Below are 53,725 nucleotides of genomic sequence, written 5' to 3' on the forward strand. Positions count from 1 at the left end.
GGCGTGGTGCGCGTGTTCGACGAGAGCATGGACAGATCGATCCGCTTCCGCCGCCAGATCGAAGGCGGCCTCAGCCAGGCGATCGCCAATGGCGAGCTGCGCCTCGTCTATCAGCCGATCGTCGCGCGCGACCGGCTGGAGATTGTCGCATTCGAAGCATTGCTGCGCTGGAACAGCCCCGAATATGGTCCGATCTCGCCCGGCATGTTCATCCCGATCGCCGAGGAATCGAACCTGATCCACGAATTGGGCGACTGGGTGCTGGACGAAGCGCTGACGATGCTCGCCAAATGGCCGGGGCAATATGTCTCGGTCAATTTCTCGCCGCGCCAGTTCCGCCGACAGAATTTCGTCGGCCATGTCGTCGAGCGGGTGCAGCGCGCGGGAATCGAACCCAATCGCGTGCAGATCGAGATCACCGAAACCGCGATCTTCGACAATGCCGAGCGCGCCGCGGAGACGCTGTACCGCCTGCGCCAGATGGGCTTCCGCATCGCGCTCGACGATTTCGGCACCGGCTATTCCTCGCTCTACAATATCCGCAAATTCGCGCTCGATTGCCTGAAGATCGACCGCAGCTTCATCGACGGCATGGGCCGCGAGCGTGAGAGCGCCGCGATCGTCCACTCGATCATCCATCTCGGTCGCGCGCTGGGGCTGGAGGTCGTGGCGGAGGGCGTCGAGACCGAGGGGCATCTCGCCGCGTTGCGCGTCGCCGGGTGCAGCCATGTTCAGGGCTATTTCCTCGCCCGCCCGCTCGAGGCCGATGTCGCGATCCGCGCGGCGCACGAACGATTCATGGGCGATGAGGAAACGCCAACGGCACCGGCTACCGGCACCCACGGGTGACCGCGCCGCACACCATGTTCCACCGCATCCGATCCCGTATTCCGCGCTCGCTGGGTGCCAAGCTCGTCGCGATCCTCACCGGGGTCGCGCTGCTCGGCGCCGCCAGCATCACCCTGCTGCTCGCCCTCGTCATCACCCCCAGCTTCGACAAGCTGGAGGCGCAGGCGATCGACGGCCATGTCGAACGGACGCGCGCTGCGCTCACCGAATATGCCTCGAAGGTCGAGGCGTCGGTGCGCGACTATGGCGACTGGAACGAGAGCTACGACTATATGGGCGCGCCCAACCGCGCGTTCGAAGAAGACAGCTTCGCCACCTCCGCGATGGTCAATCTGGGCGTCAACGGCATGGCCTATGTTCGCCCCGGCGGCGAAGTGGTGATCGCGCGCTGGCTCGATCTGGATACGGCGAAGGATTCGCCGCAGATGCGCGCGCAATTGCTCGCCGAAATCCGCCGCATCGACTTCGCCCGCGCGCTGGCGAAGGATAACAGCGCCAGCTTCTACGCGCGCCTCGGCAACCGTATCGCCGCGATCGGCGTGGCGCAGGTGCGCCGCACCGACGGCAGCGGCGAACCGCGCGGCCATGTCGTGATGGCGCGCATGATTACCTCGCAGCAGCTCGGCAATCTTCTGCAGCTCCGCGCGGGGATCGCGCTCGACGCGCCCGTCGCGGCACCGCGCATCGAAGCAGCTGAGCGAGACATCGCGGTGGCGGTGCCGGTTCCGGGGGGAGGGCGGCGAAAGCGTCGCAAGCGCTACCTTCAACGTCCAGCGCGACCTGTCCGCGCTGGGCCGCAACATGCTCCAGCTCGCCGTGGTCGGTACTACCGCGCTGATGCTGTTGGTGATGGCGGTGCTCAGCGTGATGATCGGGCGGCTGGTGCTGCGCCCGCTGAACCGGGTCGAACAGCATATGGGGGTGGTGCGCGGATCGGGGAATCTCGTGCCCCTGACCGAAGCCCCGCGCCGCGACGAGATCGGCAGCCTGGTCGACAGTTTCAATGCGATGCTCAGCCAGCTCAAGGATCTGCGCGAACAGGTCGAGGCGCAGTCGTTCAAGCTCGGCCAGTCGGAAAGCGCGGTCGCGGTGATGCACAATGTGCGCAACGCGCTCAATCCGATCAGCACCGTGCTGAGCCAGGGACTGGGCGAAGCACCGGCGACCGACCGCGCTTTGCTCGACCGTGCGCTGAGCGAACTCGCCGACGACTCGATCCCGCTCGCCCGCCGGCAAAAGCTCGTCGCGTTCGTCGCTGCCGCGCTGGCGAGCGAGGCGCAGGCCCGCGACACCCGCAAGGAACAGCTCGGCATCGGTCGCGACGCGCTGCACAATGTCCTCGAAATCATCGGGCGTCAGCAGGAACAGGCGCATGAACGCCCGCCGCTCGACACCTGCGATGTCACCGATGTGGTCGCGCGCAATGCCACGATCGCCCGCTATTCAGGCGCCAGCTCGATCGCCTTCCACTTCCCGTCGAAGCCGCACTGGGTGCTGGCGAACCGCGTGCTGCTCAGCCAGGTGATCGGCAACCTCTTCTCCAACGCCGCCGAGGCGATCGCCGCGACCGGGCGGGAAGGGGGCAGCATCGGCGTGTCGATCCGCGAGCATGACGACCGCGTGGAAATCCGCATCACCGACGATGGCGAAGGCTTCGACCCCGCCGCCGCTCCGCAGCTGTTCCAGCGCGGCTTCTCGACCCGCCCGCACAAGTCAGGCGGGCTCGGGCTCCACTGGTGCGCCAATTCGATGGTCGCGATGGGCGGCAGCCTGAGGCTGGAGAGCGAAGGCAAGGGCAGGGGGCAAGCGCGGTGCTGGAGCTGGCGCATTCGGAATTGATGCGGGACGACGTCGCGGCCTGAAATCTGCCCGACTGGTTTCGTCACTCGCCGTAATTGCAGCGCCGGAGCAGAGTTGGCCCATGCGCACCCTCGTCCTTGCCCTCGCCCTTCTCGCCTCAGCGCCCGTCGCCGGAGCATGTAGCGTCGCACCCGGCTACCGCGTCCCGACAACGCTGCAACTGGTCGATGAGGCCGACGCTATTGTCGTTGCGCAGGTCGGGCAGCCGGGGATCAGCGCTGACGGCGAGCCAGAGCTATGGTTCAGGGCAGTCACGACGTTGAAGGGGCCAACCAGCTCGAAGGAACATTCCGATCAAATCACCGCCCGAGCGCCGGGAATGCTGGGCACGAGGGTGCGACCCGCCACGCCCGGCGACCCTGCCGAACTCGTCCGCGCCAACCCCGAAGCCCACGCCGGTGGCTGCACCCGCTTCACCTTTCACCCCAAAAAATGGGTCGTGCTGTTCCTGAAGCGCGAGGGGGAGGGGTATCGCGTCATGTCTTATCCCTTCGCCCGCACGGCGGAGGATACGGCACTGCCCGACTCCCGCTGGCTCAAGGCGGTCCGCGAATATGTCGCCATCGCGGCATTACCCACCGCAATGCGCCGGGCGCGGATGGAGGCGCGACGCGACCTGCTCAGGGCGCGCCGCGATGCGGACTCGCGCGCCATCGCTGCGGATCTTGAGCGCGAATTGAACGGCCCACGCAAGCCGCTGCGCGAACCGCTGCCAGCGGCGCCGTCCGAGCGCTGAGTCAGTCCGCCGCTGCCGGCACCGGTGCCGGTCGCAACCGCCCCGCCTCCAGGATCGGCAATCCGCCCTCCGTCGGGACATAGATGATCTGCCCCTTCGACTGTTCCAGATTCTGGATATAGAGGTAGCGCAGATAGCCTTCCGGCCCGCCAAGGCTGTTGGCGACGATCCGGTTCGCTTCGGCCAGACCCTTGGCGCGGGCGATCTCGGCATTTGCCTCCAGCGCCGCGGAATCCATCCGGGCTTGGGCTTCGAGCACCTTGATCTTGCGGTTCTGCGTCGCCTGCGCCAGCTCGGCTTCGCCTGCCGTCTCGGCGTTCCACACACGGACGGAATTATAGGCGGCACATGACCCCAGCCCGCCGCCCACGATGACCAGCAACAGGATAGCCAGCGAGGCCGCCAGTTTCAGGATGGTGCCGCTTGTTCCGTTCATGGTCGCTCCTTCGTGAAGATCGGGATCAGCTCGCCCGCCGCACCGGCGTCACCGCGTCCTTCCGCCGCAGATACGGGGCGACGAGGTTGCGGGCGCGGAAGAATTCCTGCCGGTCGGGATCGATCGTGTCGAAATTGCCGATCACGCGGCGGCACCCCGGCGCGCGGCACTGGCAGATCATGTGCCAGTTCGATTGCGCCAGCGTGGTCGAATAGTCCCAGCTGATCTCCTCGCCCGCGACGATATCGCGCAGCGCCACCAGGATCACGCCGTCATCGGTGAAGCGCAGCCCGGCATTGGGGTCACAGCTATGGTTGACCAGATCGTCGAGCTGCCCCGACGGCCCCATATAGTGATCGGGCGTCACCTGCACGAAACGGTCGTCGCTGCCGCGCATGAGGCTGGGGATGTCGTCGACATGGAAACGGCGGCCGGTAAACCGCATCAGCTCCGCCCCCTCGGCAAAGCGACAGGTGGCATAGACCGCCTTGCCCAGATGGTTTTCGCCGACCTCGAACAGATTGCGCGGATGGCGATAGCGGTCGAGCACCACAAGGCCGCCGCGCGCCCAGCCGAACGAGCGCAGCGGGTTGATCGTGGTCAGGCCGATCATGAACCAGATGCTGGCATGGCACGCCAGCTCGACGAAGATGTACGCGAACTCGTCCGGCCCCGAGCCGCCCGCGCGCGCCGCGACCAGCAGGGTAGCGAGGTCGCCGACAGTCCACAGCCCCCATGCGGGCGAGCGTTCGGAGCTGCGATCCTTCCACACGCTGACCCAGGTCGGCCAGAAGCTGACCGGCACGGCGGCGACCACCAGCATATGCGCCCAATAGGCTTCGCGGAACGCGACCCAGATCAGCAGCGCGGTGAGGCACGCTGCCATGCAGAATGCCTCGATGGTGGTCGGGGGCGCCCAGTTGGACCCGCGCCACAGGCATGCGGTGACCACCAGGCAGCAGACGGCGGACAGGATGAACACCCAGCCTTGCGGCGATCCGGGGTTCACCGCGGCATAGGTCAAGGCCTCGGCAGCGGCGGATGCGCTCCAGATCAGCCAGGATGCGCGGTTGGGGCGAACGGTCGCGCGGCGAAGGCCCAGCAGATAGACGCCATAGGCGGCAAAGCTGAACGTCATCGCGATCAGAAACCACACATCGCCCGCCATAAAACCCCCTTGCGAAGGGATTCATTTACCTTGTTCCGACTCGCGCGTCAAAGCGCGACTCGTGGAGTCACCACGAGTCGCGGCGATTCGGCGGAGAAGCAGAGCTTGCCCGGTCGCGCGCGAGTCAACGGTCAGGAGTGGCAAATCCGAGATCGACATCATCGCCGCGCGGTCGCGCGTGCCAGGTTTCGTGTCCGAAATGGATCAGGTAAAATAAAAGCCGCAATCCCAATAGGATGGCGGCGATTCTTAGGGGAGATCAGCCCGGGCAAGTCGAGGGTGACGGACCATCCGTCACGCCGCCGGCCCGGGCCGTAAAAGGGTTACCAGGGACGAATGTCGTCGCCGCCGGTTTCCCGGAAAAAGAGTGCAAACATCTATTTTCTCCCATCGTGCACACGAATGCGCACCCCATTATGGTTATCTGAAAATTCATACTGAATCAATTGTTAGCGATCCCTTGTAAAACTACCTAGGTCACAGAGGCGCCGGGCGCGGCGTCCTTAAAGGTTCCTTCAGCACTCGGTGTTACGCCCGACGGCATGTCTGACCGTTTCGACCCCGCCGGACTTCGCGGATCGCCTTTCGGGGCGGGGCGGATCGCCATGAACGACGGCGCTGAGCTTGCAGGCGGCCCGTTCGTCGATGACACTGCAATCGCCCCGGCGCGCGGGGCCGGTGGTCCTGGCTGCACCCGCTGGCGCGTGCTCGCATTGTGCGAAGTCGCCAATTTTCAGTCGCTGCGGCGCCATCTCGGACGGCCGCGTTCGGACACGCTGATCCTCGATCTTGCCGACCGGATGGGTGAACTGGAGCCTGGCGTGCGCGGAGTCACCGCCGGCCGATCGCTGATCGAACTGGGATTTGAAGCGGAAAGCCCGACGCACGCCCGCGCGCTCGTCGAGCGGCTGGCGCAATGCTTTGCACGTTCGGTCGATCTCGATGGCGAACGTCATCTTATCCAGCTGGTCTGGGGCATCGCCGTCGCGCCCTTTGGCGATGATGATGAAGTCCGTCTGACCGAAGGCGCCGAAGCGGCGCTGGAACAGGCGCGCACCGATACGGCCATCGTGTCGATCGATCTGTCGCAAAGCCATGCCGCGTTCGACGGCGCGGCGCTGGTGCGCGAACTGCCCCGCGCGATCGCTGCGGGCCAGTTGTTCCTGCAATATCAGCCCAAGGTGAATGTCCGTCGCGAAGCGGTGACGGGTGCCGAGGCGCTGGTCCGCTGGCATCATCCGGTACGCGGCCTGATCCTTCCCGGTGAGTTCATCAACGCGGCGGAAGATGGCGGCGAGATCGTCGGGCTCACGCTCTGGACGCTGCGCCAGGTGATCGCCGACCAGCAGGTCATGGCCGCACATGGCCATGACATGCCGGTGTTCATCAACATTTCGGGCGTGCTGCTCGCCGATGACGGCTTCGTTGCCGAGGCGTGCCGGATCATCAGCAGAATCCGGCGCGAAGATCGGCTTCGAGATTACCGAGACCGCCGTGATCCGCGATCCCGACAGTGCGATCCGCCACCTTCAGACCTTCGCCGCGATCGGCATCCCGCTCGCGATCGACGATTATGGCGCGGGGCTGTCCTCGCTCGCCTATCTCAAGCAGCTGCCGGCGACCGAGCTCAAGATCGACAAGATGTTCGTGATGCAGCTGACCAGCAGCAATCGCGATCCGCTGATCGTCCGCTCGACCATTGACCTCGCGCATGCGCTGGAAATGGAAGTCACGGCTGAGGGCGTCGAAACCCCGGCCGCGCTCGCGCTGCTCAGCGTCATGGGCTGCGACATGGTCCAGGGCTATCTGATCAGCCGACCGATCGCGCTCGATGCCTTTGTCCGCTACCTCGACGAAGAAGGCTTCAAATCGGTCGCGACAATGCGCCCGAGCTTTGGCCGCACCGAGAATTTCTGGCGCAAGAGCGGTTGATGCGGAGGGGTCTCGCCCTCCTTCTCTGCTGGCTTGCACTGGGGTTTGCGGCCCCTGCGGCCGCGCAGCAACGCGCGGCGGATACACTGATTGACAATGCCAAGACCGCGATGGTCAGCGATCCGCAGGCGGCGTTGGGTTTTGCGCAACAGGCGCGGCAACGCGCGGCGGCAATTCCCGATACGGAGCCGCGCGTGCGGGCCGAGGCTACCGCATTGTGGCTTGAGGCAGAGGCATTGATCCGGACACGGCGCGCGTCGGACGCTTCGGCCCGCATCACCCAGGCGCTCAAGCTGATCAGCCGCGATCAGGTGCCGACGAAACTGCGCGGAGACCTGTTGCTGGCGCGAGCGGGGGTGCAGGAAGCTGATATGCACTTTGCCGAGGCGCTCGCATCGCTTCAGGAAGCGCATCAGATTTTCGCCACGGTCGGCGAAAAGCGCAGCCAGTCGATCGCGTTGCAGATGATCGCGATGCTCTACACCAAGGCCAAGGATTTCAAGAGCGCCGACAAATATCTCAAGCAGGCGGTCGACGTCTATTCGGGCGATCCGCGGCTCCAGATGTCGTTGCTCAACATTCATGGCAACGTCCTGCTCGAACTCGAACAGCCGCGCGCGGCCGAGGCCGAGTACCGCAAGGCGCTGGCGCTCGCGCGCGAGGCGAAATCCGCCAGCCTGACCCAGATATTGGCGAACGTCGCGCGCGCGCTGCTCGATCAACGCCGATTTGCGGACGCCGATGCGATAATCGCGGAAGCAATGCGTGTCGTCCGCGAAGACCCATCGCGCAGTGGTGAGGCGAACATCCTGTCGATCGCAGCGCAGTCGGCCTATGCGCAAGGCAAGCCCGACCGGGCAGCGGACCTGATCGCGAAGAGCTTTGTCGGCATGTCGCTGAGCGATACCGGATTTGCCCAGCGCGACGCGCACTTCACCGCCTATTCGATCTTTCGGGCGAAGGGGCAGAATGCAAGTGCGCTCGCGCATCTCGAAAGGGTGCTCGCGCTCGGCAACGAAGCGACCCAACTGGCGACCTCGGCCAGCACCGCACTGATGGCGGCGCGGTTCGACTATGCGAACCAGGAATTGCGCATCGCCAATCTGAAGGCAGAGGAATTGCGGCGCGAGGCGGAGTTCCAGCGCACCTTGTTCATCGGCCTTGGCGGCGCATCGTTCGCCATCGTAACCCTGCTCAGCATCGGCCTGTACACGATCCGCCGCAGCCGCAATCAGGTGCGCGACGCCAACGCCGTGCTTGCCACCACCAATGTCGCGCTCGAAAAGGCGCTGAAGGCAAAGACCGAATTCCTCGCGACCACCAGCCACGAGATCCGCACACCGCTCAACGGCATCCTCGGCATGACCCAGATCATGCTGCGCGATCCGACCGTGCCCGAGGCGACGCGCGACCGCATCAACATCGTTCACGGCGCGGGCATGACGATGCGCGCGCTGGTCGACGACATCCTCGACGTCGCCAAGATGGAGACGGGTAATCTGACTGTCGAACTGGCCGCCACCGACCTCCACACCACGCTGCGCGACGTGACGCGGATGTGGGAAGAACAGGCGCGCGCCAAGGGACTCGACTTCACCCTGAGCCATGAGGGCACCCCGCGCTGGATCGAAACCGATCCGGGACGGCTGCGCCAGATCGTGTTCAACCTGCTGTCCAACGCCGTCAAGTTCACCGAAAAGGGCGTGCTGACGGTCGCGGTCGAGGCAGTAGGCGACCGGCTGCGCCTGGCGATCAGCGACACCGGGATCGGCATTCCGGCGGAAAAATTCGACGAAGTGTTCGAATCCTTCAAGCAGGTCGATGCCGGAACAACGCGCCAGTTCGGCGGCACCGGACTGGGTCTCGCGATTGTCCGCAATCTCGTGCACGCCCTCGACGGCACGGTGTCGGTGGCGAGCCGGGTGGGAGAAGGATCGACCTTCACCGTCGAGCTGCCGCTGCGCGCCGTGGAGGCACCGGATTCGGCGGTCGAGGCGGCGGGCGACGGCGAGACGATCGTCGTGCTCGACCGCAACCCGATTGTCCGCGGCATGCTGCGCACGCTGTTCACCCCCCATTTCGCTGCGGTCCAGTTCGCCGCGTCGATCGACGAAGCCGTCGCGTTGGCGAAGGATGCGGGGACAGCGCTGATCCTTGCGGACCAGGCGACGCTCGCCGCCGACGACGCCGATCCCATTGAAAAGCTGTGTGAACTTGCCGCCGCAGCACCGGAAGGCACGCGCACGGCGGCGTTGTGGGGCAGGCCGGACGAAGGAGCGGAAGCACGGCTTCGCGCCACCGGTGTCGGCGTCGTGGTCGTTAAGCCGGTGAAAGGACCAGCGCTGGTTGCGGCGCTCACGGCAGCGCGCAGTGAAATATGTGCGACATCTGGTCGCACAACGCTTGTATCCGAAGCGGCTTAGGGTGATAGCACGCCTATGAATTCTCCGATCCGGACAGCCGCCGCTTTCGAGATGGTCGCTCGATGAATATTCTTTTCATCGAGGATGATCCGATGAACCGCCGCGTGGTGCGCGACATGCTGAATGTCGCCGGTGCCACGATGGCGGAAGCCGAGCACGCCGAAGCTGGTCTCAACATGATCGAGGCCGGCGATTACGACGTGATTCTGGTCGACCTGCGCATGCCGGGCATGGACGGGATCGAGGCGATCGAGCGCATCCGCGCGCGCGGCGATGCCAAGGCCGAACTGCCCATCATCGTGGTCACGGCAGACACCGCTGTCGACCTGCGCGAACGCTGCCTTGCGGCGGGGGGCCGATGAAGTGCTGTTCAAGCCGGTGGCGATGGACGCCTTGTTCGACACGATCGGCCGGGTGCTGGCGCTGCGCAGCGGCGACGACATGATTCTGTGACCTTTGTTCCCCTCCCCGAAAGGGAGGGGAGATCACCCGATCAATATGTCTTGATCGGCATGTTGATCCAGGCGTGCTCGCGAAACCATTTGGTGATGATGTATTTGACGCCCTTCACCACCGGCGTCCCCTCGTGCAGCGTGCCAGTGTTCGGCGATCCGTCGGGCTTCATATTGTTCCAAGCGAGCAACAGGCCACGCTTGGGCGCGACGCGCACGCCGGCCTGCGGGAACCAGGTCGCGCCGCCCTCCTCGACATCGTTAAGGTAGATCATCGCCGTCCAGGTCCGCTGGCCGCCCGACGCCTTCATCGCCGGCCAGTAATCCTGCTGTTCGTTGAACCAGTCATAATGCGCGCGAAACTGCTGGCCGGGGGCATAGCGCTGGCCCTGCATCGTCTCGCCATTTTCGGGCGGAAGGCCCAGCAGAGCCGCCATGCGCTCGTCGATCGGCCGGACGTCGGGCGACCAGCGGTCCATGTCGCAGCTCTCGCTGGTACGGAAATTGGGGTCGTCCGACTGCGACAGCAAGGTCGAAGGACGGCGATTGGCGTCGATCATTCGGATCAGCGCATCGCACTCGGCGTCGCTCAGGAACCCGGGATGGTAATAGATCTGCGCGGCGTCGACCTTGGCGCGGCGCATGCCGGGATTGGCCTCGATCCGCGCGGTGACCGCCTGGCTGGCGCGCGCGCGACTGATCGATCCGGCGGGACTCTTGGAACGCGAAAAGATGCTCATGGCGCGCAATTTGCCGCCAGCGTGGCGAAACGCAAGAGGCCCGACCGTTGCCGGCCGGGCCTCCCTGCGTGACCTGCGTCTCGCTTACCAGAAGATGTCGTAGATCACATCGACGACATAGCCGGACCGGACATCGACGAGCAGCGCGTCATTGTAATAGCGCACCCAGCGATACGGGCCATAGGCCGGCGGCAGGCGGTAGTAAAACGGATCGTTGATCCAGTAATCCGGCGCGAAAAGCATCGAACCGATGGTCAGGCCGATCGAGAAGCGGCGATAGCCATAATGGTAGCCACGCGGCGCGTAATAGCGCGGCAGGCGATAGACGTGCCGGTTGCGCGCGCGATAGTCGCTCCAGTCATAGCGGCGGTCGCCCCGCCAGCTGCGGTTCCAGTTGCGATTATCGTCCCACCTGCGGCGATCCTGCCGCGTGTCGCGCCAGTCGCCATAGCGGCGCTGATCCTGACGATAGTCGCGCCGGTCGTCACGCCGGTCACCCCGATAGTCCTGCCGGTCGTCGCGGCGGTCCTGACGGTATTGCTGCGGGCTCACCTGACCCTGGCGGAAGTCGCGGCGATCCTCACGGCGTTCCTGACGGAAGTCGCGCTGGTCGTCGCGGCGCTCCTGACGGAACTCGCGGCGCGGTTCACGAACCTGCGGGGCAGGGGCGGCCTGCTGCTGCGGCTGCTGGGCCTGCGGACGTTGCTGGGGCTGATATTGCGGACGCTCCTGACGCTGGAACTGCGGGCGCTCCTGGCGCTGCTCCTGACGCTGCTGGCGCTGCTCCTGGCGCTGCTGCCGCCATTCGCCGCGCTGTTCGCGCGCCTGGCCGCCACCGCGTCCCTCGCGTCCGCCCCGGTCTTGTGCGATTGCCGCAGCGGGGGTCAAAATGGTCGCGCCGATCAGCGCAGCCAGAATAAACTTCTTCATGCTTTCCTCCGCTCCCCGACAACACGCCGGCGTTCAGACTAACGCGCTTTTACGTCGAGTCGGCTGACGAGCGTCTGAATTGGCCTGTCAGCCAATTGAAAGCTTTCGCTGACCTATTCTTCGCCGGTCTCGACCGGGATGCCGCGATCGATGGTAATCTCTTCCTCGCCGCGCGCCACCCGCGCCGCGCGCCCGATCGCCTCGATCAACCGGGGATAGACGCCGCAACGACAAAGGTTGGTGATCGCGCCCATGATCTCCTCGTCGGACGGGTTGCGGTTCTTGCGGAGCAACGCCGCCGCGCTCATCACGATCCCGGGGATGCAATAGCCGCACTGGACGACATTCTCGGCGAGCAGTGCCTGTTGCACCGGGTGACTTCCCTCGGCCACCAGCCCCTCGATCGTGGTGACGAACGTCCCCTCGACCGCGCCGATCGTCACCTGGCACGACCGCACCGCCGCCCCGTCGATGTCCACCGTGCACGCCCCGCAATCGCCGGTGCCACAGCCATATTTGGTCCCCGTCAGGTTCGACGCATCGCGCAGCGCCCATAGCAAGGGCGTGCGCGCGTCGAGCTTGTATGCGACCGGCTGATTATTGACGGTGAACTTGGTCATGCCACCGGCTTAGCATGCAACAACGCGCTGCGCAGGCAGGTGCACACCGTCTCGTCGCGCTGGTTGAGCATCACATGGCGAAAGGTGACGACCCCCTGACCCGGCCGCGACTTGGACGGGCGCAGCGCCACCACCTCGGTCTCGGCGCGCAGCGTGTCGCCGATAAACACCGGGCTCGGCATCCGCACCTCGTCATAGCCGAGATTGGCGACGAGCGTGCCCAGCGTCGTATCCCCCCACCGAAATCCCGACCATCAGCGCAAAGGTGAAAGTGCCATTGACCAGGATCCGCCCGAACTCGCTCGCCCCGGCGGCTTCGGCGTCGAGATGCAGCGGCTGCGGATTATGGGTGAGGGTGGAGATCAGCAGATTATCCGTCTCGGTCACCGTGCGGCGCAGATCATGCACGATCCGGTCGCCCACCTGCCACTCGTCGAAAGTGCGTCCCGCCATGACCGTCTCCTCTGCCGCCCCACTTAACGCGCGAACCGGGTTTGTCAGTCCCAAATCAAATCATTCCTCCCCTGAGCTTGCTCAGGGAGGGGGACCGCCCGCGAAGCGGGTGGTGGAGGGGCGGCCGCGAAGACGGCCGAGAACAGCTCGGCAAAATTCCGCCGTCCGACGACGGCGGCCCCTCCGTCGCCTTCGGCGCCACCTCCCCTGCGAGGCAGGGGAGGAATCAGACTGGGCCGGAGACCCACAAAAGGTGATGGTCGGCACACGACCCCTTAGCGGACGTTAGGCACTGCTTCGCATGGCCGCGAAATCAGGCATCTCGCCGACTGTCACAACAGGAAGATCGGCTGCGCTTGCTAAGACGGCTGGGTCATCTTCGATCCAATGGGCAAAGCCGTCACTGGTCCACAAATACGCGTTGTCGCTCTGAGCAAACAATGACGACACGAACTGCTCTGCGATAGTCCGGCCCCACTGCATCGCCTCTGCGGCGGATACACTCGCTATCCAAATCCCGGTGCTGTCCTCGTCGTCCCAGCCGTGCGTCGCGTTCCGTTCGGCTTGGCCCGGAGTTTCATAGCCAAACCGGAAAAGGCGTTTCGTCAGCATTTCACTATGCTATCTCTGACGAGCGTGAGGTCAATGGCCGCTAACCACCCATAAGCGACATCCGCCCTGCCCTGACACCCGCAATCACCCGCCCTCAACACAACTCGCCCCAAACACCCCCCGCACCGCCTCCACAACCGCCGCCATCCCCTCGCGCGCATCCTCCCCCCGCACCAGCACCAGCGTCCGCCGCAGGTCGAACCCAATCAGCGCCGGATTGGCCACTCCCGGATGCCGGTGCGAAGCCGGCACCACCGTCGCGCCCAGCCCCGCCGCGACCATCGCCAGCGCGCGGTCGTCGTTCGGCGTGCGCAGCGCAAAGCTGGGGCGGATGCCGCGCCGGGTGAAGTAGCGGCTCGTCTCCGGCAGCGCCTCGCAACTGCGCCGCACGATCATCGTCTCCCCGCCAGCGCCTCGCCCGGCAGCGCTGTCTCGGCCGCAAGCGCATGGGTGACGGGTAGTGCGAGCAGATAGGGTTCGCTGCGCAGCGCTTCGACCTCGCTGCCCGCATCGCCCTGCACAGCGGTCAGCGCCAGTTCGATCCGCCCGCGCGCCAGATGCTGCGCCAGCGCCCCGGCATTCCCCTCGACCAGCTCGATCGCCAGTCCCGGCGCCTCGGCGCGCAGCCGCGCCACCAGCCGTGCGACCTCGGCGCTGGCGATCGTCGTCAGCACCCCCAGCCGCAGCGTCGCGGGCTGCGCGATCCCGCTGATCGCCGCCTGCGCCAGGTTGAATTCGCGCTCGATCCGCCGCGCATGCACCGCGAACTGCGCGCCCGCCTCGGTCAGCTCGACCCGCTGGCTGCTCCGCCGGAACAGCTTCGCCCCCGCCTCCCGCTCCAGCTTGGCGATCCCCGCCGACAGGGTCGGCTGCGAGACATTCGCCTGCGCGGCGGCGGCGGTGAAGGTGCCGCTATCGACGACGGCAAGGAAATAGCGCAGCAAATAGCGTTCGATCATAGACACCGTCTATGCTGTTCCCCGTCGCCTTTCAATTTCTCACCACGCCTCCCAGCGGCTAGAGTGGCCGCAAAAGACCCGAGGAGAGCGTATGAGCCTGCCCCAGATGGATTTCGCGCTGGGCGAAACCGCCGACATGATCCGCGAGACCACCGAGCGGTTCGCGCGCGAGCAGATCGCCCCGCTCGCCGCGCGCATCGACGCCGATGACTGGTTCCCGCGCGACGAACTCTGGTCCGCCATGGGCGAACTCGGCCTGCACGGCATCACCATCGCGGAGGAGGATGGCGGCCTCGGCCTCGGCTATCTCGAACATGTCATCGCGTGTGAGGAAGTCAGCCGCGCCTCGGCCTCGATCGGCCTGTCCTACGGCGCGCACTCCAACCTGTGCGTCAACCAGATCGGCCGCTGGGCCAACGCCGAGCAGAAGGCGAAATACCTGCCCAAGCTGATCAGCGGCGAACATGTCGGCAGCCTCGCCATGTCCGAAGCCGGCGCGGGCTCGGACGTCGTCAGCATGAAGCTGCGCGCGGAGCACAAGGGCGACCGCTATATCCTCAACGGCACCAAATTCTGGATCACCAACGCGGCCTATGCCGATGTCCTGGTCGTCTATGCCAAGACCGGCGAGGGGTCGCGCGGCATCACCACCTTCATCATCGAAAAGGGGATGAAGGGCTTCGAGATCGGGCAGAAGATCGACAAGATGGGGATGCGCGGATCGCCCACCGCCGAACTCGTCTTCACCGATTGCGAAGTGCCGGAAGAGAATGTCATGGGCCCGCTCAACGGCGGCGTCGGCGTGCTGATGTCGGGCCTCGACTACGAGCGCACCGTGCTGTCGGGCATTCAGCTCGGCATCATGCAGGCATGCCTCGACGTCGTGCTGCCCTATCTGCGCGAGCGCAAGCAGTTCGGCCAGGCGATCGGCAGCTTCCAGCTGATGCAGGCCAAGGTCGCCGACATGTATGTCGCGCTCAATTCCGCCCGCGCCTATGTCTATGCCGTTGCCCGGGCGTGCGACGCGGGCAAGACCACACGCTTCGATGCCGCCGGCGCGATCCTGCTCGCCTCCGAAAACGCCTTCAAGGTCGCGGGCGAGGCGGTGCAGGCGCTGGGCGGCGCGGGCTATACCAAGGACTGGCCGGTCGAGCGCTTCCTGCGCGACGCCAAGCTGCTGGACATCGGCGCGGGGACGAATGAAATTCGCCGCATGCTGATCGGACGGGAGCTTGTGGGAGCCGTATGACTGAAATCGCCGCACCAACGGATGAGGTAAGCCGCCGCCAGCGCGGTTTCCTGGGCTTTGTCGAACGCGCGGGCAACATGCTGCCCGAACCGACGATGATCTTCGTCTATCTCATCGTCGCGCTGATGTTCGTCAGCGCGATCGGCGACTGGGCCGGATGGTCGGCATCGCTCAACTATACCGGTGAGGAAGCGCCGACCGGCGCGACGCTGGAAAACGGCGTCCTCACCTACACCGCGACCAGCCTGTTCTCCGAAGCCAATATCGGTCGGCTGCTGGTCGATATGCCGCGCACGATGAGCGGCTTCGCGCCATTGGGCCTGATCCTCGTCATCATGCTCGGCGCGGCGGTGGCGGAGCGGTCGGGCATGTTCTCCGCCCTGATCCGCGCCAGCCTCGCCAATGCGCCGCGTTCGATCCTGACCCCGATCGTGGCGATCATCGGCATGGTGTCGCACCACGCCTCCGACGCCGCCTATGTCGTGTTCATCCCGCTCGCCGCGATCGTCTTCGCCGCCGCCGGGCGCCACCCCGTCGCGGGCCTCGCTGCTGCATTCGGCGCAGTGTCGGGTGGCTATGCCGGCAATATCACGCCGGGGCAGATCGACGTGCTGCTGTTCGGCTTCACGCAAGAGGCGGCGCGGATCGTCGAGCCGGGCTGGACGATGAACCCGGTCGGCAACTGGTGGTTCATCCTGTCGATCGTCATCGTTTTCACCCCCGCGGTGTGGTTCATCACCGACAAGGTGGTGGAACCGCGCCTGGGCAAATGGGGCGGTGGCGCGGATGCGGAGATCGAGGCCGAACTCGAACGCTCCGAAGTCACCGCCGACGAACGCCGCGGCCTGCGCCGCGCGGGCCTCGCCGCGTTGGCGATCGTCGCGCTCTATCTCGTGCTCACGCTCGCCCCGGGCTATACTCCGCTGATCAACGAAAAGGCCGAGGGGACGGCGCAGCTTCAGCCCTTTTACGGCGCGCTGATCGCCGGTTTCTTCCTGATGTTCGTCAGCTGCGGCATCGCGTTCGGCAGCGCCACCGGATCGATCAAGTCCGCCGACGACGTCACCCGGATGATGCGCGAAGGCATCGCCAGCCTCGCCCCCTATATCGTCTTCGTGTTCTTCGCCGCGCATTTCGTGGCGATGTTCAACTGGTCCAATGTCGGCCCGATCATCGCGATCAACGGGGCAGAGGCGCTGCAGACCTTCGCGCTCCCCGCGCCGATCCTGCTCGTCAGCGTGCTGCTGCTCTCGTCCTTCCTCGACCTGTTCATCGGTTCGGCCAGCGCCAAATGGAGCGCGCTCGCGCCGGTCGTCGTCCCGATGTTCATGCTGCTCGGCATCAGCCCGGAAATGACCACCGCCGCCTATCGCATGGGCGACAGCTACACCAACATCATGACCCCGTTGATGAGCTATTTTCCGCTGATCCTCGCCTTTGCGCGCCGCTGGGACGGGTCGTTCGGGGTGGGATCGCTGCTCGCGCTGATGCTGCCCTATGCGCTGACCTTCATGGCGCTCGGCATTTCGATGGTGGTCGCCTGGGTCGCGCTCGATCTGCCGCTCGGGCCGGGGGCAGGGGTGTTCTACACGCCGCCGACGGGCGTTTGATGACCTATTTCCCGACGAACAGGAACGCGACCCCCGCCATGATGCACGCGAACGCCGCGAAATGGCGCCAGTGCAGCGCCTCGCCCAGCACCGCGACCATGAACACGCCGAACACGGTGAGCGCGATCGCCTCCTGCGCGATCTTGAGCTGGCCCGGCGTCCATCCGGCCAGGAAACCGACCCGGTTCGCCGGCACCGCAAAGCAATATTCGACCCCGGCGACCAGCCATGAGATCAGGATCACGGTCAGCAACGGCTTCTCCAGCCCGCCTTTGCCGAGATGCCAGTACCAGGCGATCGTCATGAACACATTCGACGCGATCAGCAGCAGGATAGTCGCCATGAAAACTCCCTTCGCCCCGCTCTGCGCGACCGGACGGGCACGCGCAAGATGAGCGGCCCGGTCCTCAAGTCGATCCTCTCGCCCGAGGACGAAGGCTTCCGCACCAACGCCGCGCACAATCGCGCGCTGGCCGAAAAGCTCCGCGCCGATGTCGCGCAGGCGGCACTGGGCGGCAACGAAAAGTCCCGCGAACGCCACACGGCACGCGGCAAGCTGCTCCCCGCGACCGCGTCGAACGCCTGCTCGACCCCGGCGCGCCCTTCCTCGAGATCGGCCAGCTCGCCGCGTGCGACATGTATGAGGGCGAGGTTCCGGGCGCCGGCATGATCGCCGGCATCGGCCGCGTCTCGGGTCGCACCTGCATGATCGTCTGCAACGATGCGACGGTGAAGGGCGGCACCTACTACCCGATGACGGTCAAGAAGCATCTGCGCGCGCAGGAGATTGCGGAGGCCAATCGGCTGCCCTGCATCTACCTCGTCGACAGCGGCGGCGCGAACCTGCCGCATCAGGCCGAAGTCTTCCCCGACCGCGACCATTTCGGCCGCATCTTCTTCAATCAGGCAAACATGTCCGCCAAGGGCATCCCCCAGATCGCCTGCGTCATGGGCAGCTGCACCGCCGGCGGCGCCTATGTCCCCGCAATGTCGGACGAGAGCATCATCGTGCGCGAACAGGGCACGATCTTCCTCGCCGGCCCGCCACTGGTGAAGGCCGCGACGGGCGAGGAGATCAGCGCCGAGGATCTGGGCGGCGGCGACCTGCACGGCCGCAAATCGGGCGTGGTCGATCATGTCGCCGACAATGACGAGCACGCGCTGACCATCGTCCGCGACATCGTCAGCCACCTCCCGGCCGACCGCAAACCCGACATCGAACTCCGCGACCCGCGCCCGCCCAAATTCGACGCGCAGGAGCTCTACGGCATCGTCCCAACCGACGTCCGCGCGCCCTATGACGTCCATGAAGTCATCGCCCGGCTGGTCGACGGCAGCGAGTTTCACGAGTTCAAATCGCTCTACGGCACCACCCTCGTCTGCGGCTTTGCGCATATCTGGGGCATCCCGGTCGCGATCCTCGCCAATAACGGCGTGCTGTTCAGCGAAAGCGCGGTCAAGGGCGCGCACTTCATCGAACTCGCCTGCCAGCGCCGCATCCCGCTGCTGTTCCTCCAGAATATCAGCGGCTTCATGGTCGGCGGAAAGTACGAGGCGGAGGGCATCGCCAAGCACGGCGCCAAGCTGGTGACGGCAGTGGCGACCGCGAGCGTGCCCAAGATCACCGTCCTGATCGGCGGGTCTTTCGGCGCCGGCAACTACGGCATGTGCGGGAGAGCCTACAGCCCCCGCTTCCTGTTCAGCTGGCCCAACAGCCGCATCAGCGTGATGGGCGGAGAACAGGCCGCCAGCGTGCTGGCGACGGTCCACCGCGACGCCGCCAACTGGACGCCCGAACAGGCCGAAGCTTTCAAGCAACCGATCCGCGACGATTACGAAGCGCAAGGCAACCCGTGGCACGCGACGGCGCGCTTGTGGGACGACGGCATCATCGACCCTGCGCAGACCCGCGACGTGCTCGGCCTGGCGTTCGCAGCGACGCTGAATGCGCCGGTAGAGGAGGGGACACGCTTCGGCGTGTTCCGGATGTGACGATGACCGACGACCTCTCGACGTTGACCGAGCGCGAGCGCCACATGTTGTTCGCGCTCGCGTTGATGGCGGGCCAGTATCTCGAGAACTTCGACACAGGCGTTCTGGATAATCAGTGCATGGGGGGCGGGCGAAGAAGCGTTCAAAGTCCTGGCCGCCTTCGGCTTGATCGACGGCCACGCGCGCTCCGCAACTTGGACCGAAGCAGGCCAGCGATTGCTGGACATGCCGCTAAATCAAAAGGCTTTTCCGGGATGATCCAATCCCTCCTAACCGCCAAATACGGCGAGAACGGGTGCCATCCTCGCACCCCGCAAATCCTCCCCGGACCAGGGAGGGGGACCATGCGCAGCATGGTGGAGGGGACACGCGTTGGCGTGTTTCGGATGTGATGGGATGGCTCCCGCTTGGACAGCGGGTGCATATCCGTTCGCCGCTTCAGGTCGATGTGGCGCGCGTTGCGCTCCGCAATGCGATGAAGAAAGGCGTGCGTAACCCCGACGCATTGGTCGGGTTCACGATTGGGCCAATTCTCTATGCCCAAAGTGGTTGGTTTGGCTCACCCCCTGCGGTCCTTGCGCTTCTCAAGCGCAACAACACTGGCGTTGAGATCATCGGAAACGCCGGTTTGAACATCGTGGCGCTTCTCGTCTTAGGTAGCGTGGCCACGATTGCGACGCTGATCGGTGCCATTGATCTCGCCGTAAGCGGCGGGGCGGGGCTGTTCGCGCTCAGCCTCGTCGCCTTGGTGACGATGTACGGACTGGGCTGGCTCAACCATATTTTCCGAAAGGATGCCGATCCGCTGGTGCATGTGCTCCGGCGGGCAGTGCGAGCGAGCGAGCTTGAGCGCGAGGACCGGAGTTTTGATCGTACCCCCATGCCGGGCGCGACGCTGATCGTTGATGGAGAAGATCGAGCCGTCTCGCCTTCACAATATGACGTGCGCGAGGCCCTTCTGGAGCTGTCGGAATATCAGTTCGTGATCGTCGCATTCGGCGATGAAATTTACATGCAGAGTTTGAAGGAAGGTGGCGCTTATCTGTTGGAGGAGCGCCGTGGATCGAGCCAGCAGCACTATCGCGCCGAGCCCAATGTCGATGTCGACACTGTCGTCCGCGTGATGACCGCCTACCTCAAAGATCGAAAATCCTCACACGATGTCGTGTGGAAGCAGGTGCACCCATGATCCAATCCCTCCTCATCGCCAACCGTGGCGAGATCGCGTGCCGCATCATCCGCACCGCGCGGCAACTCGGCATCCGCACCGTCGCGGTCTATTCCGACGCCGACGCCAACGCGCTCCACGTCCGCAGCGCGGACGAGGCGGTGCACATCGGCGCGTCCCCCGCCCGCGACTCCTACCTGATCGGCGAGCGCATCATCGCGGCGGCCAAACAGACCGGCGCCGAAGCCATCCACCCCGGCTACGGCTTCCTCTCCGAAAATGCGGAGTTCGCCGAGGCCGTCCAGGCCGCCGGCCTCATCTGGGTCGGCCCCAACCCCGACAGCATCCGCGCCATGGGCCTCAAGGACGCGGCCAAGAAGCTGATGCAGGACGCCCGCGTCCCCGTCACGCCGGGCTATCTCGGCGAAGACCAGTCGCCCGATCGCCTGCAAGCCGAAGCCGACCGCATCGGCTACCCCGTGCTCATCAAGGCGGTCGCGGGCGGCGGGGGGCAAGGGGATGCGCCGCGTCGACGCCGCCGCCGACTTCGCCGACGCGCTCGCCAGTTGCCAGCGTGAGGCGGCGTCCTCGTTCGGCAACACCCAGGTGCTGATCGAAAAATACATCCTCGCCCCGCGCCATATCGAGGTGCAGGTGTTCGGCGACAGCCATGGCAACATCGTCCACCTGTTCGAACGCGACTGTTCGATGCAGCGCCGCCACCAGAAAGTGATCGAGGAAGCCCCCGCGCCCGGCATGGACAACGCCACCCGCTTCGCCGTGTGCGACGCCGCGGTAAAGGCCGCCCGCGCGGTCAACTATGTCGGCGCCGGCACGATCGAGTTCATCGCCGACGCGTCGCAGGGCCTGCACGCCGACCGCATCTGGTTCATGGAAATGAACACGCGGCTTCAGGTCGAACATCCGGTGACCGAGGCGATCACCGGGGTCGATCTGGTCGAGTGGCAATTGCGCGTCGCGAGCGGAGAGCCGCTCCCGCTGCGGCAGGAGGAACTCGCGATCAACGGCCACGCGATTGAAGCGCGGCTCTATGCCGAGGACCCGGCCAAGGGGTTCCTGCCGAGCACGGGGAAGCTCGAAGTCCTCGATTTCCACGGCGACGCGCGCGTCGATACCGGGGTGGAGGCGGGATCGACCATCTCGCCATTCTACGACCCGATGATCGCCAAGCTGATCAGTCATGACGACACGCGCGAGCATGCGATCGCGCGGCTGCGCACCGAATTGAACTACCTGACCGTGTGGCCGGTCCGGACCAATGCCGGCTTCCTCCACCGCCTCCTCGACGACATGGATTTCCGTGCGGCACAGCTCGATACCGGTCTGATCGAACGGCGCGGCGAAGCGCTGCTGATCGACCCGCTCCCGGGCGCGGCGGACCTGACCCGCGCGCTGTCCTGGCTCGACAGCGACCCGTCCTCCGACACCTATCTCATCGCGCGCGGATTGGAGGGCTTCCGCCTCAATCGCACCGCCGAGACCCGGCGCGCGGTCAGCGTCAACGGGGCGCGGGTGGCGTTCGACATCGATGGTGGCGAGTCCTTCGCGCACTTCCACCTCCACCCCAATGACGGCGCGGCGCTGCTGGTGTTCGAAGGCGCAACCTTCCGCGTCACCGCCGACCGCACCGAAGGCGGAGCAGGGGGTGCCGCCGGCGACGGCGCGATCCTCGCCCCGATGCCCGGCCGCATCGTCTCGGTCGAGGTGACCGAGGGCCAGACCGTCACTGCGGGCCAGAAGCTGCTGGTGCTGGAGGCGATGAAGATGGAACAGGCGCTGCTCGCCCCGTTCGACGGCGTGGTAGAGACGCTGAGTGCAACTCCCGGCGCGCAGGTGCAGGTCGATGCGCTGCTGGCGAAGGTGGTGAAGGTCTAGAAAATCCTCCCCGGAACGGGGGAGGGGGACCATCCGAAGGATGGTGGAGGGGGGCCCGAGGCAATGGAATCCGGTGCCTCGGGGCCCCTCCGTCAGCGCTACGCGCTGCCACCTCCCCGTTCCGGGGAGGATTGATCAAAGCTCATGCCTTCTGGGACATTCCCCTCCGGCAAACGCCACACCGCGCGCAAGACCCACGGCGCGCTAACCCGCGACATGTTCTCATCGCGATCCCGCTCGCCCCGCGCCGACCTCGGCTGGCAAAGCCCCGGAAGCGTCGCACGCGCCACGCCCACATTCCCCTAAAACCCGCAGAAAACTGCGCGTTACAGCCCTGCATGTTTCCCACAGGAACCTATTTGGCTAAAATGAATCCGTGCAAACGAACCGGAAAAGCCAATGTTCACACACGTCGCCTATTCGCGCCAGCTGGTATCCACCCGATCCACCAGCCGCACCATCGCCGCAAAGTCCGCCGCGCCCGGCCCGCCCGGAACCTGCGCCAGATGCAGGTCGCGCTGGTGCACCGCGACCACCTCCGGCGGCACGGTCAGCGGCTTGCCCATGGACAAAGTTGCCAGCTGGATCTCGCACGCGCGTTGCAGCGACCAATGCTTGATGAAAGCCTCGGGCAGCGTCCGCCCCATAGCGACGATGCCGTGGTTGCGCAGCAGCAGCATGCGCTTGTCGCCCAGATTGGCGACCAGCCGTTCGCCCTCCTCGTCGCGCACCGTCACGCCCTCGAAATCATGATAGGCGATCTGCCCGGCGAAGTTGCACGCGTAGAAATTGATCGGCTGCAACCCGCCCTCCAGGCTGCTCACCGCCATCCCCGCCGTCGTGTGGGTGTGCATGATGCAATGCACATCGGGCAGGTTGCGATGGAACACCGCATGCTGGACGAACCCCGCGCGATTGACCGGATAGGGGCTGTCGTCGAGCTTGTTGCCGTCGATGTCGATCTTGACCAGGTTCGACGCCTTCACCTCGCTGAAATGCAGCCCGAACGGGTTGATCAGGAACGCGTGATCCTCGCCCGGCACCTTCAGCGTGATATGGTTGTAGATCATCTCGGACCAACCGAGCATGTCGAACACGCGATAAGCGGCGGCGAGCTGCTGGCGCGCCTCCCATTCGACATCGGAAACGACGCGGGGGCGGTCGGCAGTGGCGGTGGCCATGATCCTCTCCATGTTTTCGTGGTTGCGGTATGTATGCCATGACACGGCCGGGCGACGCAACTTGCGCTGCGGCGCAGCATGCGCTACGGCCCGCCGCAGTCATCTGGGGAGTAGCCAGCCGTCTTCGGACGGGCCTCCGCGTCAACATACTTGGTCGAGAGACCATGGCGCGAAGGGAGCTGCCGCATCACGCGGCGTTCGGGCGAGACCAATGGCGCCATGCTTTCCGTCCGGGCTGGGCGGAGGGGCGTGGTGTCGTTGGAATTCGCATCCGCCCGGCCCGGAGACTTGTCGTGGAACCCTTCCTCACCTCCACCGCCGTGGTCGCGCTCGCCGAAATCGGCGACAAGACGCAGTTGCTCGCGATCTTGCTCGCGACGCGGTTCAAGCGGCCATTGCCGATCGTCGCCGGCATCCTCGTCGCGACGCTCGCCAACCATTTCCTCGCGGCGCTTGTGGGGCAACAGGCCGCGGCGCTGCTGGAGGGGGCATGGTTCCGCTACCTGATCGCCGCGTCCTTCATCGCGATGGCGGCGTGGACCCTGGTCCCCGACAAGATCGACGATCTCGAGGACAAGCCCGCGCGCTTCGGCGCGTTCCTCACCACCACCATCGCCTTCTTCATCGTCGAGATGGGCGACAAGACCCAGATCGCGACCGTCGCGCTCGGCGCGCGCTTTGCCGAGGTCGGCTGGGTCACGGCGGGAACGACGCTGGGCATGATGCTGGCGAACGTCCCCGCGGTCTATCTCGGCAACGAACTGGTGAAGCGCGTTCCGATGCGCACCGTCCGGATCATCGCGGCTTCGCTGTTCCTCGCGATCGGCGTGTGGGTGCTGGTCCAGACGCTGCGGGGTTAGTCGAGAAAGCGGATCGCCGCGCCATCGGCATCGCGGACGATCCGCACGCGGACATCGTACAGCTCGGCCAGCATCGCCTCGGTCATCACCGCTTCGGCGGGCCCGGCGGCGAGGATGCGCCCGTCGCGCACCGCGACGACATCGTCGGCGATGCGCAGCGCGAGGTCGATATCGTGGATCGCCATCACCACCGTCCGCCCCGCATCGGCCCGCGCGCGCAGTCGCCGCGCGGCGTCGATCGCGTGACGCGGGTCGAGATCGGCGGTCGGTTCGTCGACGATCAGCACTTCGGGATCGCCGACGATCGCGCGGGCGAGCAGCACGCGGGCCAGCTCGCCGCCCGACAGGTCGGTGGCGGGTCGGTCGCGCAGGGCGAGCAGGTCGCATTCGGCCAGCGCACGCTCGATCGCCGGGAGCAGCGCGACGGGCAGCCCGCCGAATGCGGGCAACTGCGGGAGCAGGCCAAGCGCGACCACCCGCTCGACGCTGATCGGCCAATCCACGCCGACGCGCTGGGGAAGGTAGGCCCGCCGTCGCGCCAGATCCTGCCGCCGCAACGCGGGCAGGGGGGTGTCGCCCAGCCGAACACTGCCGCTTTCGGGCGCGAGCAATCCCGCCGCCACCTCGAGCAGGCTGGACTTGCCCGCGCCATTGGGGCCAATCACGGCGGTCAGACGCCCCGCCGCGAAGCGGGCCTCGATCCTGTCGAGCACCAGCCGCCCGCCGCGCCTCAATGTGATCGCCTCAAGGGTCAGCGCGGTCATGGCGTCCGGCTCCGCATGCGCAGCACCAGCCACAGGAAGAAGGGTGCCCCGACCAGTGCGGTGAACACGCCCAGATGGATCGGGCTGTCGAGCCGGATCAGCCGCGTGGCGATATCGGCGGCGGTCAGCAACGCCGCCCCTGCCAGCGCCGCCGGAACCAGTGTCGCGCCGGGTCGATGCCCGACGAACGGGCGTACCAGATGCGGCGCGACCAGCCCGATGAACCCGATCGTGCCGACGACTGCTGTCGCTGCGCCGACGCCAAGCCCGGTCCCGGCGAGCGCCAGCAACCGGGTGCGGCGCACATCGACGCCCAGGCTCTCCGCCTGCACCTCGCCCAGCGCGAGCGCGTCGAGCGACCGCGCGGTAGCGAGCAGAGCGCCCGCGCCGAGCAGGATCAACGGCGCGGCGAGCGTGATCTCCTCCCACCCGCGATTGGCGAGCGAACCCATCAGCCAGGTCATGATTTCATAGGCGGCATAGGGATTGGGCGCGAGGTTGAGCGCGAGGCTGATCCCCGCACCGGCAAGGCTGGAAATCGCAGCTCCCGCAAGGATCAGCGCCAGCGTTCCGCCGCCACGCGCGAGCAGCAGCGCCGCAAACCCCGCCGCCATCGCTCCGGCCAGCCCCGCCAGCGGCGCGGCGAGCGGCGCGACCGCAGCCAGCCCGTAATAGATCGCAATCACCGCACCGAGCGACGCGCCGCCCGAAATGCCGAGCAGCCCCGGTTCGGCCAGCGGATTTCGCAGCAACCCCTGCAACACCGCGCCCGACAGGCCGAGGATCGCCCCGGTCAGCACGCCGAGCAGCATGCGCGGCAGCCGGATTTCGGTGATGACCACCCCGGTCAGCCGCGCGGTCCCGCTGGCCTCGCCCCCCAGCCATCCGGCATAATCCAGCCCCAGCGTGCCGATGCCGAGCGAGGTCAGGCCAAGTGCGAGCGTCACCAGCGCCAGAACAGGGATCAGCAACCGCCCGCTCATCGGGTCGCCCTCTGCCGGTTTGCCGTTTCAAGCTGACCGCGCAGCTCCGCCGCCGCCTCGGCGATCAGCGGCGTGCCGCAGATATAGGCGCGCGGGCTGACCCCGACCTGTCGCCCGGCCCATTGCTTGCGGACCAGCGGATGCCGCGCAACGCGGTCGCGCAGGCTCTGGCCGACCACGCCGCCGACCGGCGCGACGAGGATATCGGGGTTGAGCGCCAGCAACGCCTCGACATCGGTGCCCGCGACACCCTCCTTCGCCGCGTTGCGCGCACCCGCCGCGTCGAGCACCGCGTCGTACAGCGCGCCCTCCCCGCGCGAGAGGCCGTCGCCGCTCCACGACGCGACGCGCAGGTTAAGCGCGGGACGGCGCGACAGCTCGGCCAGCCGCGCATCCATGCCCGCGATCAGCGCCTCGCCCCGCGCAACCGTCCCCAGCCGCGCGGCCAGCGCGCGCACCGTGGCGCGGATCTCGTCCAGGCTCTGCGGTTGTGCCACCTCGATCATCGGAAAGCCGAAGCGGCGCAGTGCAGCGCGGGTCGCCGCCGACCCAAAGCTGTCGGCGACAATCAGATCGGGCTGTTGCCGTACCACATCCTCGATCTCGCCGCGATTGACCGCGATGCCGCGCGCGCGCGCCGACATCAGCGACAGTAGCGGATCGCGCGACAGCCAGGTGACCGACGCGATCCGCTCGGGCGGGAGCAGCATCAGCACCAGCTGGTCGGTGCACTGGTTGATCGACATGACGCGCATTGGCAGTGCGGGCTTCGCACCGGCCACGGGTGGAGGCGCGCTGCCGGCCGAAACCGGCAGCGTCATCCCCGCGATCGCCAGCGCGATGCCGGCGCGCCGCATCACAGCTTGACCCGCACCCCGGCGAACGCGCCGACGCCCGGCGTCGCGAAGCTGAACACCTCTTCGTAATCGACGTCGAACAGGTTCTCGACCCGCCCGAACAGCTGGACCTTCTCTACCACCTCGAACGCGACGTTGAAATTCACCAGCGTGAACGGCTTCAGCGATACGCGCACCGGGGTATAGCTGGGGTCGGTGAAGGCGATATCGGTCATCCGCCCGTTATGCCGTACCGTCAGCGTGGTCGAAAGCCGCTCGTCGCTGCTGGTGTAGGTCGCGTTGAAGCTGGCGATGTCGCCCGGCCGCCGCACTTCCTCGACGCCACTCTCTTCCGCATTGAGATGCGTGTAGCTCGCGTCGAACCGCAGCTGCGGGATCGGGCGTGCGCTGAGGAACAGCTCGACGCCATGCTGCTTGGACAGGGTCGTGCGGTTGGCTGGCGTCGCGACGAAGGTCGGGGGCGGGGTAGGTGGTGTAGATCTCGTCCTCGAGCGTCGAGTCGAAATAGGTCGCGCCGAACGTCACCGTATCGTCCGCGAGCGTTTGCTCGATGCCCGCTTCCCAGCCTTCCGACTTTTCCGGCTTCAGGTTCGGGTTGCCGATATAGACACCGTCAGAGAAGCCATAGAGCTCGTAATAGCCGGGATTCTTGACCCCGGTGCCATAAGCGACGCGCACGCGCGTGTCGGTGGGCAGGCGATAGCTGCCCTGTACACGCCAGGTTGTCGCGTCGTCGAAGCGGTTATTGTCGTCGTGACGGATCGAGCCACTTGCTGCGAAATCGCCCGCAGTCAGTTCATATTGCGCGACCAGTCCGAGATTATCGGTGGTCCGCTTGCCGGTGAAGGCATCCCACGGCGATCCGGTGCCGGGAGTGGTATTGCGGAACTCCTCACGCTCCAGATCGACCGCGCCGGTCAGCCGGTGGGTGACCGCGTCGCTGCCGAAGCGCAGGCTCGACACCAGCGAGCCCTTGTAGCGCTGGCCGGTATTGCCGAAATCGACGACGTCATTGGCGCGAAACATCGTCCGCTCGGTATCTGCGAACTGGCCGGAGAGCGTCGTGGTCCAGCGCCCGTCTAGTGCGCTGAACTGTGCGCTGAGCAGACCGTAAAGGCCACGGTTGCGGTAATGCACGCCGGGGCTGTCGATCGTATAGCCAAAGGTCGGGCTGGCGGGGTTCCCGTCGCTGTTGTTGGCATCCGCGTCGGTCACGCTGTAGCGCAGCACTCCGGTCAGCGTGAAGCTGTCCGACGGAGTCCAGTTGAACTTCCCGCTCAGCGCTGCGCTTTTCGACCCGATGTTGCGGGTGCCGGCGCGCGCCGTCGGGGTGCCGTCGGTGATGAAGCCCGTTGCCGACAGCGCATAGTCGAAACTGCCCGAAGCACCCGCGGCGCGTGCCGCCGCGCTGACGGTGCCGAACGACCCGCCCTCGATCCGCGCGCTGAACCCCGGTGCCTCGCGACCCGACAGCGTCAGATAATGGATCACGCCGCCGATCGCGTCGGACCCATAGAGCGAGGATTGCTGACCGCGCAGCACCTCGACCCGCGCGGCGCTGTCGGCCAGTACGCCGCTATAGTCGAACTCGCCCTGGAACGGGTCGGATACCTCGATCCCGTCGATCAGGGTCAGGACATGATTGCCCTCGGTCCCGCGAATGCGGATCTGCGTCAGCCCGCCGATCTGGCGGCTGACCGCCACGCCCGGTACGTCCCGCAGCACATCGGACAGGTTGCGTGTCTGACGCTGTTCCAGCGCTTGCGCGTCGATGACGGTGGCCGATCCGCCGATCTGCTCGATGGGAACGGCCTCGCCGGAGCGCGAGGCAGTGACGACGACGGTCTCGCTCGAGACTTCGGCGACGGCGGTTTCGCCCGCAATGGCGGGCGACGCCGCAGCGATGGCGAGCGTGGAAACGGACAGCAACTTCAACATGGGACATCCCCCGGCGCCGAGCAACGAGGGCAGGGGCCTGGCCATCCGCAGGCGGATGACGGGCGTCAATGCATCAAACGGGCGCATGATCGCCTGACGCACGACACCGCAGCGGCCCCCGCCGCTAGGTTCGTCGCTCAGACGGAGGACCGTGCCGTGGCCATTCCCTGGACCAAGGCAAGAGCGACCATGCGCCGGCAGGTCTCCTGGCTCGCGGGTCAGGGCAGGATGCACGGCCTTCCCGGACGATTGTCCAGTGGCTGTTCCCTCGAAGGGGAACCAGTGCATCGCGCTCGCCGCTTACAGTTGCAGGGACAGCCACGGAATTGGGCGAAAAACCGCCCGCACCGCATTCCCGTTTAAGCCCCTTGCGGGGCACCGGCGCGATCATGAAGCGCGGGGTCGCCCCCATGCTTCGAGCGGGTCTTTAGGACCGGTTCGAGGCGCCCGCAAGCATTATATAAAGAATTCTTTATATCGTTTCCGGGCGCAGGAAGCGGAACATGTGTGCGACATAATCGACCTTGCCCAACTCTACTCCCTGCGCGCGCAGGATCGCATAAGCGGTCATCAGGTGGAAATAGAATTGCGGCAGCGCCCAGTCGCGGACGAACTGCTCGGCGGTCAGGTCGAACACCATCCCCTGGGGCAGCGCATGGGCGATGGGGGGCGCCGGGGTCGATATCGGGCATATCGCTGCCGACTTGCTCCAGCAGCGCCAGCGTCTCACCAATCCGCGCCCGCGCATCGGCAATGGTGCCGGGATGTTCGCCCCCGTTGCGGCCTTCATCGAGCAGTTCGGAGAGCGACGCGGGAAATGCCTCGCCGCGCAGACGGTACACGCCTTCCTGTGCCTGGACACAGGCAAAGCGGATCTGCGTCGCCAGCGGAAACATGTCCGGTGCCAGCCGTGCCGCCATCAGCGCTTCAGTGACGCAGCCCTGCTCCTCGGCCTTGGCGAGCCACGCCGAAAGTGCGCGCAGCATCTGGCCATAGGTTGGGACGATCAAAGCGGATGGGGTCATTCGCGGCTCCGTTTCAGATGGTTGGGCGGGCGACCTAAGACAAGAGAGCGATGCGCGCCAGCGGGCTTCGATATGCACTTGTCCAAGGGCCGGGGTCAGAGCGGCTCCAGCGAAGTCCATTTCTGCGCACCGCGATGATTCTCGATCATCGCGTCGACGAACCACGGTACGCAGCCCGTCCGCGTCTCGCGGAGGCGTGGCGATGCCTGGTCTCGTACCGATCGGGCGAGATTGCGGTACAGATTGGCGAAATCTGTGGAAATGTGGTCCCCAAAGCTTTCTCCCCCATAGATTTCGGTGAACCGTGCGCGTCAGGCTTGCGCTCGGCACCGGCAACCGCTTAGATACTGTCAACGATGTCAGCCGACTGGTTGTCACACTCGGAGGGGATAGTGAAATCTCTCATCGCACTGCCCCTCGTGGCGGTAATATGTGGCGTGGTAGCGCTAACGGCCGGTTCTCCGAGCGTGCGTGCGCGTCCAGTCCAGGATGGCGCTCAGGCATTTGCCGCGTGCCGCGCCTGCCATACGCTTGCCCCAGGCGGGAAGAGCGTGATGGGTCCCAATCTCAACAAGCTGTTCGGGCGGAAGGCGGGATCGGCTCCCGGGTTTAATTACAGCCCCGCGCTCAAGCAATCCGGCATTGTCTGGGATGCGAAGACCCTCGACCAATATCTCGCCGCCCCCACCACGAAGGTGCCCGGGTCGCGGATGGTGATGAAGGTGGCCGATCCCGCGCGTCGGGCCGCGCTGATCGCCTATCTGAAGGCCGAAACAAAATAGCTGTGCCTGTGGGGGAGATGTCATGAGGGGTCCGGCGGTTTTCCTCGCACAGTTTATGGGCGATGCTGCGCCGTTCGACACCTTGCCCTCCGCCGCGCGCTGGATGGCGGAGGCCGGTTGTGTCGGTCGCTTGGCGACGGACAGGTCGATTTCGGCGGAATCTTTTCGGAACTCACGCAATGTGGCTATGCCTGCTGGGCGGCGCTCGAACGGGAAAGCTGCCTCAAGCATCCCGAGGACGGCGCGCGAAGGCGCACCGTTCATCGCCGCGCACATGATCCGCAAGGCGGACAAGGCATTCGACGATTTCGCCGGTGGCAGCGATCCGGGGCTCAACCGGGCGATGCTGGGGCTGGCATAAATACAAAAGGGGGGATGCAGCGATGGCCGAGAGATATCATAAGGGGCGGCTGTTCTGGCTGGGCATATTGGCGCTTTTTACCGCGGCGGCGGGGCTCGCCATTCGCGGCGCCATCGCCAGCGGGCTCAAGGCGGAGTGGATCGATCCGGTCGCGCCGTTGCAAGCGGGTGAGCTGATCGCCGCCGCCCTGGGCGCGGCATTCCTGAGCTTTGCAATCACCCTGTTCGTCGCGAGCGCATTTCTCGACCAGATCGGCATGAAGCGCTGCCTGGTCGCTGCCGGGCTGTGCTTCTTCGCCGGGCCGCTGCTGATCGTCACCGCGGGCCATCTGGCGACCGGCATGACGATCTACACGATCGTGTGGGTCGGGATGCTGCTCAGCGGGATCGGCTGGGGACTGACAGAGGCGGCGATCAACCCGCTGACGACGCAACTCTATCCCGATGACGCGACCCACCGGCTCAATGTGCTCCACGCCTGGTTCCCCGGCGGCATCATCATCGGTGGCCTGGCCGGTTTCTTCCTGTCGGCTACCCTGTCCTGGCAGGGGATCATGGCGCTGGTGATGATTCCGGCGGCCGCGACGATCCTGATGGCGGCAACCACAAATTTCCCGCCGCCGCTGCGCAGCGAAAGCGGCGTGACCTTCGGCCAGATGATCGGCGAGGTGTTTCGCCGCCCGAGCTTCTTCATCTGGTTCGGCGCGATGTTCCTGACCGCCGCGTCCGAACTCGCGCCCGGCCAGTGGATCGACGTCGCCCTGTCCAACCGCGTCGGCATGCGCGGCATCCTGCTGCTGGTGTACGTCAACGCGCTGATGTTCGTGTTCCGCCATTTCGCGGGGCGGCTGGCGAACAGGATCTCCAACCCCGGCCTGCTGTGGGTGTCGAGCTTGCTCGCCGGCATCGGGCTGTTCATGCTGTCGCAGGCGCAGTCGCCGGTTGCCGCGATCATCGCCTCTACCGTCTGGGGCCTGGGCGTATGCGTGATGTGGCCGACGATGCTCGCCTCGGTCGCGGAACGCTATCCGCGCGGCGGGGCGTGGGCGATGGGGCTGGTCGGATCGGCCGGCGCGCTCGCCAGCTTCTTCGTGCTGCCGCAGCTGGGCGCGATGTTCGACCAGGCGAAGATCGAGTTCGCGGGCGGGCCGGAGGCATTCGCCGCGCTGACGGGTGCAGCCAAGCTGGCGGTCGAAGATGCGGCGGCTTCGGTGTCGTTCCAGAAGCTCGCGATCCTACCCGCGATCCTGCTCGTTGTGTTCGGCTTCATCTGGCTGCGCGAACGCGGCAAGTCGCGCGCACAGCTAGCGGGTGAAGCGGCGTGAAGTTGACGCGGCGCTCCGTCCTCGCCGCCGGTGCCGCCACGGCGGGTGCGGCGGCGATGGCGCACGCCGCGACGCAATCGAATGCGCCGCGCTTCTCGCTCGGCTATGCGCCGCATGAGGGTAGCTTCAGGAGTCGGGGCAGTCGGCTGGAGCAGATCGCCTTTGCCGCCGATCAGGGCTTTACCGCCTGGGAGGATAACGAGGCCGCCGCTCGCCCCGTCGAAGAGCAAACCGCGATGGCCAGGGTGCTGCACCAGCGCGGCATGACGATGGGCGTGTTCGTCGCGTCGATGCCCAAATGGGCGCAGTCGCGACCGGTGCTCGGGGCGAATGACGATGGCGATCGCACGGCGTTTCTCGCTGATATCCGCGCGTCGATCGACGTCGCCAAGCGCCTCAATGCGAAGTGGATGACGGTCGTCCCAGGCTTTCTCGACCGCCGCGTGCCGATCGACATCCAGACGGGCCGGGTGATCGACACGATGCGCCGTGCCGCCGACATTGTCGCCCCGCACGGGTTGGTGATGGTGATGGAACCGCTCAATACCCTCGTCGACCATCCCGGCGTGTTCCTGCAGACGGTGCCCCAGGGCTATGCCATCGCGCGCGGGGTCGACAGCCCGGCGGTGAAGATCCTCGCCGACCTCTATCATGAGCAGATCCAGGCCGGACATCTCATCCGCACCATGGACAGTTGCTGGAGCGAGATCGCCTATCTCCAGTTCGGCGACAATCCTGGCCGCAAGGAGCCGGGCACCGGCGAAATCAACTATCGCAACATCGTTCGCTGGCTGCGCGCAAAGAAGTTCGCGGGCGTCATCGGCATGGAGCACGGCAATTCGGTTGAAGGCCGCGCTGGCGAAGATCGGCTGATCGCCGCCTATCGCGAGATCGACGCGGCATGAAGGGGAAGGGCGTGAAACTCAGTCTGTCCATCGCGGCATTGGTACTGGCTGCTGCGAGCGGCTCCGCCCCGGCGCAGGACAAGCCGGGCTTTCGCGATACGCCAACCATCCCAGGGACCAGCTGGAAGGTACACGACGCCGACAGGCCCCATCCGATCGTGGTGACGCCGTCCGCACTGCCCGGCGGTGCCCCGTCGGACGCGGTCGTCCTGTTCGACGGCACCTCGCTCGACGCCTGGCAGGCGCAGCATACACCCTGGACGATCGCCGATGGCGCAGTCACCTCGCGCCCGCGCGCAGGCGGCGGGGGCGAGAATGCGCTGATCAGCAAGGCGAGCTTCGGCGACGTCCAGCTCCATCTCGAATTCCGCTCACCCAATCCGCCGGAGAGAAGCTCGCAGGATCGCGGCAACAGCGGCATCTGGTTCATGCAGCGCTACGAGATCCAGATCCTCGACGGCTACAACAACCCGACCTATGCCGACGGCACGGTCGGCGCGATCTATGGCAACACGCCGCCGCTGGTAAACCCGTCGCGCCCGCCCGGCGAATGGCAGAGCTACGACATTATCTTCGAGCGCCCGCGCTTTGCCGCCGACGGCAAGCTGCTGCGCCCCGCCTATATCACCGCCTTCCTCAACGGCGTGCTGGTGCAGAACCGTCAGCCCTGGCGCGGCACCACCGTGTGGCGACAGGTCGCCAAATATCAGGCGCATGGCGACGCCGCGCCGATTCAGCTTCAGGATCACAATTCGCCGGTGTCGTTCCGCAACATCTGGGTGCGTCCGCTCCCCGAGGCGGCGGCGAGCCACGACCATCAGGGTGAGGGAAAATGAGATTAGACCGACGCGACGCGCTGGCCGGAATGGCGGCGATGTTCGGCACCGCGCTGTTCGCCCCGATCGCCCGCGCGGCATCGGCGCAGATGACGGTGATCAGCGATGGCCCGCCCAGCGCCCCGGTGTTCAGCGCGGACCAGCGCGCGCTGATGACCGCGCTCAGCGAGCGCATCATGCCGACCACCGATACGCCGGGCGCGATTGCCGCAGGGGTTCCGGAGTTCATCGAAAAGATGCTGGCGGACTGGGCGGTTCCCGAAGAGCGCAAGCCGATCCTCGCCGGGCTCGACGCGATCGAGGCGCGCAGCCAGGCCGACTTCCAGATCGCTGCGGTCAAGGCGACGCCCGAGCAGCAGGATGCGCTGATCACGCTGGCGATGGAGGACAAGATCCCCGATGGCCTGAGCTTCTTCACCAAGTTCCGACAGCTCGTCATTACCGGCTATTTCACCTCCGAAATCGGCATCACGCAGGAGCGCGACTATTTGCCCGTGCCGGGACGCTATGACGGCGCGCACCCCTATTCCCCCGGCACGAAGGTGTTCTCCTCATGATGATCGACCGACGCCAATGGCTGGCCGGCGGTGCTGCGCTCGCAAGCGCCCTCGCCGCCGCACCGCTCATGGCGCGCGGGAAGAAGGCGCGCGCGATCGGTCTCCAGCTCTATACCGTGCGCGAGTTGTTCGCCCCCGACCCGATCGGCACGCTCGAGAAGGTCGCGGCGATCGGCTATCGCGAAGTCGAATATGGCGGTGGCGGCTATGACAAGATGGACCACGCCGCGCTGCGCAAGGCGATGGACCGGCTGGGCCTCAAATGTCCGTCGATCCATGTCGGCTATGAGGCGTTGGCCGCCGATTTGGGTGCCGTGGTCAGAATGGCGAAGACGCTGGGTGCCGACACGATCGTGCTCCCCCTGGCTCACTCCCGCGATGCGCGACCCAGAGGGCTTCAAGCGCTTAATCGGTGATTTCAACCGCTGGGCGGGGCAGCTCAAACAGGCGGGGCTTGGCTTCGCCTATCACAACCACGATTTCGAATTCACCGTGAAGGCCCCCGACGGCCGCAGCCTGTTCGACATGCTGGTCGCGGACGGCGATCCCGCTTTGGTCAAGATCGAGCTCGACCTGTTCTGGACCATCGCTGCTGGCGAGGACGCCAAGGCGGTGATCAAGCGCCTGCCCGGCCGCATCTACGCCTATCACGTCAAGGATCGCACGGCCGATGGGAAGATGGTCAGCGTCGGGGCGGGCGTGGTCGATTTCGCCGACATCTTCGCGCTCAACAAACAGGCGGGCGTCAAACATCTCTATGTCGAGAATGATCAGGCGCCCGCGCCCTATCTGCCCGACATCAAGGCCAGTTTCGACCATTTGCGCCGGATCGGCGCGTAACCGGATTTAGTGGGGGATCGGCATGGCCGACAAGTTCGACGCGATCGTCATCGGCTCAGGAGTGAGCGGCGGATGGGCGGCAAAGGAACTGACCGAAAAGGGACTGCGCGTCCTCATGCTCGACCGCGGCGTGATGGTCGAGCATGGCGAGAATTACGATTACGATGGCAAGGCGCCGTTCGAAATCCCCGCGCGCGACATCATGCCCAAACCGTTGATCGACAGCGATTATTTCATCGCAAAGTATGGCTATATCGCTCCCGCATCGCAGAAATTCTACAATAACGACCGGCTCAACCCCTATGCCTATGGCGAGGGCGACAAATTCTACTGGATCCGTCCCGGCGCGGTCGGCGGCAAGTCGCTGATCTGGGGCCGCTGGAGTTTTCGCTGGTCGCCGGAGGATTTCGAGGCGAACAAGCGCGAAGGCATCGATGGCGAATGGCCGATCGGCTATGACGACATCGCGCCCTGGTATGACTATGTCGAAAAGGTGGTCGGCGTCTCGGGATCGCGCGAAAACCTGCCGCAGCTCCCCGACAGCCTGTTCCAGCCGCCGATGCAGATGAACGTCGCGGAGAAATGGCTGAAGGAAAAGCTCGAAGCGAGTTCGCCCGGGCGGAAGTTGATCCCGTCGCGTCTGTCCAACATGACCGAGGACAAGCCCGAACAGGGGGCGCAGCAAATGCCAGTTTCGCAACCAGTGCGGGCGCGGTTGTTCGTTCGGCTCCTATTTCTCGACCCAGGCGGTGACCTTGCCCGCCGCGCGCGCCACCGGGCGGCTGACGCTGCGCCCGGATTCGGTAGTCACCAGCCTAGAGTATGATGCGCCGCACCGCCGCGTGACCGGCGTGCGCGTGGTCGATGCCAAGACCAAGAAGGTCGAGATCATTCCAGCGCGGATGGTGTTCCTCTGCGCCTCGGCCATGGCATCGACCCAGATCCTGATGAACTCGCGCGCGCCCGGCAGCGGGAAGAGCCATTTCGACAGCAGCGGCACGCTCGGCCGTTATGTCATGGACCATATCTTCCGCGTCGGCGTCGGCGGGGATATCCCTGGCTTCAGCGAGTTCATCGAATATGGTCGTCGACCCGGCGGCGTCTACATCCCGCGCTTCCGCAATGTCGGCGGCGACGAAGGCATCGGCTTCCGTCGCGGCTATGGCTATCAGGGAAGCGCGCGGCGCGAGCCAGTTCCGCCCAAGGGCTTTGGCGCGTCGATGAAGCAGGGCATGCGTGACTATGGCCCGTGGAAGTTCGCGATGGGCGCGTTCGGCGAATGCCTGCCCTATGAGGATAATCGCGTCAGCCTGCATGCCGACAAGGTCGACCGGTTCGGCGTGCCGCTGATGCGGTTCGATGTCCGCTTCCGCGACAATGAGATCCGCATGATGGACGATGCGCGGACCGAGGGCGAGAAGATGCTCAAGGCGGCGGGTATGCTCAACGTGCACAGCTGGCGCGGCGAGCATGTGCCGGGCGATGCGATTCACGAAATGGGCGGCGCGCGCATGGGCCATGACCCGCGTCATGCGGTGCTCAACAAATGGAGCCAGGCGCACGATGCCGCCAACCTGTTCGTCACCGACGGCGCGCAGATGGCCTCCGTCTCCTGCGTCAATCCGTCATTGACCTTCATGGCGCTGACGGCTCGCGCCGCAGATCATGCGGTCAAGCAACTCAAGGCCGGGGTAATCTAGCCGCCGGGGGGAGCCGGAAAGGGCCGCGCAATCACCCTTGATCGGGCAGAAAATGGCGAGCGCCCCTGCGACGCTCAGTCCGTCTCGTAATCGCCTCGGGAAGCCGGCTTGGTGACCCCTACGAGAATCGAACTCGTGTTTTCGCCGTGAGAGGGCGACGTCCTGACCGCTAGACGAAGGGGCCGTGCGAGCGGAAGCGGGGCGTTTATCGGGGGGCAGCCTGTGCGTCAACCCGCGCGTGTGAAAACAAATGCCGGGGTGGCTTTCGTCGCATTCGCGCCCTATCTGGCGTCACATGGCGCGTTCTTCACGATCGATGGACTGGGGCTTCCCCCGCTGGCGAGCCTATGGCGCCGAGCGTGAGGCGGTAAAGGTGCGTCTGTGCGACCGGCATGGCTGCGAATTGCCGGGGGATCGCCCTGCGCCCAAGTCGCCCAACAGCCCTGAGCGCTGGTATTTCTGCGAGACTCACGCCGGTGAGTACAACCGCAACTGGAATTACTTCGAGGGGCTGACTGCGGAGGAAGCGGCAGAGCGCGAGGCGCAGGAGCGGCGCGATGCGGGCGACTTCTCGGAAAGCCGCCACAATGCATGGGCCGGGCCGGGCGACGGCAGCCGATCGCGCGACGAGATGCGCGCGCTTGAGGTGTTGGACCTCGCACCCGATGCGTCGTTCGAAGCGGTGCGCGGGGCGTGGCGTAAGCTCGCCAAGGAAAATCACCCGGATGTTCGCCCGGGCGACGCTGACGCCGCCAAGCGCTTTCAGGCGATTCAGACCGCCTATGAAGTGCTGCGCGCTGCGGAAGAACGGCGGCAATGGCGGCCTGATTGAAGACCCGCGTTCGTTCCAACTGGGCGAATGCGGTGCTGGTGTGCGCCAAATGCGCGAAGCGGATCGATGGCGGGTTCGGGCCAAAGGGCAAGCAGCCGCTGGGCAAGGCGCTGCGCAAGCATCTCCATTTGAAGAAAGGGCGTAAGGCTGCGGCGGGGATCGTCGACGTCAAATGCCTGGGCGTCTGCCCGCGCGGCGCGGTGACCGTGGTCAACGGCGCGGCCAGCCGCGAGTGGCTGATCGTGCCCCAGGGCGCCGATCTGGACGCGGTCGCCGCTGAATTGGGCCTCGCCTGATCGCAACCGCTTGCGCGTCGCCGCAAGCCCGCTACGTTCCGCTCCGTGACACCGTCTCCACCCTCCGCCACCCTAGCGCGCAAGCGGCTGGCGGAGGCGTTGATCGCGGTGGGGCGGGGGGATCGTTCCGCATTGTCTGAAGTCTATGGCCTTACGTGCGCGAAGCTTTTTGGGATTTGCCTGCGTATCTGCGGGAACCGGGAGGAAGCGGAGGAGGTCGTGCAGGAAGTCTATGTGAAGGTGTGGCAGCGGGCGGGGCGGTTCGACCCTGAACGCGCCAGCCCGATCACCTGGCTTGCGGCGATCGCGCGGAACAGTGCGATCGACCGGCTGCGCGCACGTCCAGCGGCCCCAACTGCGCCGATCGAAGCGGCGGCGGCGATTGCCGACGACACGCCCGGTGCGGATGCCGCGATCGAGGATGCCGAACAGCAGCTGCGGATGCGCGCCTGCCTCGATGCGCTAGAGGGGCGCACGGCCTCGGCGATCCGCGCCGCCTTTTTCGGCGGGCTGACCTATGCGCAGCTGGCAGAGCGCGACGCCGTCCCGCTGGGCACGATGAAGACCTGGATCCGCCGTGGCCTGCTTCAGTTGAGGAGCTGTCTCGGCGATGGCTGACCCGATCGACATGCCCGACGATCCCGCGCTGCTCGCCGCCGAACTCGCGCTCGGCGTGCTGGAAGGCGAGGCGCTGGTCGCGGCCAAGCGGCGCATGCTGACCGATCCCGCCTTTGCCGCAGGGGTCGAGGACTGGCGTGCTCGGCTCGCCGCGATCGGGCTCGACGCGCCGGACGCGATCCCGTCTGAGGATCTGTGGGCGCGGATCGAGCGGTCGATCGATTCCGGCACCGGCGCGTCGGTCGCCGACCTCGTCCCGCGCCGCGCGCTGCGCCGTTGGCAATGGGGGACTGCGGCCGCAGGGTCGGTCGCGGCGGCGCTGGCTGTGCTGCTGGCGATCCCACGGTCGGAGCCCATCGCCCCCGCGCCGCAACAGGTCGTGACCCAGCCCGCGATCGTCGCGCAGTTGCGCGGTGAGGGGGAAGGGCCATTGGTCGCCGCGCGCTACGATCCCGCCACCGCGCAGCTGCGGCTGGTCGCGCAGGACATGGGCCCCGACGCGCGCGTGCCCGAACTGTGGATCATCCCCGCCGACGGCATTCCGCGCTCGCTCGGCGTCATTCAACCGGCGGGCGACACCCAGCTGGTCGTGGCGGAGGGGCATCGGTCGATGCTGCACGACGGCGCGACACTGGCGATCACGATGGAGCCGCGCGATACGGCTCCGCACCCCGCGCCGACCGGCCCGCGCGTCGCGGCAGGAAAAATTTTCGGCATCTGACATCCGGCGCGCATCCGCGTCCGTATCTCCTGTGCAACCCGGCCTCGAAACAGCCGGGCACTGCCACGAAAGCAGGAGGATGTATGAAGTTTCGTACCCCGCATTTCGCACTTGCGCTCGCCGGTGCCGCGCTGGCCACCGGTTCGGTCGCGCTCGCCGGACAGACCAAGATGGTTGGCGGCGCGGCAATGTATCCGACCAAGGATATCGTCGATAACGCCGTCAATTCAAAGGATCACACGACCCTGGTCGCCGCGGTGAAGGCCGCGGGGCTTGTCGACACGCTCAAGTCGCCCGGGCCATTCACGGTCTTCGCCCCGACCAACGCCGCCTTCTCCAAGCTGCCCGCCGGCACCGTCGACACGCTGTTGAAACCGGAGAACAAGGGCACGCTCACCGCCGTGCTCACCTATCACGTCGTTCCGGGTCGGATGATGGCCGCCGACATCGCGGCCAAGGCCAAGGCGAATGGCGGCAAGCTCGATCTGACCACGGTTCAGGGCGCCAAGATCACCCTGTCGAAGCGCGGCAACGGCTGGATCGTCACCGATGCAAAGGGTGGCACGTCGAACATCACCATTGCTGATGTCGGGCAGAAGAACGGCGTGATCCACGTCGTCGACGCGGTGCTGTTGCCCTGACCGGCCCCCCGTCGCGCGGGTTTTCTTACCCGGTCCCGCGCGGCACCCGCCGGTGTGATTTCCCTCTTTGACCATCGGCGGGACTACCGCCCGCCCGGCCACTGTCTCTCAGGCCGGGCGGGTACGGTCGAGCCAGCGTGCCGCCGCCGGCCACAGCGGCAGGAATAGCCGGTCGATCGCGAACAGCAGCACCAGCGACAGCGCGAGCATCGGCAACAGCGCGGCAGCGACCAGCGTGATCGCCGCCACCACCCGCAGCTTTGCATCGCTCGGACGCGGCGGAGCGCCGAGCGAACCGCCCGGTCGTCGCCGCCACCACATCACCGCGCCGCTCACCGCCAGCAGCATGAGCCCAAACGCGGTCAGCACCCCGACCAACTCGTTGACCCAGCCGAACAACTGTCCCTCATGCCAGGCGATGCCGTATCCGATCGCGCGGTCGATCGGATGCTTGTCGGCAAAGCCGCTGCGCGCGACGACATGGCCGGTCATCGGTTCGTAGCTGACGCTGCGCGCGATCGGGCGATCTCTGGGTCTGGCTGGTCAGCTTCCACAGGTTGCCATTGGGCGGGCCGAACTGCGCGGGGGCACCGGGCGGGGAGAGGATCGCGGGGGCGGGGACGCCCTCCGCCTGCGCGCGCGCGACCATCTGGGTCAGCGTCATGCCCGCCGGAGCTGTCTTCGCGGCGGCGGCAGCGCGCAGCATCGCTTCATGGTCATGCTCCGCATGCAGGTCGATGCCGCCCTTCCATTGCTGCGGCCCCTGCACCAGCCCCAGCTCGGCGCGCACGGTGCGGAATGCAGTCGCCCAGCCATCGGTCCAGGGAAGGCCGGAGACGAGCAGGACGAGCGCGAGCCCCGAAACCCAGAATCCGGTCACCGCATGCAGGTCGCGCCACACGACCCGCCCACGCGCGCCCAGTCGCGGCCACAACACGCCGCCCAGCCCACGCCCGCGCGGCCACCACAGATACAGGCCCGACAGGATCAGCAGGATCGCCCAGCACGCGGCAGTCTCGACCAGCAGCCCGCCCCATTGGCCGAGCAGCAGCGATCCGTGGATGCGCGACACTGTCGCGGCGATCCGCGTATCGGGATCGTCAATCGCGATCACCTTGCCCTGCGGCGACACCGCGATGTCGCGCATGGCACCATCGGGCAGGCCGACATGGATCACGGCCGCGTCGCCGGGGGAGACCGGCAGGCGGTAGCTGTGGAAGCTCGCCTCCGGGACTTTGGTCAGTGCCGCCGCCAGCTGCGCATCGGGCGTCACTGCTCCGGCCACCGGCAGGCTGCGCCAGTCGCGCTCCTCCCACGCATCCAGCTGCGGCTTGAACAGATAGATCGCGCCGGTCAGCGACAGCAGCAGGATGAACGGCACGACGAACAATCCGGCATAGAAATGCCAACGCCAGATCGCGCGATAGAGCCGACCGGATCCGGGGTTCACGCGGCGTAGCGTTCTGCCGTCGCGCGGATCAGCGCGATCATGTTGGGGATGCCCTGCGTCCGGTTGGAACTCAGCTGATTGCGCAGATCGAACGGAGCAAGCGCGCCTTCGATATCCGTCGCCAGAATGTCCGCCGGGCTGCGGTCCTGCACCGTCAGCAGGACGAGCGCGATGATCCCCTTGGTAATCGCGGCGTTGCTGTCGGCCAGGAAATGCAGCGTTCCATCGTCGAGCACGGTCGGATAGACCCACACCGCCGCCGAACATCCGCGCACCAGGGTCGCATCGGTCTTGAGCGCATCGGGCATCGGCTCCAGCGCCTTGCCGAGGTCGATCAGCAACCTGTAACGGTCGTCGGCGTCGAGGAACTCATACTCGTCGGTGAGGTCGGACAGGCTGGTCATGGCCGCGCCCTTAGCGGGGCCGGGCTTCCGCGTCACCCATGCTTGTCCTAGGCTGGCGAGAACAGAGCGAGGGCTGAAGATGCGAGCGATCGGATTTGGTTTGGCGATGGCGGTGTTGACGATCCCGGCTTCCGCGCAGGAAGCCGCGCCCGCTGTTCAGAGCAAGCGCGACATCGTCTATCGCACCACCACAACCGGCCCGCTCCATCTCGATCTCCACCGCCCGCAAAGCGCCAAGGGCAAGCGCGCGCCTGTGCTGGTCGTCATCCATGGCGGCGCATGGGCGCGCGGCGAGCGGCCCAAGGGCTGGACCGGACATCGTCGCTTCGTCGAAGCCGGGTTCGCGATAATCAGCATGCAATATCGCCTGTCGGGTCAGGCACAGGCGCCGGCAGCGGTCGAGGATGTCCGGTGTGTCATGGGCTGGATCGCGGAACGGGCTGCCCTAGAGGGGCTGGACCCGAAGCGCATCGTCCTGATGGGGACATCGGCGGGCGCGCATCTGGCGCTGATGGGGGCCTATATTGATGCGAGCGAGGGTCTCGATCCCAAGGAATGCGGAGCTGTGCCGCGCGCTGCGGCGGTGATCGATTTCTACGGCCCGACCGATCTGCGCCCGGAGTCGCTCGGCGCGTGGTCCAGTCCGTCGATCGGCAAATGGGTCGGAGAGGGGGCGGCGGGCGCCGCGATGGCCGCCCGCATGTCGCCGATTGCCCGCGTCCGGGCGGGGCGACCCCCGGTATTCATCGTCCATGGCGACGCGGACCCGGTGGTCCCACTCGCCGCATCGACCGCGCTCAAGGCCGCGCTCGATCGGGCGAAGGTGCCGGCCGAGCTGCATATCGTGCCCGGCGGGGTGCATGGAAAATTCGATCCCGTGCTTCAGGATCGCCTGCTCGCCGATGCCGTGACCTTTCTGAAGCGTCACCGCGTGATCGACTGAGCGGGCAGGTGTGGGAGCGGCGTCTGCAGCTGCCGCTCCCGTGGTGCAGTGGCGGGGGCCTCCCAACCCGTCCGCCGCTGCTCCGGGGGGGGTTAGAGGTCCACGCCCGCGGCGATCGCTTCGAGTTTGCGGATCCGTTCCTTGAGGTCCGCGATCTCGATGCGGGCACCGGCGTTGGTCGGGGCCGCCTGGGCGGTGTCGACCTGATGCGTCAGCGCCAGTTCCTGCCGCTTGAACGCCAGCCAGCCGCGCCATCCGGCCAGGCCCGCTCCGGTCACCATGCCCAGCCCCGCAAGGGTCGCCAGCGCCATGGCCATGTAGAAATTGGGGTCGGTCATCACATCCTCCTCCGGTTCGCGCCGGACTTCAGTTGCGGTCTTCGCGCAGCTTCTCGATCTCGCGGTCGAGGCTCACGCTCGAATGATTGTCGGTGATCACCCGCTCCAGCACCGCGATGCGGTCCTTCAGCGTGCGCACCTCCTGCTCAAGGCGGCGGGCTTCGGCGCTCGCCGCGGGGTCATGGGCGACATAGTCGTTGCCGCGGCCATCCTTCTGGATGCCCATCTTGGCGCGGACGATGTTGCCGACGGTCACGATCGCCACGATCATCACCACCATGAACGCCCAATCCATACCCTGCCTCCTGTTCGTCTGATCTCGTGCGCCCGTCGGGGCTTACTCGGCCGGTTGGGCCGCCGCTTCGCGTGCCAGCCGCTCTGCGCGGCGGATTGGACGGTCGCGCATCTCGGCCATCGTGACGCCGATTGCGCCGATGACGCCCAGCACCGCGAAAAATCCGATCAACATGGTAGATACTCCCTCACAAAATTCGTTCGTTCAGTTTACCGGCCGGTCGTCGCGCAGCCGTTCGATCTCGTCAGCCAGATCGACACCCTTGTCGGTGACGATCCGTTCCAGCACCCGCACCCGCTGCTCCAGCCGCTCGGTATGCGCCGCATATTGCGCGGCGCGTTCGGCGGTCTGGGCGGTGAGCACTTCGGCCATCTTTTCCTTGTGCTTCAGCCAGCGTTTGAACATCTCGCTGCCGACGCCCAGGATCACCGGGATGCCCACGACGATGAAGAAGAAGGCGATTACGAAAGGCGCTTTTTCCACCGTCTGACCCTCAATTCTTGCCCAGCCGCAACGCTTCGATCTCGCGATCCAGCGTGTGGCTGCTGTCGGTGACGATCCGCTCGACATTGGCCAGCCGGTCCTTGACCGAACCCAGTTCCGCACGGAGCTGGGCATTTTCCTGGCTGATCAGCTTGATCCGCTCGATCATCTCTTCGTTCTTCTGCGGATAGACCGCCTGGCCCCAGGCCCCGTCGAGCGGGTAGCCATTCTTGATGCGGAGCCAGGTGGTGAACATCCACCCGATCATGCCTGCCACACCGACGATCGCGATTACGGGGGCGAGGTTGGCGAAAAATTCCATCTTTTCCATGTCTCTCGTCCTATTCAGCGCAGGCCGTCGATTTCGCGGGCGGTTCGCTCGGCGGGGTCGGTGGCGATGCGCTCAAGCACCGCGATCCGCTCCTCCAGCCGGCTGATCTGGCCGGTCAGCCGCTCATTCTCGCTGGTCAACAGCTCGATCTTGCGGGTCGCACCGGCATCGCCCTTGTCGGTCATGCCCATCCATTCATTCTCGATCGGATATCCGTGCTTGGCGCGGATCCAGGTCGAAGCGAGCCATCCGAAGGTCGAGATCGCGATGATCGCGATGACGAAACCCGGTCCACCCCAGCTCATAACTATTCCCTCCTGTTGAGCGCCCGCTTAGCGGAGGCGCTCGATCTCGTCGGCGAGCTGCGTGTTGCGGCTCGTGTAGAAGGTCTCGATGTCGGCCATGCGGCGATCGATGTCGCGCAGCTTGGAGCGGACTTCCTGGGTCGAGCGGCGCGGATTGGCGCGCACCCCCTGCCAGAATTTCGCGTCCTCGGCGTTCTCGTAGAGACCGACCGGCTTCTGGGAGGTGACCATGGCGAGGCCGATGTAGACGAAGAACATCAGCGGGAAGGTGGCGACCAGCAGGGCCAGAAAGCCCAGGCGGATCCACAGCGGGTCGACCCCGGTATAGTCGCCCAGTCCTTCACAGACGCCGAGCCATTTTCCGTTGACCTTGTCGCGATACAGCTGAGTGCGGCTAGCGGACATTTCAGTTCCTCCGTGCGCGTTCGAAGTCGGGGAGTTCGCGGACTGGCGGCGTGTCATTGCCGCGCAGGCGGAACTCGGGATTATCGGCGGCGATGATCCGCTCGATGGTGTGGAGGCGATCCTCCAGGCGGCGAGCCGTGTAGTGCAGCTCGTCGAGCAGGCTTTCATCCTCGCCGGTCAGCGTCTTGGCCTGCTTCCACTTGGTCACATAGTGGAGGATGACCCACGGCATGCCGATGAACAGCATCCCGACGATAATGATGGGAAGAAACACGTCTTCCATGGCTTATTCCCCCTTGTTCAGGCGCGCCTTGAGCGCGGCCAGCTCGGCATCGACCTTCTCGGCCGACTGAAGCTCGGAGATTTCCTCCTCCAGCGTCTTCTTCGGCGCGCCCAGGCTCAGCGCATCGGCGCGGCCCTCGGCAAAGTCGACGCGGCGCTCGAGCAGGTCGAAGCGGCTGAATGCATCGCTGACCTTCGACCCATGGGTCATCTCGCGCAGCTTGACGCGGTTGTTGGCGCTTTCCAGACGGGTCATGATCGCATTCTGCCGGGCACGCGCGTCGCGCAGCTTCGTCTGAAGCTTGGCGATGTCCTCTTCCGACGCGCGCAGCGCATCGTCGAGCACCGCGATCTCCGCGTTCAGCTGGTCGCACATGTCATACGCTTTCTGGCGCTCGACCAGTGCCGCCTTGGCCAGGTCCTCGCGGTCCTTGCTCAGCGCCAGCTCGGCCTTTTCGGTCCAGCTCATCTGGAGATTCTCCAGCTTGGCGATGTGGCGGCGCATTTCCTTCTGGTCGGCGATCGTGCGGGCCGCGCTGGCGCGCACTTCGACCAGCGTCTCCTCCATTTCGAGGATGATCATGCGGATCATCTTCGCCGGATCTTCCGCCTTGTCGAGCAAGTCGGTGAAGTTCGCGGCGATGATGTCGCGGGTGCGAGAGAAAATGCCCATCTGAAACTTGCTCCTTGAAACTCGTGCCGCCGGGCGGGTGATAGGGGGCACCCGCCCGGCGGGATCGCTTACGCGATGGCTCGGGCGGAAACCGTGGTGCCGTCCGTTGCCGTGACGGCCGGGCCGACCACGGTTGCCAGACTGGTCGTGCTCACGATCAGGGTGCAGACCAGCGCCGCCAGCGTCGTGCGAAAGCTGTTGTTGCCCTTGTACATTGTTTCCGTCCCTCGATTTCTTCGTTTGATTGCCGCCCTTCGCGGCATGCCAGCAACATTGCAGGGGGCGTGCCAATTCGATTTTGCGGCGGTTTTCCGCCATTTTTCGCACGAATTGCCCAAATCGGCAAACTTACCACTTGCCAAAACTTGGGAAAATATCCCAAGAATTCGGCATGGAGCGGACCACCCATGTCGTCGGCCAGTCGGGAGCCTTTCTCGACGCGCTCGAGCTTGCCTCGCGGGCGGCTGCGCTCGACCGTCCGGTGCTGGTGATCGGCGAGCGCGGGACCGGCAAGGAACTGGTCGCCGAGCGCCTCCACCGCCTGTCGCCCCGCTGGGACCAGCCGCTCGTGGTGATGAACTGCGCCGCCTTGCCCGAGACGCTGATCGAGGCGGAGCTGTTTGGTCATGAGGCCGGATCGTTCACCGGCGCGACCAAGGGGCGTGCGGGGCGGTTTGAAGAGGCCGATGGCGGTACGCTGTTCCTCGACGAACTCGGCACGCTCAGCATGGCGGCGCAGGACCGGCTGCTGCGCGCGGTGGAATATGGCGAGATCACCCGGATCGGTGCATCGCGTCCAATTCGTGTCGATGTGCGCATCGTCGCGGCGACCAACGAACATCTGCCCGACCGGGTGGAACGGGGAACGTTCCGCGCCGATCTGCTCGACCGGCTCAGCTTTGAGGTGGTGACGCTGCCCCCGCTGCGCTCGCGTGCGGGCGACGTGCTGGTGCTCGCCGAATTTTTCGGACGACGCATGGCCGCCGAACTTGGGCGCGACTGGGAGGGATTCGGACCGACCGCGCTGGACGGGCTCACCAATCACGACTGGCCCGGTAATGTCCGGGAACTGCGCAACGTGGTCGAGCGCGCGGTCTATCGCTGGGATCGATCCGGGCCGGTGGACGAAATCCAGATCGATCCCTTCGCCTCGCCCCACCGTCCGCGCCCGATGCCGCACGGTATTCCCGGCAACGCCGCGCCGGTGCAGCTGACGACCGAAGAGCCGGGCCCGCTGCCTCGCCGCGACGACGATCTGTCGGGTGATTTCAAGAGCCGCGTCAACCGCTTCGAGCGCGAGCTATTGAGCCGCGCGCTGTCGGAAAACCGCTTCAACCAGCGTGCCACCGCAGAAGCGCTCGGCCTCAGCTACGACCAGCTCCGCCACGCGCTCAAGCGGCATGATCTGCTGAACGCGGGAGGATAACCCTCCCGCGTTCAGCAGCGATCAGCGCGCCGCGACCATGCACAGCAGCATGGGCAGCGACAGCATCGTGTTGATCCGCGACGTAATCATCGCGGTCTTGGCCGCCTTGGCCTTGGTGGCGTCGTCCGCCGGGACCATGCCCAGCGCCTTTTGCTGGTTCGGCCAGATGATGAACCACACGTTGAACGCCATGATGATCGCCAGATACATGCCGATGCCGATCAGGCGGAACGGCTCCTGGAAGGTGAAGGCTGCGTGCAATGCGCCGTAGAGGTGCGCGAGGATCAGGCCGGTGAGCACCGTGAACGCCGCCGCCCAGCGGAAATAGAACAGCGCGGCCGGCGCGATATGCTTCGACACCGCCGGCTTCAGCTCGGCCGGGATTGTCGGCATGGTCGGGATCTGGACGAAATTGAAATAATAAAGCAGCCCGATCCACACGATGCCAAAGAACACGTGCGCCCATTGCGCCAGCCCCAGCGCCACGGTCGGCGGCGCATAATAGGGCGCGAACATCAGCCCGACCGCGAGCAGCACGCCGACCGCCAGCACCGCATTCAGATTGCCGAAAAACTTGTCCATTGCACCATCCCCTGCTGTAGGCGGCACGCCCCCGCGCCGTCTCCTCGCATCAGCTTAGGACGGCAATTTTCGTTTGTCACACGCAACGATTTTTTGGCGGAATTGCGTTGAGTTTCGTTGGCTTGCACCCCAGATGGCCGGGACCGTTACGCGCGCCCGCGCGTTTCGCCAGCAACACATCATCACCGGAGGGACTCCCCATGGCCTTTGAACTGCCGACGCTGCCCTATGCCAAGGACGCGCTCGCCCCGACCATCTCGGCCGAGACGCTCGATTTCCACTATGGCAAGCACCACAAGGCCTATGTCGACAAGACCAACGGCTTCGTCGCGGACAAGGGGCTTGAGGGCAAGTCGCTGGTCGAGGTGATCCGCCACGCCAAGGAAACCGGCGACAAGGGCCTGTTCAACAACGCTGCCCAGATCTGGAACCACAGCTTCTACTGGTTCGGCCTGACGCCGGAGCACAAGGAGCCGACCGGCAAGCTCGCCGAGCTGATCGAGGCAAAGTTCGGGTCGAAGGAAGAGCTGGTCAAGCAGCTGATCGCCGAGTCCACCGCGCATTTCTCCAACGGCTGGGGCTGGCTGGTGCTCGACGGCGACGAGATCAAGGTGACCTCGCTCCACGATGCCGACACGCCGGTGGTCTATGACTACAAGCCGCTGCTGACGATCGACGTGTGGGAGCACGCCTATTACATCGATTATCGCAACGCGCGCCCGGGTTATCTGGAGGCGATCACCAAGATCATCGACTGGGACTTCGTCGCTGCCAATCTCGACGGCGAAGGCGTCAGCCGCGCCGACCAGGCCGGCTGATCGGGCTGATCATCGATGGAAGAAGCGGGCCGGGGGAAACTCCGGCCCGTTTTGGTTTCAACCCTCCGGCGGCAGCGCCTTGTCGACGATCTCGCCGTCGGTCTTGAGGCCATGGCGGAGCAGCAGCGGCACATTGCCGATCGCGAACAACAGGGTGAGCGGCACCACGCCCCACAGCTTGAACGCGACCCAGAAATCCCAGCTCTGGGTGCGCCACACGATCTCGTTCAGCACCGCCATCGCGACGAAGAACACCGCCCAGTTGATCGTCAGCAGCCGCCACCCGCGCGCGGTCAGCCCCGGATAGGCGCTTTCGAGCAGCATCTGGAGCAAGGGCTTGTTGGTCAGCAAGCCATAGCTCAGCACGATCGCAAACATCGAATAGACCAAGGTCGGCTTGACCTTGATGAACGTCTCGTCGTGGAACCACAGGGTCAGCCCGCCGAATACCAGCACCAGCACGCCGGAGATCCACAGCATCGGCGAGATGTGCTTCGTCTTCCACAGCGACAGCCCCATGGCGAGGAAGATCGCGACCATGAACGCCGCGGTCGCCGCGAGCATCCGCGTCAGCTGCGGCCCGCCCATGAAGCTGTTGACGGCAAAGAACACCGCCAGCGGACCGAAATCGATCAGCATGCGCAGGCCGGGGGGAGGGGGTGGCTTTGGTCGGAGCAGATTCGGTCATGGGGTCACTCTACAAAAGGCGTCGGTCTTGTCGAAGAAAAGCGGCGAAGAGAGGTTCACCCCTTGGTCAACGCCTCCACCCCGGCGATGATCCGCGACACTTCACGCGGATCGAAGCCGCGCAGATCGTCGACCTTCTCGCCGACACCGATCGCGTGGATCGGCAGGCCGTATTTCTCCGCCGCCGCGACCAGCACGCCGCCGCGGGCGGTGCCGTCGAGCTTGGTCATCACCATGCCGGTGACGCCGGCGACTTCCTGAAAAACGGCGATCTGGTTGAGCGCATTCTGCCCGGTGGTCGCGTCGAGCACCAGCAACACGTCGTGCGGTGCCTCTGGATCGAGCTTGCCAAGCACGCGGCGGATCTTCGCCAGCTCGTCCATCAGCTCGCGCTTGTTCTGCAACCGACCGGCGGTATCGACGATCAGCAGGTCGATCCCCTCGGCGGTCGCGCGGCGCAGCGCCTCATGCGCCAGCCCCGCCGCGTCGCCGCCCTCGGCCCCTGCGACGATCGGCACGCCGATCCGCTCGGCCCAGGTGCGCAGCTGGCCGATCGCCGCCGCGCGGAACGTATCGCCCGCCGCGACCATCACCTTCAGCCCCTGATCCTTCAGGATGGCGGCCAGCTTGGCGATGGTGGTGGTCTTGCCCGACCCGTTGACGCCGATCACCAGCATCACCTGCGGTCGCGCCTTGTCGGTGATCAGCGGCTTGGCGACCTTGGTCAGCACCTTCTCGATCTCGTCGGCGACGACGAGGCGGATGCCCAGCTCCTCCATCCCGCGCTCGACCTGTTCGTCGGCCAGCCGGTCGCGAATCCGCGCCGCCGTCGCCGGACCCAGGTCGGACGCGATCAGCGCCTCCTCGATCTCGTCGAGCGTCGCATCGTCGAGCCGCCCGGTGCCCAGGCCCGCCAGATTGCCGACCAGCCGGTCCGACGTCTTCTTGAACCCGCCGAGCAACCGCTCGCGCCAGCTGGGGCCGCTCATGCGCGCGCTCCGATCAATTTGCCGTCCTGCACGTTCGTGATCTTCACCTGTTGCACCGATCCAATGTCACTTTGCGGAAGCATGACTTCCGCGAAATTCTCCGCATGGCCGCGGTCGCCCGGTCGCTCGACCAGGACGCGCTGCACGGTCCCGACCATCGCGCGCTGCCAGCTCGCCCGTCGCATCGCCGCCCGCTCGCGCAGTGCCGCCGCGCGCGCCTTGGCAACGCCCGGCGCGACCTGCGGCATCCGTGCTGCGGGCGTGCCCTCGCGCGGGCTATAGGGAAAGATATGCGCGTGGACGATGTCGCAATCGTCGATCAGCGCCAGCGTATTGGCGGCCATGCCTTCATCCTCGGTCGGAAACCCCGCGATCAGGTCCGCGCCGATCGCGATCTCCGGCCGCGCCGCCTTGAGCCGCGCGACCAGCTCCACCGATTGCGCACGGGAATGCCGCCGCTTCATCCGCTTGAGGATCATGTCGTCGCCGGCCTGAAGCGACAGGTGGACATGCGGCAACACCCGACGTTCCTGCGTCAATAGCGCGAACAGCCGCTCATCGATCTCGATTCCGTCGAGCGAGGACAGCCGCAGCCGCTCGACCGAGCTATGTGCCAGCACCCGTTCGACCAATTGCCCCAGCGTCGGCGCACCCGGCAGATCGGGGCCATAGCTCGTCAAATCCACGCCGGTCAGCACGATCTCGCGATGCCCGGCATCGACCAAAGCCTGCACCCGATCGATCACCGCGCCCGCCGGCACCGACCGGCTGTTACCGCGCCCATAGGGAATCGCGCAGAAGGTGCAGCGATGGTCGCACCCATTCTGCACTTCCACGAACGCACGGACATGCGCGGAAAAGCTCGCCGCAAGGTGCGGCGCGGTCTGGCGCACGGCCATAATGTCCTGCACCAGTGCCGCGTCATCACTGGCCCAGGATGCCGGGACCAGCTTTTCGGCATTGCCGATCACCCGGTCTACCTCCGGCATCGCGCCGAACGCCGCCGGATCGATCTGCGCCGCGCATCCGGTCACCACCAGTTGCGCAGAGGGGCGCGCGCGTCGGGCGCGGCGGATCGCCTGTCGCGTCTGGCGCACCGCTTCGTTGGTCACCGCACAGCTGTTGACCACCACAACGTCGTTGGACCCCAACAACGCGCGGATCGTTTCGCTTTCGGCAAGGTTGAGCCGACAGCCGAGGCTGATTACCTCTGGAGCGGCGACGGAGGACGACATGGCAGGCGATCTAGAGACGCACGGGGTCGAAGTCCATGCATGCGCGAAGGCGGTGCTGGACTATTGGTTCGACGAACTGAAGCCCGAACAGCAATTCGCGAAGGACGATGCGGTCGATGCCGAGATCAAACGGCGGTTCGGCCATGCGCATGACGTGGTGCTGGCGAGCGGCGCGGCGGGATGGCGCGACCATCCCGATGCGTTGCTCGCGGCGGTGATCCTGCTCGATCAGTTCAGTCGCAATATTCATCGCGGCAGTCCGCAGGCCTATGCCGCCGACCCGCTCGCGCTCGCGCTGACGCTGGAGGCGATCGGCAAGGGCTGGGATCACGACATGCCTCCGGAGCGCGCTGCGTTTCTCTACATGCCGCTGATGCACGCCGAGAATGTCGAGGCGCAGCGGATGAGTCTCGAGAAATTCACCGCGCTGGGGCGCGACGAGAATCTCCGCTTCGCGATGGAGCATGCGGTGGTGATCGAACAGTTCGGTCGCTACCCGTCGCGCAACGCCGCGCTCGGGCGCAGAATCGACGGCGGAGGAACGCGAATATCTGAAGCGCCCCGACGCGGGATGGTAGGGTTAGCCCGCCATCCGTCCCGGACGTTCGACCGGCAGTTCGGTCTCGACCGTCTGCTCGACTGGTGGCTGGACCAGCAACCGGCGCTCGGCGAGCAAACGGCGGGCGCCGCTGATCGACAGCGGCTTGCCATAATGCCAGCCCTGCGCCTTGGCACAGCCCAGCGCCTTGAGCCGCGCGGCAATCGCCTCATCCTCGACCCCCTCGGCAGTGATCGGCAGGTTGAGGCTCTCGCCCAGCGAAACGATCGCGTTGACGATTGCGGCGGAATCCGCGCTCTCGTTCAATGAGATGACAAAGCTCTTGTCGATCTTGATCCGGTCGAACGGCAGCGCGCGAAGGTGCGCCAGCGACGAATAGCCGGTGCCGAAATCGTCGAGCGCCAGCCGCACGCCCTGATTCTTCAGGCTGCCGACGATCGATTGGGCGAGCGAGAGATTGTCGAACAACGAACTTTCGGTGATCTCGATCTCCAGCCGGCTCGCGGGAAAGCGCGTCTCGGTCAGCACCTTGATGATCTTCTGCGCCAGCCATGCGTCGCGCAGCTGGACCGGCGAGATGTTGACCGACAGGGTGATCGAGGCGTCCCAGTCGCGCGCGGCGGTGAACGCCTGGCTCATCAGCGCCAGCGACATGTCTGCGATCAGTCCGGTTTCCTCGGCGATCGGGATGAACAGCTCGGGGCTGATCAGGCCGCGCGTTGGATGGTCCCAGCGTGCCAGCACCTCGAACCCGATCAGATTGCCGGTCTGCAGGTCGATCTGCTGTTCGAAATAGGGGACGATCTCACCGCGCGGAATCGCGGTGCGCAGGCCGTTTTCCAGTTCGTTGCGCGTCTGAAGCTCGCGCTCCATCGAATGGTCGAACCAGGCATAGCGGTTGCGACCCGACTTCTTCGCGACATACATCGCGATGTCCGCCGATCGCATCAGCGCGTCGATCGACTGGCAGTCGAAGTCCGATCGCGCGATGCCGACCGAACAGCTGACATGGAGCCGCAGCCCCTCCGCCTCGAATGGCTGCGCCATCTGCGCGAGCAGCTTCTCGGCGATCCGTTCGATCATGTCGGGCTGGGCCGGGTCGAACAGGAAGGCGCAGGCGAATTCGTCGCCGCCCAGGCGCGCGGTCAGGGCGATCGGCGGCATCGCGCCGGCAATCTCGCCCGCCGCCGCGCGCAGCAGTGCATCGCCCACCGCATGGCCGTGCATGTCGTTGATTGTCTTGAAATGGTCGAGGTCGATGATGAGCATCGCCATCGCCTTGCGGCGCTTCTGGCCCCGCACGAACATCGCCGCGCCTTCCTCGGCCAGGCTGCGGCGGTTGAGAAATCCCGTCAGCGGATCGCGACTCGCGAGCATCTGCGCCCGCTCCTCCGCCGCGGTGCGGATGCGGACT

57 protein-coding genes, 1 tRNA gene, 10 pseudogenes and 2 riboswitches (2 of these 70 cut by a window edge) are annotated in these 53,725 nt (G+C 65.9%); of the genes and pseudogenes, 33 read left to right on the top strand and 35 right to left on the bottom strand.

Translation table 11 applies throughout. From position 1 onward, the window contains the following. The 4 genes and pseudogenes from LRS12_RS14975 to LRS12_RS14990 all read left to right on the top strand — a co-directional run. On the top strand, positions 1–849 hold the 3' end of the coding sequence (locus LRS12_RS14975; RefSeq protein ID WP_257845222.1) for an EAL domain-containing protein. Its footprint begins 1,026 nt before the window's first position; 849 of the gene's 1,875 nt are visible here — the last part of the coding sequence; its start codon lies off the left edge, out of view; the stop codon is at positions 847–849. 272 nt (positions 850–1,121) lie between these two features. Beyond that, a pseudogene (locus tag LRS12_RS14980) lies at positions 1,122–1,427 on the top strand (CHASE4 domain-containing protein); the annotation flags it as partial. A 223-nt stretch (positions 1,428–1,650) separates the two neighbouring features. Further along, entirely contained in the window at positions 1,651–2,688 is a 1,038-nt protein-coding gene (locus LRS12_RS14985; RefSeq protein ID WP_257845223.1) for a HAMP domain-containing sensor histidine kinase, read from the top strand. 82 nt (positions 2,689–2,770) lie between these two features. Continuing rightward, the gene (locus tag LRS12_RS14990; RefSeq protein ID WP_257845224.1) at positions 2,771–3,445 is read left to right on the top strand and encodes a hypothetical protein; all 675 of its coding nucleotides are present in this window, start codon (positions 2,771–2,773) and stop codon (positions 3,443–3,445) included. Between the two features lies 1 nt (position 3,446). On the opposite strand, the gene LRS12_RS14995 is transcribed toward LRS12_RS14990, so the two are convergent. Together LRS12_RS14995 and LRS12_RS15000 are read right to left on the bottom strand one after the other, a co-directional pair. Continuing rightward, positions 3,447–3,881, bottom strand: a complete 435-nt coding sequence (locus LRS12_RS14995) for a membrane protease subunit (protein WP_257845225.1) — start codon at positions 3,879–3,881, stop codon at positions 3,447–3,449. A gap of 25 nt (positions 3,882–3,906) precedes the next feature. Then, positions 3,907–5,049: an SET domain-containing protein gene (locus LRS12_RS15000; protein WP_257845226.1), complete on the bottom strand. Its 1,143-nt coding sequence runs from the start codon at positions 5,047–5,049 to the stop codon at positions 3,907–3,909. A gap of 800 nt (positions 5,050–5,849) precedes the next feature. On the opposite strand from LRS12_RS15000, the pseudogene LRS12_RS20400 reads away from it, so the two are divergent. The 3 genes and pseudogenes from LRS12_RS20400 to LRS12_RS15020 all read left to right on the top strand — a co-directional run bounded on the left by LRS12_RS20400 (position 5,850) and on the right by LRS12_RS15020 (position 9,857). Beyond that, positions 5,850–6,981, top strand: a pseudogene (locus LRS12_RS20400) (EAL domain-containing protein). A gap of 110 nt (positions 6,982–7,091) precedes the next feature. Beyond that, on the top strand, positions 7,092–9,404 hold the full coding sequence (locus LRS12_RS15015) for an ATP-binding protein (protein WP_257845229.1): 2,313 nt from the start codon (positions 7,092–7,094) through the stop codon (positions 9,402–9,404). A 62-nt stretch (positions 9,405–9,466) separates the two neighbouring features. Continuing rightward, positions 9,467–9,857, top strand: a pseudogene (locus LRS12_RS15020) (response regulator). 40 nt (positions 9,858–9,897) lie between these two features. Here LRS12_RS15020 and LRS12_RS15025 read toward each other — a convergent pair. The 6 genes and pseudogenes from LRS12_RS15025 to LRS12_RS20405 form a co-directional block, all read right to left on the bottom strand. Then, the gene (locus LRS12_RS15025; protein ID WP_257845230.1) at positions 9,898–10,596 is read right to left on the bottom strand and encodes a 2OG-Fe(II) oxygenase; all 699 of its coding nucleotides are present in this window, start codon (positions 10,594–10,596) and stop codon (positions 9,898–9,900) included. 84 nt (positions 10,597–10,680) lie between these two features. Beyond that, complete coding sequence (locus tag LRS12_RS15030; protein ID WP_257845231.1) at positions 10,681–11,526, bottom strand: RcnB family protein; 846 nt, start codon at positions 11,524–11,526, stop codon at positions 10,681–10,683. Positions 11,527–11,639: 113 nt separating this feature from the next. Then, complete coding sequence (locus LRS12_RS15035; protein ID WP_257845232.1) at positions 11,640–12,146, bottom strand: (2Fe-2S)-binding protein; 507 nt, start codon at positions 12,144–12,146, stop codon at positions 11,640–11,642. Continuing rightward, a pseudogene (locus LRS12_RS15040) lies at positions 12,143–12,599 on the bottom strand (MaoC family dehydratase). The gene LRS12_RS15035 and the pseudogene LRS12_RS15040 overlap by 4 nt, the downstream one beginning before the upstream one ends. A 285-nt stretch (positions 12,600–12,884) precedes the next feature. After that, the gene (locus LRS12_RS15045) at positions 12,885–13,211 is read right to left on the bottom strand and encodes a hypothetical protein (RefSeq protein ID WP_257845233.1); all 327 of its coding nucleotides are present in this window, start codon (positions 13,209–13,211) and stop codon (positions 12,885–12,887) included. Between the two features lie 84 nt (positions 13,212–13,295). After that, positions 13,296–14,170 (bottom strand): annotated as a pseudogene (locus LRS12_RS20405) (LysR family transcriptional regulator). Positions 14,171–14,267: 97 nt separating this feature from the next. Here LRS12_RS20405 and LRS12_RS15060 point away from each other — a divergent pair. Next, the gene (locus LRS12_RS15060; RefSeq protein ID WP_308223044.1) at positions 14,268–15,419 is read left to right on the top strand and encodes an isovaleryl-CoA dehydrogenase; all 1,152 of its coding nucleotides are present in this window, start codon (positions 14,268–14,270) and stop codon (positions 15,417–15,419) included. Next, on the top strand, positions 15,416–17,029 hold the full coding sequence (locus LRS12_RS15065; RefSeq protein WP_257845238.1) for an AbgT family transporter: 1,614 nt from the start codon (positions 15,416–15,418) through the stop codon (positions 17,027–17,029). Before LRS12_RS15060 ends, LRS12_RS15065 begins: the two co-directional genes overlap by 4 nt. A 4-nt stretch (positions 17,030–17,033) precedes the next feature. Here the strand turns inward: LRS12_RS15065 and LRS12_RS15070 are convergent, their stop codons facing one another. Continuing rightward, on the bottom strand, positions 17,034–17,372 hold the full coding sequence (locus tag LRS12_RS15070; RefSeq protein ID WP_257845239.1) for a DMT family protein: 339 nt from the start codon (positions 17,370–17,372) through the stop codon (positions 17,034–17,036). A gap of 48 nt (positions 17,373–17,420) precedes the next feature. Between LRS12_RS15070 and LRS12_RS15075 the strand changes: the two are divergent. The 5 genes and pseudogenes from LRS12_RS15075 to LRS12_RS15090 all read left to right on the top strand — a co-directional run bounded on the left by LRS12_RS15075 (position 17,421) and on the right by LRS12_RS15090 (position 22,085). Then, positions 17,421–19,021 (top strand): annotated as a pseudogene (locus LRS12_RS15075) (carboxyl transferase domain-containing protein). A 2-nt stretch (positions 19,022–19,023) separates the two neighbouring features. Further along, positions 19,024–19,413 (top strand): hypothetical protein, encoded by a 390-nt coding sequence (locus LRS12_RS15080; RefSeq protein WP_257845240.1) that lies wholly within the window; start codon positions 19,024–19,026, stop codon positions 19,411–19,413. Positions 19,414–19,439: 26 nt separating this feature from the next. Next, positions 19,440–20,210 carry a hypothetical protein gene (locus LRS12_RS15085; RefSeq protein WP_257845241.1) on the top strand — a complete coding sequence of 257 codons (771 nt, stop codon included), beginning with the start codon at positions 19,440–19,442 and terminating at the stop codon, positions 20,208–20,210. Further along, positions 20,207–20,767, top strand: coding sequence for a biotin carboxylase N-terminal domain-containing protein (locus tag LRS12_RS20410; protein ID WP_374581128.1), 561 nt, complete (start codon positions 20,207–20,209; stop codon positions 20,765–20,767). Before LRS12_RS15085 ends, LRS12_RS20410 begins: the two co-directional genes overlap by 4 nt. Continuing rightward, a complete protein-coding gene (locus LRS12_RS15090) occupies positions 20,709–22,085 on the top strand; it encodes a biotin/lipoyl-containing protein (protein WP_374581130.1) in 1,377 nt (458 codons plus the stop codon). Before LRS12_RS20410 ends, LRS12_RS15090 begins: the two co-directional genes overlap by 59 nt. A 416-nt stretch (positions 22,086–22,501) precedes the next feature. Here LRS12_RS15090 and LRS12_RS15095 read toward each other — a convergent pair whose 3' ends face one another. Beyond that, complete coding sequence (locus tag LRS12_RS15095; protein ID WP_257845242.1) at positions 22,502–23,266, bottom strand: class II aldolase/adducin family protein; 765 nt, start codon at positions 23,264–23,266, stop codon at positions 22,502–22,504. 92 nt (positions 23,267–23,358) lie between these two features. Beyond that, positions 23,359–23,492, top strand: a riboswitch (yybP-ykoY riboswitch). 67 nt (positions 23,493–23,559) lie between these two features. On the opposite strand from LRS12_RS15095, the gene LRS12_RS15100 reads away from it, so the two are divergent. Continuing rightward, on the top strand, positions 23,560–24,126 hold the full coding sequence (locus LRS12_RS15100; protein ID WP_257845243.1) for a TMEM165/GDT1 family protein: 567 nt from the start codon (positions 23,560–23,562) through the stop codon (positions 24,124–24,126). Here the strand turns inward: LRS12_RS15100 and LRS12_RS15105 are convergent. From LRS12_RS15105 to LRS12_RS15130, 6 genes and pseudogenes are all read right to left on the bottom strand, one after another. Continuing rightward, the gene (locus LRS12_RS15105; protein WP_257845244.1) at positions 24,123–24,890 is read right to left on the bottom strand and encodes an ABC transporter ATP-binding protein; all 768 of its coding nucleotides are present in this window, start codon (positions 24,888–24,890) and stop codon (positions 24,123–24,125) included. The genes LRS12_RS15100 and LRS12_RS15105 overlap by 4 nt on opposite strands. Beyond that, a complete protein-coding gene (locus tag LRS12_RS15110) occupies positions 24,887–25,873 on the bottom strand; it encodes an iron ABC transporter permease (protein WP_257845245.1) in 987 nt (328 codons plus the stop codon). The genes LRS12_RS15105 and LRS12_RS15110 overlap by 4 nt, the downstream gene beginning before the upstream one ends. After that, positions 25,870–26,730: an ABC transporter substrate-binding protein gene (locus LRS12_RS15115; RefSeq protein ID WP_257845246.1), complete on the bottom strand. Its 861-nt coding sequence runs from the start codon at positions 26,728–26,730 to the stop codon at positions 25,870–25,872. Before LRS12_RS15115 ends, LRS12_RS15110 begins: the two co-directional genes overlap by 4 nt. Next, positions 26,730–26,945 (bottom strand): hypothetical protein, encoded by a 216-nt coding sequence (locus LRS12_RS20415; protein WP_374581135.1) that lies wholly within the window; start codon positions 26,943–26,945, stop codon positions 26,730–26,732. The genes LRS12_RS15115 and LRS12_RS20415 overlap by 1 nt, the downstream gene beginning before the upstream one ends. Before the next feature lie 7 nt (positions 26,946–26,952). Then, positions 26,953–28,668 carry a TonB-dependent receptor plug domain-containing protein gene (locus LRS12_RS15125; protein WP_374581137.1) on the bottom strand — a complete coding sequence of 572 codons (1,716 nt, stop codon included), beginning with the start codon at positions 28,666–28,668 and terminating at the stop codon, positions 26,953–26,955. Positions 28,669–28,846: 178 nt separating this feature from the next. Next, positions 28,847–29,066: riboswitch (cobalamin riboswitch) on the bottom strand. Between the two features lie 74 nt (positions 29,067–29,140). Then, positions 29,141–29,693: pseudogene (locus tag LRS12_RS15130) on the bottom strand (DUF1993 family protein). Between the two features lie 356 nt (positions 29,694–30,049). Here LRS12_RS15130 and LRS12_RS15135 point away from each other — a divergent pair. The 9 genes and pseudogenes from LRS12_RS15135 (at position 30,050) to LRS12_RS15175 (ending at position 36,998) form a co-directional block, all read left to right on the top strand. Beyond that, positions 30,050–30,475, top strand: coding sequence for a cytochrome c family protein (locus tag LRS12_RS15135; RefSeq protein WP_257845247.1), 426 nt, complete (start codon positions 30,050–30,052; stop codon positions 30,473–30,475). Between the two features lie 99 nt (positions 30,476–30,574). After that, positions 30,575–30,836: pseudogene (locus LRS12_RS15140) on the top strand (sugar phosphate isomerase/epimerase); the annotation flags it as partial. A 22-nt stretch (positions 30,837–30,858) separates the two neighbouring features. After that, positions 30,859–32,160 (top strand): sugar MFS transporter, encoded by a 1,302-nt coding sequence (locus LRS12_RS15145; protein ID WP_257845249.1) that lies wholly within the window; start codon positions 30,859–30,861, stop codon positions 32,158–32,160. Beyond that, positions 32,157–33,065, top strand: coding sequence for a hydroxypyruvate isomerase family protein (locus LRS12_RS15150; RefSeq protein WP_257845250.1), 909 nt, complete (start codon positions 32,157–32,159; stop codon positions 33,063–33,065). The genes LRS12_RS15145 and LRS12_RS15150 overlap by 4 nt, the downstream gene beginning before the upstream one ends. Positions 33,066–33,076: 11 nt before the next feature. Then, positions 33,077–33,901, top strand: coding sequence for a DUF1080 domain-containing protein (locus LRS12_RS15155; RefSeq protein WP_257845251.1), 825 nt, complete (start codon positions 33,077–33,079; stop codon positions 33,899–33,901). After that, on the top strand, positions 33,898–34,458 hold the full coding sequence (locus LRS12_RS15160; protein WP_257845252.1) for a gluconate 2-dehydrogenase subunit 3 family protein: 561 nt from the start codon (positions 33,898–33,900) through the stop codon (positions 34,456–34,458). The genes LRS12_RS15155 and LRS12_RS15160 overlap by 4 nt, the downstream gene beginning before the upstream one ends. Further along, the gene (locus LRS12_RS15165) at positions 34,458–34,874 is read left to right on the top strand and encodes a sugar phosphate isomerase/epimerase (RefSeq protein WP_257845253.1); all 417 of its coding nucleotides are present in this window, start codon (positions 34,458–34,460) and stop codon (positions 34,872–34,874) included. Before LRS12_RS15160 ends, LRS12_RS15165 begins: the two co-directional genes overlap by 1 nt. Then, positions 34,837–35,298: a sugar phosphate isomerase/epimerase gene (locus LRS12_RS15170; protein WP_257845254.1), complete on the top strand. Its 462-nt coding sequence runs from the start codon at positions 34,837–34,839 to the stop codon at positions 35,296–35,298. Before LRS12_RS15165 ends, LRS12_RS15170 begins: the two co-directional genes overlap by 38 nt. A gap of 22 nt (positions 35,299–35,320) precedes the next feature. Continuing rightward, positions 35,321–36,998: pseudogene (locus LRS12_RS15175) on the top strand (GMC family oxidoreductase). Positions 36,999–37,107: 109 nt separating this feature from the next. On the opposite strand, the gene LRS12_RS15180 reads toward LRS12_RS15175, so the two are convergent. Next, positions 37,108–37,182, bottom strand: a tRNA-Glu gene (locus tag LRS12_RS15180). A gap of 111 nt (positions 37,183–37,293) precedes the next feature. On the opposite strand from LRS12_RS15180, the gene LRS12_RS15185 reads away from it, so the two are divergent. From LRS12_RS15185 to LRS12_RS15205, 5 genes are all read left to right on the top strand, one after another. Then, positions 37,294–37,830 carry a J domain-containing protein gene (locus LRS12_RS15185; protein ID WP_257845255.1) on the top strand — a complete coding sequence of 179 codons (537 nt, stop codon included), beginning with the start codon at positions 37,294–37,296 and terminating at the stop codon, positions 37,828–37,830. Then, positions 37,827–38,126: a (2Fe-2S) ferredoxin domain-containing protein gene (locus tag LRS12_RS15190; protein WP_257845256.1), complete on the top strand. Its 300-nt coding sequence runs from the start codon at positions 37,827–37,829 to the stop codon at positions 38,124–38,126. Before LRS12_RS15185 ends, LRS12_RS15190 begins: the two co-directional genes overlap by 4 nt. 108 nt (positions 38,127–38,234) lie before the next feature. Continuing rightward, the gene (locus tag LRS12_RS15195) at positions 38,235–38,744 is read left to right on the top strand and encodes a sigma-70 family RNA polymerase sigma factor (protein ID WP_308223046.1); all 510 of its coding nucleotides are present in this window, start codon (positions 38,235–38,237) and stop codon (positions 38,742–38,744) included. Then, on the top strand, positions 38,737–39,465 hold the full coding sequence (locus LRS12_RS15200; RefSeq protein ID WP_257845258.1) for an anti-sigma factor domain-containing protein: 729 nt from the start codon (positions 38,737–38,739) through the stop codon (positions 39,463–39,465). The genes LRS12_RS15195 and LRS12_RS15200 overlap by 8 nt, the downstream gene beginning before the upstream one ends. An 83-nt stretch (positions 39,466–39,548) precedes the next feature. Then, positions 39,549–40,106, top strand: coding sequence for a fasciclin domain-containing protein (locus LRS12_RS15205; RefSeq protein ID WP_374581144.1), 558 nt, complete (start codon positions 39,549–39,551; stop codon positions 40,104–40,106). 108 nt (positions 40,107–40,214) lie between these two features. Here LRS12_RS15205 and LRS12_RS15210 read toward each other — a convergent pair whose 3' ends face one another. The 3 genes from LRS12_RS15210 to LRS12_RS15220 are packed head-to-tail and all read right to left on the bottom strand — an operon-like array spanning position 40,215 to position 41,960. Then, positions 40,215–40,598 (bottom strand): PepSY domain-containing protein, encoded by a 384-nt coding sequence (locus LRS12_RS15210; RefSeq protein ID WP_257845259.1) that lies wholly within the window; start codon positions 40,596–40,598, stop codon positions 40,215–40,217. Beyond that, positions 40,513–41,556, bottom strand: a complete 1,044-nt coding sequence (locus tag LRS12_RS15215; RefSeq protein WP_257845260.1) for a PepSY domain-containing protein — start codon at positions 41,554–41,556, stop codon at positions 40,513–40,515. The genes LRS12_RS15210 and LRS12_RS15215 overlap by 86 nt, the downstream gene beginning before the upstream one ends. After that, on the bottom strand, positions 41,553–41,960 hold the full coding sequence (locus LRS12_RS15220; protein ID WP_257845261.1) for a SufE family protein: 408 nt from the start codon (positions 41,958–41,960) through the stop codon (positions 41,553–41,555). Before LRS12_RS15220 ends, LRS12_RS15215 begins: the two co-directional genes overlap by 4 nt. Positions 41,961–42,039: 79 nt before the next feature. On the opposite strand from LRS12_RS15220, the gene LRS12_RS15225 reads away from it, so the two are divergent. Then, the gene (locus tag LRS12_RS15225; protein WP_257845262.1) at positions 42,040–42,903 is read left to right on the top strand and encodes an alpha/beta hydrolase; all 864 of its coding nucleotides are present in this window, start codon (positions 42,040–42,042) and stop codon (positions 42,901–42,903) included. A gap of 92 nt (positions 42,904–42,995) precedes the next feature. On the opposite strand, the gene LRS12_RS15230 is transcribed toward LRS12_RS15225, so the two are convergent. From LRS12_RS15230 to LRS12_RS15275, 10 genes are all read right to left on the bottom strand, one after another. Then, the gene (locus tag LRS12_RS15230; protein WP_257845263.1) at positions 42,996–43,241 is read right to left on the bottom strand and encodes a hypothetical protein; all 246 of its coding nucleotides are present in this window, start codon (positions 43,239–43,241) and stop codon (positions 42,996–42,998) included. Positions 43,242–43,269: 28 nt separating this feature from the next. Further along, positions 43,270–43,536, bottom strand: coding sequence for a hypothetical protein (locus LRS12_RS15235; RefSeq protein ID WP_257845264.1), 267 nt, complete (start codon positions 43,534–43,536; stop codon positions 43,270–43,272). A gap of 42 nt (positions 43,537–43,578) precedes the next feature. Continuing rightward, on the bottom strand, positions 43,579–43,710 hold the full coding sequence (locus LRS12_RS15240) for a hypothetical protein (protein ID WP_257845265.1): 132 nt from the start codon (positions 43,708–43,710) through the stop codon (positions 43,579–43,581). Positions 43,711–43,740: 30 nt separating this feature from the next. After that, on the bottom strand, positions 43,741–43,941 hold the full coding sequence (locus LRS12_RS15245; RefSeq protein WP_257845528.1) for a hypothetical protein: 201 nt from the start codon (positions 43,939–43,941) through the stop codon (positions 43,741–43,743). Between the two features lie 88 nt (positions 43,942–44,029). Beyond that, positions 44,030–44,341, bottom strand: coding sequence for a hypothetical protein (locus LRS12_RS15250; RefSeq protein ID WP_257845529.1), 312 nt, complete (start codon positions 44,339–44,341; stop codon positions 44,030–44,032). 23 nt (positions 44,342–44,364) lie between these two features. Beyond that, positions 44,365–44,655, bottom strand: coding sequence for a hypothetical protein (locus LRS12_RS15255; RefSeq protein ID WP_257845266.1), 291 nt, complete (start codon positions 44,653–44,655; stop codon positions 44,365–44,367). Positions 44,656–44,682: 27 nt separating this feature from the next. Next, the gene (gene pspC / locus LRS12_RS15260) at positions 44,683–45,060 is read right to left on the bottom strand and encodes an envelope stress response membrane protein PspC (protein ID WP_257845267.1); all 378 of its coding nucleotides are present in this window, start codon (positions 45,058–45,060) and stop codon (positions 44,683–44,685) included. A gap of 1 nt (position 45,061) precedes the next feature. Continuing rightward, the gene (pspB, locus tag LRS12_RS15265; RefSeq protein ID WP_257845268.1) at positions 45,062–45,343 is read right to left on the bottom strand and encodes an envelope stress response membrane protein PspB; all 282 of its coding nucleotides are present in this window, start codon (positions 45,341–45,343) and stop codon (positions 45,062–45,064) included. Between the two features lie 3 nt (positions 45,344–45,346). Further along, complete coding sequence (pspA, locus tag LRS12_RS15270) at positions 45,347–46,015, bottom strand: phage shock protein PspA (protein ID WP_257845270.1); 669 nt, start codon at positions 46,013–46,015, stop codon at positions 45,347–45,349. 68 nt (positions 46,016–46,083) lie between these two features. Beyond that, on the bottom strand, positions 46,084–46,230 hold the full coding sequence (locus tag LRS12_RS15275) for a hypothetical protein (protein WP_257845271.1): 147 nt from the start codon (positions 46,228–46,230) through the stop codon (positions 46,084–46,086). 176 nt (positions 46,231–46,406) lie between these two features. On the opposite strand from LRS12_RS15275, the gene pspF reads away from it, so the two are divergent. Further along, a complete protein-coding gene (pspF, locus tag LRS12_RS15280) occupies positions 46,407–47,441 on the top strand; it encodes a phage shock protein operon transcriptional activator (protein ID WP_257845272.1) in 1,035 nt (344 codons plus the stop codon). Between the two features lie 21 nt (positions 47,442–47,462). On the opposite strand, the gene LRS12_RS15285 is transcribed toward pspF, so the two are convergent. Then, a complete protein-coding gene (locus LRS12_RS15285) occupies positions 47,463–48,023 on the bottom strand; it encodes a urate hydroxylase PuuD (protein ID WP_257845273.1) in 561 nt (186 codons plus the stop codon). Between the two features lie 200 nt (positions 48,024–48,223). Here LRS12_RS15285 and LRS12_RS15290 point away from each other — a divergent pair, with 200 nt between their 5' ends. Then, positions 48,224–48,841: a superoxide dismutase gene (locus LRS12_RS15290; protein WP_257845274.1), complete on the top strand. Its 618-nt coding sequence runs from the start codon at positions 48,224–48,226 to the stop codon at positions 48,839–48,841. Positions 48,842–48,898: 57 nt separating this feature from the next. Here the strand turns inward: LRS12_RS15290 and LRS12_RS15295 are convergent, their stop codons facing one another. The 3 genes from LRS12_RS15295 to mtaB all read right to left on the bottom strand — a co-directional run bounded on the left by LRS12_RS15295 (position 48,899) and on the right by mtaB (position 51,752). After that, on the bottom strand, positions 48,899–49,480 hold the full coding sequence (locus LRS12_RS15295) for a septation protein A (RefSeq protein ID WP_257845275.1): 582 nt from the start codon (positions 49,478–49,480) through the stop codon (positions 48,899–48,901). A 104-nt stretch (positions 49,481–49,584) separates the two neighbouring features. After that, positions 49,585–50,517 (bottom strand): signal recognition particle-docking protein FtsY, encoded by a 933-nt coding sequence (ftsY, locus tag LRS12_RS15300; RefSeq protein ID WP_257845276.1) that lies wholly within the window; start codon positions 50,515–50,517, stop codon positions 49,585–49,587. Then, positions 50,514–51,752, bottom strand: coding sequence for a tRNA (N(6)-L-threonylcarbamoyladenosine(37)-C(2))-methylthiotransferase MtaB (gene mtaB / locus LRS12_RS15305; protein WP_257845277.1), 1,239 nt, complete (start codon positions 51,750–51,752; stop codon positions 50,514–50,516). Before mtaB ends, ftsY begins: the two co-directional genes overlap by 4 nt. Here mtaB and LRS12_RS15310 point away from each other — a divergent pair. After that, positions 51,751–52,218 (top strand): annotated as a pseudogene (locus LRS12_RS15310) (DUF924 family protein); the annotation flags it as partial. The gene mtaB and the pseudogene LRS12_RS15310 sit on opposite strands and share 2 nt — an antisense overlap. 114 nt (positions 52,219–52,332) lie before the next feature. On the opposite strand, the gene LRS12_RS15315 reads toward LRS12_RS15310, so the two are convergent. Then, a protein-coding gene (locus LRS12_RS15315; protein ID WP_257845278.1) for a bifunctional diguanylate cyclase/phosphodiesterase crosses the window boundary here: on the bottom strand, positions 52,333–53,725 show its 3' portion. 245 nt of this gene lie beyond the right edge of the window; 1,393 of the gene's 1,638 nt are visible here — the last part of the coding sequence; its start codon lies off the right edge, out of view; its stop codon occupies positions 52,333–52,335.

Origin of the sequence: Sphingomonas sp. J344 (assembly GCF_024700005.1) — a bacterium.
Classification (GTDB): domain Bacteria; phylum Pseudomonadota; class Alphaproteobacteria; order Sphingomonadales; family Sphingomonadaceae; genus Sphingomonas.

What these genes read in the sequence shown, in the direction of transcription:
- LRS12_RS14985 (WP_257845223.1), top strand. Translation starts at nt 1,651, where the DNA reads ATGCTCCAGCTCGCCGTGGTCGGTACTACCGCGCTGATGCTGTTGGTG.
- LRS12_RS14990 (WP_257845224.1), top strand. Translation starts at nt 2,771, where the DNA reads ATGCGCACCCTCGTCCTTGCCCTCGCCCTTCTCGCCTCAGCGCCCGTC.
- LRS12_RS14995 (WP_257845225.1), bottom strand. Translation starts at nt 3,881, where the DNA reads ATGAACGGAACAAGCGGCACCATCCTGAAACTGGCGGCCTCGCTGGCT.
- LRS12_RS15000 (WP_257845226.1), bottom strand. Translation starts at nt 5,049, where the DNA reads ATGGCGGGCGATGTGTGGTTTCTGATCGCGATGACGTTCAGCTTTGCC.
- LRS12_RS15015 (WP_257845229.1), top strand. Translation starts at nt 7,092, where the DNA reads ATGGTCAGCGATCCGCAGGCGGCGTTGGGTTTTGCGCAACAGGCGCGG.
- LRS12_RS15025 (WP_257845230.1), bottom strand. Translation starts at nt 10,596, where the DNA reads ATGAGCATCTTTTCGCGTTCCAAGAGTCCCGCCGGATCGATCAGTCGC.
- LRS12_RS15030 (WP_257845231.1), bottom strand. Translation starts at nt 11,526, where the DNA reads ATGAAGAAGTTTATTCTGGCTGCGCTGATCGGCGCGACCATTTTGACC.
- LRS12_RS15035 (WP_257845232.1), bottom strand. Translation starts at nt 12,146, where the DNA reads ATGACCAAGTTCACCGTCAATAATCAGCCGGTCGCATACAAGCTCGAC.
- LRS12_RS15045 (WP_257845233.1), bottom strand. Translation starts at nt 13,211, where the DNA reads ATGCTGACGAAACGCCTTTTCCGGTTTGGCTATGAAACTCCGGGCCAA.
- LRS12_RS15065 (WP_257845238.1), top strand. Translation starts at nt 15,416, where the DNA reads ATGACTGAAATCGCCGCACCAACGGATGAGGTAAGCCGCCGCCAGCGC.
- LRS12_RS15070 (WP_257845239.1), bottom strand. Translation starts at nt 17,372, where the DNA reads ATGGCGACTATCCTGCTGCTGATCGCGTCGAATGTGTTCATGACGATC.
- LRS12_RS15080 (WP_257845240.1), top strand. Translation starts at nt 19,024, where the DNA reads ATGACCGACGACCTCTCGACGTTGACCGAGCGCGAGCGCCACATGTTG.
- LRS12_RS20410 (WP_374581128.1), top strand. Translation starts at nt 20,207, where the DNA reads ATGATCCAATCCCTCCTCATCGCCAACCGTGGCGAGATCGCGTGCCGC.
- LRS12_RS15090 (WP_374581130.1), top strand. Translation starts at nt 20,709, where the DNA reads ATGCGCCGCGTCGACGCCGCCGCCGACTTCGCCGACGCGCTCGCCAGT.
- LRS12_RS15095 (WP_257845242.1), bottom strand. Translation starts at nt 23,266, where the DNA reads ATGGCCACCGCCACTGCCGACCGCCCCCGCGTCGTTTCCGATGTCGAA.
- LRS12_RS15105 (WP_257845244.1), bottom strand. Translation starts at nt 24,890, where the DNA reads ATGACCGCGCTGACCCTTGAGGCGATCACATTGAGGCGCGGCGGGCGG.
- LRS12_RS15110 (WP_257845245.1), bottom strand. Translation starts at nt 25,873, where the DNA reads ATGAGCGGGCGGTTGCTGATCCCTGTTCTGGCGCTGGTGACGCTCGCA.
- LRS12_RS15115 (WP_257845246.1), bottom strand. Translation starts at nt 26,730, where the DNA reads ATGCGGCGCGCCGGCATCGCGCTGGCGATCGCGGGGATGACGCTGCCG.
- LRS12_RS20415 (WP_374581135.1), bottom strand. Translation starts at nt 26,945, where the DNA reads ATGACCGATATCGCCTTCACCGACCCCAGCTATACCCCGGTGCGCGTA.
- LRS12_RS15125 (WP_374581137.1), bottom strand. Translation starts at nt 28,668, where the DNA reads ATGTTGAAGTTGCTGTCCGTTTCCACGCTCGCCATCGCTGCGGCGTCG.
- LRS12_RS15135 (WP_257845247.1), top strand. Translation starts at nt 30,050, where the DNA reads ATGTCAGCCGACTGGTTGTCACACTCGGAGGGGATAGTGAAATCTCTC.
- LRS12_RS15145 (WP_257845249.1), top strand. Translation starts at nt 30,859, where the DNA reads ATGGCCGAGAGATATCATAAGGGGCGGCTGTTCTGGCTGGGCATATTG.
- LRS12_RS15160 (WP_257845252.1), top strand. Translation starts at nt 33,898, where the DNA reads ATGAGATTAGACCGACGCGACGCGCTGGCCGGAATGGCGGCGATGTTC.
- LRS12_RS15165 (WP_257845253.1), top strand. Translation starts at nt 34,458, where the DNA reads ATGATCGACCGACGCCAATGGCTGGCCGGCGGTGCTGCGCTCGCAAGC.
- LRS12_RS15170 (WP_257845254.1), top strand. Translation starts at nt 34,837, where the DNA reads ATGCGCGACCCAGAGGGCTTCAAGCGCTTAATCGGTGATTTCAACCGC.
- LRS12_RS15185 (WP_257845255.1), top strand. Translation starts at nt 37,294, where the DNA reads ATGGCGCGTTCTTCACGATCGATGGACTGGGGCTTCCCCCGCTGGCGA.
- LRS12_RS15200 (WP_257845258.1), top strand. Translation starts at nt 38,737, where the DNA reads ATGGCTGACCCGATCGACATGCCCGACGATCCCGCGCTGCTCGCCGCC.
- LRS12_RS15205 (WP_374581144.1), top strand. Translation starts at nt 39,549, where the DNA reads ATGAAGTTTCGTACCCCGCATTTCGCACTTGCGCTCGCCGGTGCCGCG.
- LRS12_RS15210 (WP_257845259.1), bottom strand. Translation starts at nt 40,598, where the DNA reads ATGACCGGCCATGTCGTCGCGCGCAGCGGCTTTGCCGACAAGCATCCG.
- LRS12_RS15220 (WP_257845261.1), bottom strand. Translation starts at nt 41,960, where the DNA reads ATGACCAGCCTGTCCGACCTCACCGACGAGTATGAGTTCCTCGACGCC.
- LRS12_RS15225 (WP_257845262.1), top strand. Translation starts at nt 42,040, where the DNA reads ATGCGAGCGATCGGATTTGGTTTGGCGATGGCGGTGTTGACGATCCCG.
- LRS12_RS15230 (WP_257845263.1), bottom strand. Translation starts at nt 43,241, where the DNA reads ATGACCGACCCCAATTTCTACATGGCCATGGCGCTGGCGACCCTTGCG.
- LRS12_RS15235 (WP_257845264.1), bottom strand. Translation starts at nt 43,536, where the DNA reads ATGGATTGGGCGTTCATGGTGGTGATGATCGTGGCGATCGTGACCGTC.
- LRS12_RS15240 (WP_257845265.1), bottom strand. Translation starts at nt 43,710, where the DNA reads ATGTTGATCGGATTTTTCGCGGTGCTGGGCGTCATCGGCGCAATCGGC.
- LRS12_RS15245 (WP_257845528.1), bottom strand. Translation starts at nt 43,941, where the DNA reads ATGTTCAAACGCTGGCTGAAGCACAAGGAAAAGATGGCCGAAGTGCTC.
- LRS12_RS15250 (WP_257845529.1), bottom strand. Translation starts at nt 44,341, where the DNA reads ATGGAATTTTTCGCCAACCTCGCCCCCGTAATCGCGATCGTCGGTGTG.
- LRS12_RS15255 (WP_257845266.1), bottom strand. Translation starts at nt 44,655, where the DNA reads ATGAGCTGGGGTGGACCGGGTTTCGTCATCGCGATCATCGCGATCTCG.
- pspC (WP_257845267.1), bottom strand. Translation starts at nt 45,060, where the DNA reads ATGTCCGCTAGCCGCACTCAGCTGTATCGCGACAAGGTCAACGGAAAA.
- pspB (WP_257845268.1), bottom strand. Translation starts at nt 45,343, where the DNA reads ATGGAAGACGTGTTTCTTCCCATCATTATCGTCGGGATGCTGTTCATC.
- pspA (WP_257845270.1), bottom strand. Translation starts at nt 46,015, where the DNA reads ATGGGCATTTTCTCTCGCACCCGCGACATCATCGCCGCGAACTTCACC.
- LRS12_RS15275 (WP_257845271.1), bottom strand. Translation starts at nt 46,230, where the DNA reads ATGTACAAGGGCAACAACAGCTTTCGCACGACGCTGGCGGCGCTGGTC.
- pspF (WP_257845272.1), top strand. Translation starts at nt 46,407, where the DNA reads ATGGAGCGGACCACCCATGTCGTCGGCCAGTCGGGAGCCTTTCTCGAC.
- LRS12_RS15285 (WP_257845273.1), bottom strand. Translation starts at nt 48,023, where the DNA reads ATGGACAAGTTTTTCGGCAATCTGAATGCGGTGCTGGCGGTCGGCGTG.
- LRS12_RS15290 (WP_257845274.1), top strand. Translation starts at nt 48,224, where the DNA reads ATGGCCTTTGAACTGCCGACGCTGCCCTATGCCAAGGACGCGCTCGCC.
- LRS12_RS15295 (WP_257845275.1), bottom strand. Translation starts at nt 49,480, where the DNA reads ATGCTGATCGATTTCGGTCCGCTGGCGGTGTTCTTTGCCGTCAACAGC.
- ftsY (WP_257845276.1), bottom strand. Translation starts at nt 50,517, where the DNA reads ATGAGCGGCCCCAGCTGGCGCGAGCGGTTGCTCGGCGGGTTCAAGAAG.
- mtaB (WP_257845277.1), bottom strand. Translation starts at nt 51,752, where the DNA reads ATGTCGTCCTCCGTCGCCGCTCCAGAGGTAATCAGCCTCGGCTGTCGG.